Origin of the sequence: Pelagerythrobacter marinus (assembly GCF_034375205.1) — a bacterium.
Lineage (GTDB): Bacteria > Pseudomonadota > Alphaproteobacteria > Sphingomonadales > Sphingomonadaceae > Pelagerythrobacter > Pelagerythrobacter marinus.
Genome location: NZ_CP139719.1, coordinates 2,686,335 through 2,741,848, shown reverse-complemented (window position 1 = coordinate 2,741,848; position 55,514 = coordinate 2,686,335). Strand labels below are relative to the sequence as shown.

49 protein-coding genes, 2 tRNA genes and 1 pseudogene (2 of these 52 cut by a window edge) are annotated in these 55,514 nt (G+C 70.7%); 28 read left to right on the top strand and 24 right to left on the bottom strand.

Annotation, left to right across the window (positions count from 1 at the left end; genetic code table 11):
- The 3 genes from T8T98_RS13410 to T8T98_RS13400 all read right to left on the bottom strand — a co-directional run.
- Positions 1–415, bottom strand: partial view of a PDZ domain-containing protein gene (locus tag T8T98_RS13410; RefSeq protein WP_322295697.1) — the 5' portion only. The gene continues 1,259 nt to the left of window position 1, outside the view; 415 of the gene's 1,674 nt are visible here — the first part of the coding sequence; its start codon is at positions 413–415; its stop codon lies off the left edge, out of view.
- Positions 416–604: 189 nt separating this feature from the next.
- Positions 605–2,359: a M61 metallopeptidase family protein gene (locus T8T98_RS13405; RefSeq protein ID WP_251104815.1), complete on the bottom strand. Its 1,755-nt coding sequence runs from the start codon at positions 2,357–2,359 to the stop codon at positions 605–607.
- 95 nt (positions 2,360–2,454) lie between these two features.
- A complete protein-coding gene (locus T8T98_RS13400) occupies positions 2,455–2,928 on the bottom strand; it encodes an Lrp/AsnC family transcriptional regulator (RefSeq protein WP_160734113.1) in 474 nt (157 codons plus the stop codon).
- 131 nt (positions 2,929–3,059) lie between these two features.
- On the opposite strand from T8T98_RS13400, the gene T8T98_RS13395 reads away from it, so the two are divergent.
- Positions 3,060–4,016, top strand: coding sequence for an ornithine cyclodeaminase family protein (locus T8T98_RS13395; RefSeq protein WP_251104816.1), 957 nt, complete (start codon positions 3,060–3,062; stop codon positions 4,014–4,016).
- Positions 4,013–6,061, top strand: a complete 2,049-nt coding sequence (locus tag T8T98_RS13390) for an amidohydrolase family protein (RefSeq protein WP_251104817.1) — start codon at positions 4,013–4,015, stop codon at positions 6,059–6,061. The genes T8T98_RS13395 and T8T98_RS13390 overlap by 4 nt, the downstream gene beginning before the upstream one ends.
- A gap of 55 nt (positions 6,062–6,116) precedes the next feature.
- Here the strand turns inward: T8T98_RS13390 and T8T98_RS13385 are convergent, their stop codons facing one another.
- The 5 genes from T8T98_RS13385 to T8T98_RS13365 all read right to left on the bottom strand — a co-directional run bounded on the left by T8T98_RS13385 (position 6,117) and on the right by T8T98_RS13365 (position 14,926).
- Positions 6,117–7,421, bottom strand: a complete 1,305-nt coding sequence (locus T8T98_RS13385) for an APC family permease (protein ID WP_251104818.1) — start codon at positions 7,419–7,421, stop codon at positions 6,117–6,119.
- A complete protein-coding gene (locus T8T98_RS13380; RefSeq protein ID WP_251104819.1) occupies positions 7,418–8,923 on the bottom strand; it encodes a S10 family serine carboxypeptidase-like protein in 1,506 nt (501 codons plus the stop codon). Before T8T98_RS13380 ends, T8T98_RS13385 begins: the two co-directional genes overlap by 4 nt.
- On the bottom strand, positions 8,920–10,104 hold the full coding sequence (locus T8T98_RS13375) for a pyridoxal phosphate-dependent aminotransferase (protein WP_160734109.1): 1,185 nt from the start codon (positions 10,102–10,104) through the stop codon (positions 8,920–8,922). The genes T8T98_RS13380 and T8T98_RS13375 overlap by 4 nt, the downstream gene beginning before the upstream one ends.
- A 111-nt stretch (positions 10,105–10,215) precedes the next feature.
- The gene (locus T8T98_RS13370; RefSeq protein WP_251104820.1) at positions 10,216–13,257 is read right to left on the bottom strand and encodes a TonB-dependent receptor domain-containing protein; all 3,042 of its coding nucleotides are present in this window, start codon (positions 13,255–13,257) and stop codon (positions 10,216–10,218) included.
- 151 nt (positions 13,258–13,408) lie between these two features.
- On the bottom strand, positions 13,409–14,926 hold the full coding sequence (locus T8T98_RS13365; RefSeq protein ID WP_251104821.1) for a S10 family serine carboxypeptidase-like protein: 1,518 nt from the start codon (positions 14,924–14,926) through the stop codon (positions 13,409–13,411).
- Positions 14,927–15,099: 173 nt separating this feature from the next.
- Between T8T98_RS13365 and T8T98_RS13360 the strand changes: the two genes are divergently transcribed.
- Entirely contained in the window at positions 15,100–16,398 is a 1,299-nt protein-coding gene (locus T8T98_RS13360) for an aminotransferase class V-fold PLP-dependent enzyme (RefSeq protein ID WP_251104822.1), read from the top strand.
- Positions 16,395–17,903, top strand: coding sequence for a S10 family serine carboxypeptidase-like protein (locus T8T98_RS13355; RefSeq protein ID WP_251104823.1), 1,509 nt, complete (start codon positions 16,395–16,397; stop codon positions 17,901–17,903). Before T8T98_RS13360 ends, T8T98_RS13355 begins: the two co-directional genes overlap by 4 nt.
- Positions 17,904–18,039: 136 nt before the next feature.
- Here T8T98_RS13355 and T8T98_RS13350 read toward each other — a convergent pair.
- A tRNA-Leu gene (locus T8T98_RS13350) sits at positions 18,040–18,126 on the bottom strand.
- Positions 18,127–18,247: 121 nt separating this feature from the next.
- Positions 18,248–19,123, bottom strand: a complete 876-nt coding sequence (locus T8T98_RS13345) for a zinc-ribbon domain-containing protein (RefSeq protein ID WP_251104824.1) — start codon at positions 19,121–19,123, stop codon at positions 18,248–18,250.
- A 155-nt stretch (positions 19,124–19,278) separates the two neighbouring features.
- Here T8T98_RS13345 and ftsE point away from each other — a divergent pair, with 155 nt between their 5' ends.
- From ftsE to T8T98_RS13325, 4 genes are read left to right on the top strand one after another with little or no spacing between them, the layout of a single operon-like run.
- Positions 19,279–20,016: a cell division ATP-binding protein FtsE gene (gene ftsE, locus T8T98_RS13340; protein WP_160734058.1), complete on the top strand. Its 738-nt coding sequence runs from the start codon at positions 19,279–19,281 to the stop codon at positions 20,014–20,016.
- Positions 20,013–20,945 carry a cell division protein FtsX gene (locus T8T98_RS13335; RefSeq protein ID WP_251104825.1) on the top strand — a complete coding sequence of 311 codons (933 nt, stop codon included), beginning with the start codon at positions 20,013–20,015 and terminating at the stop codon, positions 20,943–20,945. The genes ftsE and T8T98_RS13335 overlap by 4 nt, the downstream gene beginning before the upstream one ends.
- A complete protein-coding gene (locus T8T98_RS13330; RefSeq protein WP_160734056.1) occupies positions 20,942–21,481 on the top strand; it encodes a YdcF family protein in 540 nt (179 codons plus the stop codon). Before T8T98_RS13335 ends, T8T98_RS13330 begins: the two co-directional genes overlap by 4 nt.
- On the top strand, positions 21,478–22,161 hold the full coding sequence (locus T8T98_RS13325) for a lysophospholipid acyltransferase family protein (RefSeq protein WP_160734055.1): 684 nt from the start codon (positions 21,478–21,480) through the stop codon (positions 22,159–22,161). The genes T8T98_RS13330 and T8T98_RS13325 overlap by 4 nt, the downstream gene beginning before the upstream one ends.
- Here T8T98_RS13325 and T8T98_RS13320 read toward each other — a convergent pair.
- Together T8T98_RS13320 and hisC are read right to left on the bottom strand one after the other, a co-directional pair.
- Complete coding sequence (locus tag T8T98_RS13320) at positions 22,139–23,074, bottom strand: prephenate/arogenate dehydrogenase family protein (RefSeq protein ID WP_251104826.1); 936 nt, start codon at positions 23,072–23,074, stop codon at positions 22,139–22,141. The two genes, T8T98_RS13325 and T8T98_RS13320, sit on opposite strands and share 23 nt — an antisense overlap.
- Complete coding sequence (gene hisC / locus T8T98_RS13315) at positions 23,074–24,171, bottom strand: histidinol-phosphate transaminase (RefSeq protein ID WP_251104827.1); 1,098 nt, start codon at positions 24,169–24,171, stop codon at positions 23,074–23,076. The genes T8T98_RS13320 and hisC overlap by 1 nt, the downstream gene beginning before the upstream one ends.
- 113 nt (positions 24,172–24,284) lie before the next feature.
- Here hisC and metX point away from each other — a divergent pair, with 113 nt between their 5' ends.
- From metX to T8T98_RS13300, 3 genes are all read left to right on the top strand, one after another.
- Entirely contained in the window at positions 24,285–25,397 is a 1,113-nt protein-coding gene (metX, locus tag T8T98_RS13310) for a homoserine O-acetyltransferase MetX (RefSeq protein ID WP_251104828.1), read from the top strand.
- Positions 25,390–26,010, top strand: a complete 621-nt coding sequence (metW, locus tag T8T98_RS13305) for a methionine biosynthesis protein MetW (RefSeq protein WP_160734051.1) — start codon at positions 25,390–25,392, stop codon at positions 26,008–26,010. The genes metX and metW overlap by 8 nt, the downstream gene beginning before the upstream one ends.
- 333 nt (positions 26,011–26,343) lie before the next feature.
- On the top strand, positions 26,344–26,907 hold the full coding sequence (locus T8T98_RS13300; protein WP_251104829.1) for a DUF1993 domain-containing protein: 564 nt from the start codon (positions 26,344–26,346) through the stop codon (positions 26,905–26,907).
- A 31-nt stretch (positions 26,908–26,938) separates the two neighbouring features.
- On the opposite strand, the gene fghA is transcribed toward T8T98_RS13300, so the two are convergent.
- From fghA to T8T98_RS13275, 5 genes are all read right to left on the bottom strand, one after another.
- On the bottom strand, positions 26,939–27,793 hold the full coding sequence (gene fghA / locus T8T98_RS13295) for an S-formylglutathione hydrolase (RefSeq protein ID WP_251104830.1): 855 nt from the start codon (positions 27,791–27,793) through the stop codon (positions 26,939–26,941).
- A gap of 68 nt (positions 27,794–27,861) precedes the next feature.
- On the bottom strand, positions 27,862–28,407 hold the full coding sequence (locus T8T98_RS13290; protein ID WP_322295696.1) for a prolyl-tRNA synthetase associated domain-containing protein: 546 nt from the start codon (positions 28,405–28,407) through the stop codon (positions 27,862–27,864).
- Positions 28,380–28,781 carry a VOC family protein gene (locus T8T98_RS13285; protein ID WP_322295695.1) on the bottom strand — a complete coding sequence of 134 codons (402 nt, stop codon included), beginning with the start codon at positions 28,779–28,781 and terminating at the stop codon, positions 28,380–28,382. The genes T8T98_RS13290 and T8T98_RS13285 overlap by 28 nt, the downstream gene beginning before the upstream one ends.
- A 61-nt stretch (positions 28,782–28,842) precedes the next feature.
- Positions 28,843–29,955: an S-(hydroxymethyl)glutathione dehydrogenase/class III alcohol dehydrogenase gene (locus tag T8T98_RS13280; RefSeq protein ID WP_251104832.1), complete on the bottom strand. Its 1,113-nt coding sequence runs from the start codon at positions 29,953–29,955 to the stop codon at positions 28,843–28,845.
- Positions 29,956–30,004: 49 nt separating this feature from the next.
- A complete protein-coding gene (locus T8T98_RS13275) occupies positions 30,005–31,435 on the bottom strand; it encodes an NAD-dependent succinate-semialdehyde dehydrogenase (RefSeq protein ID WP_251104833.1) in 1,431 nt (476 codons plus the stop codon).
- Positions 31,436–31,572: 137 nt separating this feature from the next.
- On the opposite strand from T8T98_RS13275, the gene T8T98_RS13270 reads away from it, so the two are divergent.
- The 5 genes from T8T98_RS13270 to T8T98_RS13250 all read left to right on the top strand — a co-directional run bounded on the left by T8T98_RS13270 (position 31,573) and on the right by T8T98_RS13250 (position 36,138).
- Positions 31,573–31,986 carry a hypothetical protein gene (locus T8T98_RS13270; protein ID WP_251104834.1) on the top strand — a complete coding sequence of 138 codons (414 nt, stop codon included), beginning with the start codon at positions 31,573–31,575 and terminating at the stop codon, positions 31,984–31,986.
- Between the two features lie 78 nt (positions 31,987–32,064).
- Entirely contained in the window at positions 32,065–32,562 is a 498-nt protein-coding gene (locus tag T8T98_RS13265; protein WP_322295694.1) for a hypothetical protein, read from the top strand.
- Positions 32,563–32,714: 152 nt separating this feature from the next.
- Complete coding sequence (locus T8T98_RS13260) at positions 32,715–33,386, top strand: glutathione S-transferase family protein (protein WP_160734208.1); 672 nt, start codon at positions 32,715–32,717, stop codon at positions 33,384–33,386.
- A gap of 37 nt (positions 33,387–33,423) precedes the next feature.
- Positions 33,424–33,822 (top strand): peptide-methionine (R)-S-oxide reductase MsrB, encoded by a 399-nt coding sequence (gene msrB / locus T8T98_RS13255; RefSeq protein ID WP_251104836.1) that lies wholly within the window; start codon positions 33,424–33,426, stop codon positions 33,820–33,822.
- A 120-nt stretch (positions 33,823–33,942) separates the two neighbouring features.
- Positions 33,943–36,138, top strand: coding sequence for a transglycosylase domain-containing protein (locus T8T98_RS13250; protein ID WP_160734043.1), 2,196 nt, complete (start codon positions 33,943–33,945; stop codon positions 36,136–36,138).
- A gap of 157 nt (positions 36,139–36,295) precedes the next feature.
- Here the strand turns inward: T8T98_RS13250 and T8T98_RS13245 are convergent, their stop codons facing one another.
- The 3 genes from T8T98_RS13245 to hflK all read right to left on the bottom strand — a co-directional run bounded on the left by T8T98_RS13245 (position 36,296) and on the right by hflK (position 39,936).
- Complete coding sequence (locus T8T98_RS13245) at positions 36,296–37,831, bottom strand: Do family serine endopeptidase (RefSeq protein ID WP_251104837.1); 1,536 nt, start codon at positions 37,829–37,831, stop codon at positions 36,296–36,298.
- 130 nt (positions 37,832–37,961) lie between these two features.
- Positions 37,962–38,807, bottom strand: a complete 846-nt coding sequence (hflC, locus tag T8T98_RS13240; RefSeq protein ID WP_160734041.1) for a protease modulator HflC — start codon at positions 38,805–38,807, stop codon at positions 37,962–37,964.
- A gap of 1 nt (position 38,808) precedes the next feature.
- Positions 38,809–39,936, bottom strand: a complete 1,128-nt coding sequence (gene hflK / locus T8T98_RS13235) for a protease modulator HflK (RefSeq protein WP_251104838.1) — start codon at positions 39,934–39,936, stop codon at positions 38,809–38,811.
- 146 nt (positions 39,937–40,082) lie between these two features.
- On the opposite strand from hflK, the gene T8T98_RS13230 reads away from it, so the two are divergent.
- The 4 genes from T8T98_RS13230 to T8T98_RS13215 are packed head-to-tail and all read left to right on the top strand — an operon-like array spanning position 40,083 to position 45,841.
- Positions 40,083–41,048, top strand: coding sequence for an Mrp/NBP35 family ATP-binding protein (locus T8T98_RS13230; RefSeq protein WP_251104839.1), 966 nt, complete (start codon positions 40,083–40,085; stop codon positions 41,046–41,048).
- A 2-nt stretch (positions 41,049–41,050) separates the two neighbouring features.
- Entirely contained in the window at positions 41,051–43,363 is a 2,313-nt protein-coding gene (locus T8T98_RS13225; RefSeq protein WP_251104840.1) for a molybdopterin cofactor-binding domain-containing protein, read from the top strand.
- Entirely contained in the window at positions 43,360–44,382 is a 1,023-nt protein-coding gene (hemH, locus tag T8T98_RS13220; protein WP_251104841.1) for a ferrochelatase, read from the top strand. Before T8T98_RS13225 ends, hemH begins: the two co-directional genes overlap by 4 nt.
- A gap of 43 nt (positions 44,383–44,425) precedes the next feature.
- The gene (locus T8T98_RS13215) at positions 44,426–45,841 is read left to right on the top strand and encodes a cytochrome P450 (RefSeq protein ID WP_251104842.1); all 1,416 of its coding nucleotides are present in this window, start codon (positions 44,426–44,428) and stop codon (positions 45,839–45,841) included.
- A gap of 44 nt (positions 45,842–45,885) precedes the next feature.
- Here T8T98_RS13215 and T8T98_RS13210 read toward each other — a convergent pair whose 3' ends face one another.
- Complete coding sequence (locus T8T98_RS13210) at positions 45,886–46,044, bottom strand: DUF1674 domain-containing protein (RefSeq protein WP_160734035.1); 159 nt, start codon at positions 46,042–46,044, stop codon at positions 45,886–45,888.
- Between the two features lie 55 nt (positions 46,045–46,099).
- Here T8T98_RS13210 and T8T98_RS13205 point away from each other — a divergent pair, with 55 nt between their 5' ends.
- Complete coding sequence (locus T8T98_RS13205) at positions 46,100–47,344, top strand: RsmB/NOP family class I SAM-dependent RNA methyltransferase (RefSeq protein WP_251104843.1); 1,245 nt, start codon at positions 46,100–46,102, stop codon at positions 47,342–47,344.
- Between the two features lie 10 nt (positions 47,345–47,354).
- Here T8T98_RS13205 and T8T98_RS13200 read toward each other — a convergent pair whose 3' ends face one another.
- Complete coding sequence (locus T8T98_RS13200; RefSeq protein ID WP_251104844.1) at positions 47,355–47,696, bottom strand: hypothetical protein; 342 nt, start codon at positions 47,694–47,696, stop codon at positions 47,355–47,357.
- Between the two features lie 41 nt (positions 47,697–47,737).
- A pseudogene (locus T8T98_RS13195) lies at positions 47,738–47,950 on the bottom strand (plasmid stabilization protein); the annotation flags it as partial.
- Positions 47,951–48,182: 232 nt separating this feature from the next.
- Here T8T98_RS13195 and T8T98_RS13190 point away from each other — a divergent pair.
- Positions 48,183–48,341, top strand: coding sequence for a hypothetical protein (locus tag T8T98_RS13190; protein WP_160734032.1), 159 nt, complete (start codon positions 48,183–48,185; stop codon positions 48,339–48,341).
- 19 nt (positions 48,342–48,360) lie between these two features.
- Here the strand turns inward: T8T98_RS13190 and msrA are convergent, their stop codons facing one another.
- The gene (msrA, locus tag T8T98_RS13185; protein WP_251104845.1) at positions 48,361–48,900 is read right to left on the bottom strand and encodes a peptide-methionine (S)-S-oxide reductase MsrA; all 540 of its coding nucleotides are present in this window, start codon (positions 48,898–48,900) and stop codon (positions 48,361–48,363) included.
- A 107-nt stretch (positions 48,901–49,007) separates the two neighbouring features.
- On the opposite strand from msrA, the gene T8T98_RS13180 reads away from it, so the two are divergent.
- From T8T98_RS13180 to T8T98_RS13155, 6 genes are all read left to right on the top strand, one after another.
- Positions 49,008–49,856, top strand: a complete 849-nt coding sequence (locus T8T98_RS13180; protein ID WP_251104846.1) for a class I SAM-dependent methyltransferase — start codon at positions 49,008–49,010, stop codon at positions 49,854–49,856.
- Positions 49,857–49,905: 49 nt separating this feature from the next.
- Entirely contained in the window at positions 49,906–50,757 is an 852-nt protein-coding gene (gene aguB, locus T8T98_RS13175; RefSeq protein ID WP_160734029.1) for an N-carbamoylputrescine amidase, read from the top strand.
- Positions 50,754–51,260, top strand: a complete 507-nt coding sequence (gene folK / locus T8T98_RS13170; protein ID WP_251104847.1) for a 2-amino-4-hydroxy-6-hydroxymethyldihydropteridine diphosphokinase — start codon at positions 50,754–50,756, stop codon at positions 51,258–51,260. Before aguB ends, folK begins: the two co-directional genes overlap by 4 nt.
- A 24-nt stretch (positions 51,261–51,284) precedes the next feature.
- A tRNA-Lys gene (locus T8T98_RS13165) sits at positions 51,285–51,360 on the top strand.
- Positions 51,361–51,481: 121 nt separating this feature from the next.
- Positions 51,482–52,405 (top strand): LysR family transcriptional regulator, encoded by a 924-nt coding sequence (locus T8T98_RS13160; protein WP_160734027.1) that lies wholly within the window; start codon positions 51,482–51,484, stop codon positions 52,403–52,405.
- A 166-nt stretch (positions 52,406–52,571) separates the two neighbouring features.
- Positions 52,572–55,514: the 5' portion of a TonB-dependent receptor plug domain-containing protein gene (locus T8T98_RS13155; protein WP_251104848.1), read on the top strand. The gene runs 72 nt beyond the window's last position; the window shows 2,943 of its 3,015 coding nt (coding positions 1–2,943); the start codon lies at positions 52,572–52,574; its stop codon lies off the right edge, out of view.

The window sequence follows — 55,514 nt, the reverse complement described above, 5'->3', positions numbered from 1 at the left end:
GCGGGTGCACGAAGGGCCTGTCGGGGCCGGCCAGCCAGTGCGTGGCCCACCGGTTCAGCGATTCCCCCTTCAGCGCCGCCGCGATCCCGGCGCGTTCGCGCGCATCGGGCATCGAGGCATCGTACCGGATCGGCACCGATATCGAGGCGGCCGTCCTGTCCGAATACTGGCTGGGCGTGAACGGGATGCCCCGCTCGTCGTAAAAGGTCAGCGACTCGGGATCGACCGACATGACCGGCAGGAGCCAGAGCCGCGGCGAAACACCGGTCGCCGCCGGCTGCGCGAAGCCCGCGGCGCGATATTCCTCCAGCTCTCCGCTCGCATCGGGAACGAAGAACTCGCTAACCATAAAGTATTGGGAATTAGGCTGGATTCTTTCCTGGGCAACGACCGGCGTCGCCAGCGATACAGCCATGACGGTCGCCAGCGACCGAAGTGCACGATATGTCATGATCCGTTCCCCCCAAACGCATCGAGGCAACTTGATTACGCCTGTCGGGGCCCGGGTGCAAGTTACGCAAATTTGCGGAACGGCCTGCGAAGAGCTGCTGCGACACGTTGTCAGGAGGAACTGCAGCGCCGACCTGCCGCGCGCCGCCCGCGGCTAGCGTCGGGCGCAGTCCCGGGGTTGCCACTGGTAGGCCTCGACCGTCTCGCCGCGGGGGAGGTAGGTGATCTCGAACCGGCGGCCGTCGCGCTCGACCTGGAGGGTCAGCGTCGCTTCCTGGTCGCCCTGGAGCGAATCCTGCGGGAAGCGGTTCACGATCCGGTCGCCGTTTCGCAGCCCGGCCCGCGCGGCCTGCGAGCCGGGCTTGAGGCCGGTGACCACGCGCTCCTCTGCAACGAGGACGGCGGGGTCGAAGCCCAGGTCGAAACGGCGCAGCGGCCGCGTGACGCGCGTGAAGCAGGGGCCGAATGCGTCGGGGGAGGGGAGGACTGTGTCCCCGGCCAGCATCGCCTCCAGCCCGGCCAGGCCGTCGTCGCCCAGTTCGGCGTGCAGCAGCCGTTCGAACAGCGCCCGGTCCATCGGCCGGCCCGCGCGCCGCTCGGCCAGCATCGCGCGCACGAGGTCGTCGAGGCTGCGCGCCCCGCCCGACGCCGCGCGAATATCCTCGTCGAGGGCGGCGAAATAGAGCGATCCGCGGTCGTAGGGCAGGACGCGGATGCGCGTGTCGCGCCAGAACCCGGCCGGGACCTGTTCGTTCGGCGTCGCGATCAGGGCATTGGTGTAATAACGGCCCGCGGTCGCGTTCAGGTCAGCCAGGAAGGCCTCGTCGTCGATCAGGCCCGCCCGCCACGGCAACATCCGCTGGTAATGCACGGCCAGGCCCTCGCTGAACCAGGATGATGCCAGGCCGCCCGCCCCGTCGCCCCCGTCGCTGAGCGACCGAACCCAGGCGTGGAGCATCTCGTGCGCCAGCAGGCCCTTCAGCTCGTCGGCCGGGGTATGTTCGTCGAAGGTGAAGGCGAAGCTGTCGGTCAGGCCGATCCCGCTGCCCGGGTTGACCGCGTTGGTCCGGCCGAAGACCCCGAACGTCGCCGGCCTGTGGCGGAAGAAGCGGCCGTAGAAGGCGTGGAGATCGGCCGCCCATTGCATCAGTTCGTGCCCCGGGAAGCCGAGCGCCCCCTGCCAGGCGGCGAAGAACCCGTCCGACCGGAAGAGCTCGGGCCGGCCGGCCATGTAGTAGGTGGAGGCGAGATCGCCCGCCGACAGCGCGCGTTCGGAACGCGCATCGCCGACCCCGAGGCTGGAGATGCCGAGCGCCCCCGCGGGCAGGGCGGACAGGTCCCAGGCCACGCGCACGTCGCGCCGCACGTCGTCTTCGGGCAGGACGACGAAGGCCGTCCCCGCCCCGGAAAAGCCCGTCGGCCCGGTCCGCAACTCGTATTGCGGCAGTGCCATGAACGGCCGGTCGGGATCGATCGCGAGGGCATAACGGATCGTCAGCGGCCCTTCGGGCGGCCGCTCCGCGTGCCAGCGCCGGATCGCGTTCGCCGGATCGGGCCGCTCGTCCTCGACCGTCGCGGCCAGCGGCCCGCGCGCGTCGGTAAACGAAAGCTGCGCGATGTCCGCGGCGGACGTCACGACGGTGTTGAGCACCAGCGGGAGGCGGAAGGTCGCCGGCGCATCGGCCACCGTCGCGGTGACGCCGAGCGTCTCGATCGTCCCGTCGCCGTCGCGGTCGCCGGGCGCCAGCAGCAGGTCGAAGCGGGGCGGCGATCCCTCCCGCGCTGCCCGGGGTGCTTCCTGCGGCGCTTCCCGGGCCGCGACCGGGGCGGCGAAGGCGAGCGCGGCGAGGACTGCCCCGGCGAGGGGCGCGGTGGCGGCGATGGCGGCGGCTTGGCGGGCGAAAGTCATGCCCTGCAGCCTATCGCAAGCATGCGCGCATGGCCTATGCGAAGCCGCGCGCGCCGGGCGGCGAGGCGCATAAATGATGCATCGGCGCGCGCCGCTCAGAGCGCGGGCAGCGGGATGCGATGCGTGCACTTGAGTTCCGAGAGCGTCGCGGTCGAGCGCACGTCCTCCACCCCCGGCAGGCGGAGCAGCCGGCGGAAGGTGAAGTTCTGGTACCAGGCGATATTGGGCGCCAGCACTTTCAGGATCACGTCCATCTCGCCGAACAGGGTATAGGCCTCGGTCACCTCGTCGATGTCCTGCAGCGCGTTGACGAATCGCTCGCGCTGGTCGTCGGTGAGGCGCGAGACCTTGAGCTGGGCGAAGATATACATGCTCTCGCCGAACTTCTCGCGGTCGAGGATCGCCACCTGCCGCTTGACGTAGCCCTGGTCCTTCAGCCGCTGGATCCGGCGCCAGCAGGGCGATTGCGAAAGGCCGACGTGCTCGGCGATCGCGCTCGATGAATCGGCGGCGTCGATCTGGAGCCGGTCCAGGATCTTGAGGTCGAGGCGATCGAGATCGGCGGACATTTTATGCTCCATCGGGCAAGGGCGGCGAAAATCGATGCTCCCGACTAGGCTGCTTGGGGCGAAAAGACAAATCTGATCGCCCCGCCCCGGCTAGGGTGGCCGCGACCGGCGCGCGAACGAAAGGGGTGGACATGCGCAAATCCGAACTGGCGATCTTCGACGGCGACTACGTCCGCGCGCACCTGGACTACCGCGCCTGCATCGCCGTCGTGCGCGAGGCGATGATGGCGCTTTCGGACGGGCGCACGCGCCAGTTGCTGCGCACGATGTTCCACATGGGCGAAGGGCGCACGTTCGCCCAGATGCCCGGTGCCCTGGGCGACGACGACATGTTCGGGGCCAAGATGATCAGCGTCTTCCCCTCCCCCGGCGAGCCCGGAACGCGCCGCCACCGCGGGGTGATCGCGATGTTCGAACCGGACGAGGGGCGCCCCGTGTGCATCGTCGATGCCGAGGAAGTGACGCATATCCGCACCGCCGCGGCGACGGCCATGGCGACCGACGTTCTCGCCCGCCGCGACGCGCGGCGCCTGCTGATCATGGGCACCGGCGGCCAGGCGCGGACGCACCTGCGCGCCCTGCCGCTGGTCCGCGATTTCGAACGGATCGCGATCTGGGGCCGCAACCCGGACAAGGTGCGCGCGCTGGTGGAGGAGTTTTCCGGCGCGCTGCCCGTCAGGCCGGCCGGCGAGCTGCCGGCGGAAGTGGCCAGCGCCGACGTGGTCTGCACGCTGACCGGCGCGCGCGAGCCGATCCTGGCCGGCCGCTGGCTGCGCCCCGGGTGCCATGTCAACATCGTCGGCTCCAGCGGCCCGGGCCCGGTGGAAGTGGACAGCGAGCTGGTCGCCCGCGCCCGCTATGTCGCCGACAGCCGCGCCTCCGCGCTCGACGCCGCGGCCGAGTTCCTCGTCGCGCGCGACGAAGGGCTGGTGACCGACGACCATATCGTCGCCGAGATCGGCGAGATCCTGCTGGAACGGAAGCCCGGCCGCCGCTCGGACGAGGAAATCACCGCCTACAAGTCGCTCGGCCACGCGGTACAGGACCTTGCCGCCGCCGCCCATCTCTACCGGAGCTCCCGCCCATGATCCGCACCCGCCCGTTCCGCGCCGCCTTCGCCCTTGCCATGCTGGCCGGGGCGTCGAGCGCGGCGATCGCCGGCACCGAACGCTATGCCGTGGTGGCGAACGGGGAGAAAGTGGGCTTTCTCGTCGCCGAGACGGACGGGGGGCAGGTCTCGGTAACCTACGACGTCAAGAACAACGGGCGCGGCCCGACGATGCGCGAATCGATCGTGCTCGACGACCGCGGCCTGCCGCGGCGCTGGCACCTGGAAGGGACCTCGACCTTCCAGAACGCGATCGACGAACGCTTCGTGCGCGAGGGCGCGCGCGCGCGCTGGACCGATTCGACCGGCAGCGGCTCGGCCACGGTGGAAGGGGAGGCGATCTACGTCGCGCAGGAGGGCAGCCCCTGGGCGCTGGGGCTCTATGCCCGGGCCCTGCTGGCCGATGCGGACCGCGCGATCCCGGCCCTGCCCGGCGGAACGCTGACGCTGAGCGAAGGCGAACCTGTCGAGATCGGCGGCGTGCGCTATCGCGCGGTGTCGATCCACGGGATCGGTCTGTCGCCCGATACGGTCCTGCTGGACGACGACGGCGCGCTGTTCGCGCGCATTTCCCCCGGATCGGTGACCGTTCGCGAAGGCTTCGAGAACGAGGCCGAGGCGCTTTCCGCGCTCGCCGCGAGCCGCCAGGCCGAACGCTTCGCGCGCATCCAGGACAAGGTCGCGCATCGCTTCGACGCGCCGGTGCGCCTGCGCAACGTGCGGATCTTCGACCCCGAGGGCGGCACGCTGGGCGCGCCGGTCTCGCTCGTTTTCCATGGCGGGGAAATTGCCGCGGTCGAACCGCTCGACAGCCCCCCGACGCCGGGCGAAGTCGTGGTCGACGGGGCCGGTCGCACCGTCCTGCCCGGCCTGCACGACATGCATGCCCACGTCTCGCTGCAGTCGGCGCTGCTCTACATCGCAGCGGGTGTCACCTCGGTCCGCGACATGGGCAACGACAATGCCTTCCTGCTCGACCTGCAGGAACGGATCGCGCGCGGCGAAGTGGCCGGGCCGCGGATCGTGCGCAACGGGTTTCTCGAAGGGCGCAGCGAATATTCGTCGCGCAACGGCTTCATCGTCGACAGCGCGCAGGAAGCGCGCGCCGCCGTGCGCTGGTACGCCGCGCGCGGATACTGGCAGGTCAAGATCTACAACTCGATGAACCCCGACTGGGTCGGCGATATCGTGGACGAGGCGAAGAAGCACGGCCTGGGCGTGACCGGGCACGTCCCGGCCTTCACGGATGCCGATGCCATGATCGCCGCCGGCTACGACGAGCTGACCCATATCAACCAGCTCATGCTCGGCTGGGTGCTGGAACCGGGCGAGGACACGCGCACGATCCTGCGGCTGACCGCGATGAAGCGCACCGCCGGGCTGGACCTGTCGGCCCCGCGGGTGGCCGCGACGCTCGACGCGATGGCGGCGCGCGGGGTCGCGATCGATCCGACCGCGGTGACGCTGGAACTGCTGATGCTGAGCCGCGACGGCGCGATCAGCCCGGCGGTCGCCAGCTATTTCGACCACTTGCCGACCGCGCTGCAACGCCGCCGGCGGCAGGGGATCGCGCGGATCGAGAGCCCGGCCGACGAGGCGGCCTACCTCGGCGCGTTCGAAACGATCAAGCGCCTGCTGGCGCAGATGCACCGGCGCGGGATCGCGATCCTGCCCGGAACCGACGATGCCACCGGCCTTTCGGTCCACCGCGAGCTGCAGATCTATGGCGAGGCGGGCATCGCGCCGGCCGAGGTGCTGCACCTCGCGACGCTGGGGCCCGAGCAATACCTCGGCCGCGACCAGCGGCTCGGCTCGATCGCCCGGGGCAAGCTGGCGGACTTCATCCTGGTGGACGGCAACCCGCTGGAGGACCTCGCCGCGCTGCACCGCATCGCGATGGTGGTGAAGGGCGGCACGGTCTATTTCCCGGAAGAGATCTGGCGCGAAGTGGGCGTGCGCCCCTTTGCCGCGGCCCCCGCCGTGACGCTGCCGGACGCGGGACAGGGCGGCGATACCGCGCCCTGACCGGCGCCGGGTGCGATCGAAAACAGGCCTCGGCGGCGCCGGGGTGTGCGCGGGATCAGGGGCGCGCGGCGGCGGCGCGGCGCGCGTACCAGGCCGCGCCGACCAGTCCCCAGGCGAGCAGCAGGGCATAGGGGCGCCAGTCCGCCTCCAGCCCGGTGAAGACGAGCGCGCCGGCGCAGATCGCGCCCGCGTTGCCCAGCACGACGACGGTCTTGCGGCGCGGGCGGAACGCCGCCTTCGCGTGGATTTCGGGATGGCGGCGCGCGACCCGGGCGGCGACCAGGCAGATGCTGCCGTATTTCACCAGGTTGGGGATGTTGACCGCCAGGAACAGGAACGTCAGTTCCATCGGCAGGAGCAGGCCCGCGCAGCCGAGGCCGAAGACCGCCAGCAGCGCGACGTGGGGCACGTGCCAGCGCGGATGGACGCGCGCCAGCGCCCGCGGCAGCACCCCGTCGGCCCCCATGGCCATCAGGCTGCGGCTGAACAGGGTGAAGATCGCGTTGAGGCTGGTGCCGATGGCGACGATCGCCGCCAGCACGACCAGCGGGCGCGCGACCGGCCCCATGAACCGTTCGGCGGCCTCGAGGATCGGCGCTGCGCTGGCGGCCAGGGCATCGCTGCCCATGACGCCGACGGCGACGAAGGCGACCGCGAGGTAGAGGACCGTCGCCGAACCGATCGACAGCGCGATGCCCAGCGGGATGCTGCGCCGGCTCCGCCGGATCTCCGCGCCCGCCTCGGTCGCGGCCTCGATCCCGAAGAACAGGCCCATCAGCAGGGGCGCCGCCGCGAGCACGCCCGAGGCGCCCTGCGGGAAGGCCGGGGCCAGGCGGCCGGCCTCGACCGTGCCGGCCCCCCAGGCGACGAACACCGCGAAGAGCACGATCAGCAGGCCGATCATGATCGTCTGGCTGCGCGCGGCGGTGCGCACGCCGAAGAGATTGGCCAGCAGCGCGAGGACGAGGAAGCCGAACATCGCCGGCTTGGTCGGCAGCGGCACGATCATCGAGATATAGCGGGTCAGGACCAGCGCGAGCACGACCATCGCGCCCATGTTGGCCACGATCCGCATCCAGGCGATGAAGAAACCCAGCGCCGGGTGGAGGAACCGCGCGGGCCAGACGAACGACGCGCCCGAAACCGGCAGGGCCGAGCCGAGGAAGGCGTAGCTGACCGCGATCAGGTACATCGGCAGGGCCGCCACCAGGACCGAGAGCAGCATTCCCGGCCCGGCGAGCCCGGCGGCCGGCGAAACGGCCGAGAAGATCGACACGCCGACCGCCGTGCCGAGGCCCAGCGACACCACGCCCCACAGGCCGATGCCCTGGCGCAGGTCCGCTTCGCCGCCGTCGCTCACGCGCAGGGATCCGCGGCGATGAAGGCGCGCATGTCGGCCAGGAAGGCCTCGCGCGCGGCGGCGTCGGAATAGAACATGTGGCCCGCGCCGTATTCTTCCGCGCGGTAGCGCGCGGCCGGGAGCGAGCTCTGCGCGAACAGGTAGTCGGCCGCGCCGATCGTGGTCGTCAGGTCGAACACCCCGGTGCCGACGAAGAGCCGCAGGCAGCGATCGGCCGCGGCCGCGCGCTCGACCGTTTCCATGAACGGCCAGTCGGAAAACGGCGAATCGGTCCCGCCATAGCGCCAGGTGCCCCCGGGCCGCGCGATGACCTTGTAATCCGCGCCCCGCGCGCCGGGCAGCAGGGCGTCGAGATAGGCGGGCATCGCCCGGCGATAGAGGTCGGACACGGCCGAGAAGGCATCGGGCCCGACGACCGGCCCCGCGTCGGCCGGCCGGGGTGCGAGGTAGCGCGCGTCGTAGCGGCCGACGACCTTCCCCTGCGCGCGCAGCAGCTCGACCCGGAACCGTTCCTTGGAAATCCGCAGGTCGTGGGCGAGGTAGAAGGCGGCGGGAATCCCGCTCAGCTCCTCCAGCCGGGCGGCGATCCGCCGGCGTTCCGCCGCGGGCAGCGCGGCTCCGGCGAAGAGCGCCGGGAGATAGTCCTCGTGCGCGAAGCGCGCCGCCTCTTCGGCGATCGCGCCGGGGGTGCAGGGCTGCGCGGCCTTGCCGTGATAGCAGGCGATCGCCGCCAGCGAGGGCAGCGAGACGACGTAGCTGATGATGTTGTCGGGCCGCTGCGAGGTCTCGATCATGTTCAGCGCCTGGCCCAGCAGCACGACGCCCCGGATCGACGGCGCGCCTTCCAGTGCGGCGAAGGCGTCGAGCATCGCGACCGCGCGGATCGTGCCGTAGCTTTCGCCCAGGATATAGACCGACGCATCGCGCCGCCCGTTGGCCGCGAGCCAGGCATCGACCGCCTGGGCCACCGCGCGCGCATCGCCGGCCACGCTGTTGTAATACTGCGCGTCGGCGCCGTCGCGCGTGGAAAAGCCGGTGCCCGGCGGGTCGAGGAAGACGATATCGGCCAGGTCGAGCAGGGCGTTCGCGTTCGGCGCCAGCGGCGCGTGCGCGGGCAGGGGAGCGGCCGGGTCCTGCGGCACGTCGAGCCGCGCCGGGCCGAGCACGCCGAGGTGGAGGAAGGTCGAGGATGCGCCCGGCCCGCCGTTGAAGGCGAAGATCACCGGCCGGCCCGAGCCTTCGCGGGCGGTATAGGCGATGTAGCCGACGCTCGCGTCCGGCGCGCGGTCCTCGCGAACAGCGGGGCCGTCGCCGGGAACCGGGCCTTCGCTCGAACCGGTCGCTTGGCTCGACACGGGAATCGTGTCGGCCGCGACCGAAATGCCCGGCGGCAGGGGCGGGGCGGGCGAGCGCGGCGCGTGCGCGGCCGCAGGCGCCGGCATCAGCGCCGCGGCGCAGGCGAGCAGGGCCGCACCCCGGCGGGCGATCGTGCGTCGTCTCATGATATCATCCCGGTCTCGCCGGCACGGGTGCGGGCGTCGCGATAGCTGTGCATGGCCCCGGTCATGATTTCCAGCCCCAGCTCGAGCCGGGCGGCGTCGATCCCGAAGCCGATGCGGACATGGCCCGGCGCCCCGAAATAGGCCCCGGGGGCGACGATCACGCCGCGTTCGTCGGCCAGCCAGTCGGCGAAGTCGCGGGTATCCTCGATACCCACCAGCCGGGGGAAGGCGATGCAGCCGTGGGGCGGCAATTCGCCTTCGACCAAACCTTCGTCCAGCCAGCGCGCGTGATAGGCATCGATGAACGGGCGGGCGCGGTCGACGATCGCGGCCGTGCGCTCGCGATAGGGGGCCGGGTTTTCCAGGATGCGCGCGGCGACCGCGTGCGAGAGCTTGGAAATGGCGAACTCGACCTCGCGGTTGAGCGTACGGATCGGCTCCATCACTTCGGCGTCGGCCACGATCCAGCCGCACCGCAGGGTTGAAAGGCCGTAGATCTTGGTCAGGCTGTTGATCGAGATGACGCGCGGGGAGATGCCCAGCGTCACCGCCGGCTTCACCGCCTCGCCGGCATAGGGGGCATAGACTTCGTCGACGATGACGTAGATCCCGTGCCGGTCGGCGATCGCGCCCAGTTCGCGCAGCGTTTCCTCGGGCACCATGAAGCCCGACGGGTTGTGCAGGTTCGACAGGACGACCAGCCGCGTCGCGGGCGTCAGCGCGCGTTCCACCGCCGCCGGGTCGATCGTGAAGCGCGGGCCGGTGCGCGCGAAGCTGTCGGCCTCGAACCCGCAGGCCCGGGCCAGCAGGCCGAACAGGTCGAAGCCGGGGCTTTCGACCAGCAGCCGATCGCCCGGGCGCAGCAGCGCGCGATAGACCAGCGAGAGCGCGCCGGTCGCCCCGGTGGTCGTCAGCACCTGTTCGCGCGCCACGCCGTATTCGCGCGCGAGCATCGCGATGACGTGCGGATTGCCGCTGGCGAAGGCGCTTTCGTAATGCGGGGTGATCGATTCGCCGAAGCTGTCGCCGACGAGCTTCGACAGCAGGTCGAGCGGTTCGGAGACCGAGCTTTCGAACAGGCTGACGAGATCGTCCCGCTGCGGCTGCATGCGGGCGAAGACCTGGCGGACCCAGTGCGAATAGGAAGCCGGCGCGGGGATGCCATGGGGGCGGGACGTCATCGGTTTCTCTCTTGCCCGTGGTCGCTTCCGGCGCGGCGAGGAACCGCCGGGCCATGTTTCATGCGGCGCGGGCTCACGAACGTGCGTGGGCCCGCGCCGGACGATCGGTCGTCACATCTGCACCTTGATCCCGGCCCAGAACCGCCGGCCCAGGATGTCGCCATAGGCGATCTGGGGGTACGAGGGCTGCTCGTCGGTCAGGTTGTCGACGCCGAGGCGGAAGGACATGGCCCCCGCGTCGAACTGCGCCGAGAGGCTGTGCGTCAGGTTGCTCGAGAGGATGGGATTGGGGTTGTTCTCGATCGTCGCGTCGAAGGCGGCCCTGGTCTCGTCGAGGTAGTAAGCCTGGTAGCTCAGGCGGACCGGCCCCTTGTTCCAGTCGAGGTTGAAGCGCCCCTCCCACGTCGGCTTGAGGTAGGTGTCGTCGGTACGCACGAAGGTCTCGCCCGTGACCGAGGTGGTCAGCAGCGAATTGTGCGTCGCGTTGATCCCGACGTGGAACCGGCCGAGATCGCCGCCCGCCGGTTCGAAGCGGTAGTCGATCGCGTAGATTTCACCCCGGTACCGGACGACGCCGGCGTTGAACGTGGTCGTCGTCCCGCTGAGGATCGCGCCGCCCGGGTTCAGGCCGTCGGGATTGGCGATCCGGCTGAAGGCGGAGCAGACTTCGGGATCGGGATCGACGTTGTCGTAACAGGCGGCCGCGAAATCCTCGGTGGTGAAGGGCGAGAGGCCGTCCTCGAGGTCGATCTCCACCCGGTCCGCGCTGATCGTCAGGCCGGGGATGAACGCCGGCTGGAGCACAACGCCGTAGGTGAAGGTATCGGAAACCTCGTTGCGCAGGTCGGGGTTGCCGCCGGTGGTGATCGTCGCCCGCTGGAAGTTCTCGGCCGGGTTCTGGAAGCCGGCCAGCCGGTCGGCCGCGCTGTCGCCCGCGTTCGATCCGTCGGCCTCGACGCCGTAGCCGGGATTGGCCTCGAACAGGGCGAGGCAGTTGGCATAGCGCACGTCGGGGTTGGGCCCGCTGGAGATCCGGTCGGCATCGCACGGGTCGCGCCCGACCGAGCCGAGCGAGGTGGACGAAGGCGCGAAGAGCTGGGTCAGCGTGGGCGCGCGGAAGTTGCGGCTGCGCGAGGCACGCAGCGTGACCCCGTAGACCGGCTGCCAGCGCGCGCTGAGATCCCAGACTTCTTCCTTGCCCGCGATCGAGTTGTCGACGTAGCGGCCCGCCGCGCCCAGTTCGAGCGTTTCGACCAGCGGCACGTCCATGTCGCTGCTGACGACCGGGACCAGCAGCTCGCCCGAAAATTCGTCGGTGTTGTAGCCGCCCGACTGGGCAAGCTCCATCGTCCCGCCGCCGAACAGGCCGAGGCGGTTCGCCTCCATCGGCATGAAAGAAACCTGTTCGTCGCGGTGCTCGTAGGCGAGGCTGAACTGCACGTTCCCGCCCGGCAGGCGGAAGAGGTCGCCGCCCAGCGTCGCGAGGAAATCGATCTGCTCGTTGGTGTAATCCTGGCCGGCCCGAACGCTGACGTATTCCTGTGCCGCGCGGCTGACGTTTCCGTCGCCGAACGGGTTGATCGGGGCGCAGGCCGGGTCGTCGTTGTCCGGCGTGCCGTCGGCATTGATCGCGCAGACGATCGACCCGCCCGACAGCGCCGCGTCGATGGCGTTGGCGTATTTCGCGTTATCGACCTCCCAGCGGCGCTGCGACCCCTCGACCCGGGCGTAGCTGCCCGAAACGGTCCAGTAGAAATCGCGCCAGCCGGCGGCGAAGTCCCCCTCCAGCCCCACAACGCCGCGATAGGTTTCGGTCTGGTGGTCCTGCCGGTTCGACGGGGTCAGGTCGTGGAAATACTTCGACAGGAAGATCGGCGCGCCGAAGGCGAAGCCGGGGTTCGCCGCCGCCAGCGTGTCGCGCGCCTCGTCGCTGAGGAAGGGGTTGTCGGTGGTGAAGATCACCGGCCCGGCATACGTGCCGAAGTTCAGGATCGTGCGGCTGTGGCCCTGGGGAATCTCTTCCCCTTCGGTCCGGGCATAGAGCAGTTCGGCCCGGGCGGTCACCGCGTTCGACAGCTCGTAGCTGGCGATGAGGTTGCCGGTCAGCCGCTCGACCCCGCTGCGCAGGCCCACGAGGTCGCGATAGGCGAAGCCGTCCCCGCCGCTGGCGAAGGGGATGCCGACCTGCTCGCCCGGATCGAACGAGACGAGGCCGCCGTCGGGCGCGAACTGCAGCGGCGTTCCGTCGATCTGGGTCAGGAACCGGGTGAAGGGGGCCGGAGTGTTGAACAGGACGCCGTTGGCGTTGAATTCCCAGAAATGGGCGTCGAGCAGCTCGGTGACCGAGGGAATGCCGTCGTCGGGGCCGGTGTCGTCCGGGTTGGAGACGGTCAGGCGGCCGAGCGCCGAGAGCGGCCGGTCGGCGAAGCGCAGCAGGGGCGAGCGGGCATAGCCGATATCGACCGCCACGTTGCCGCGGCCGTCGGCGAAGTTGGTCCCGGCGGTGCCGCGAAGGCTGTAGGTGTGATAGTCCCCGCGCGAGGAAATGCCGCTCTGCGCGTCGAGCTCGATCCCCTCGAAGTCGTCCTTGAGGACGTAGTTGACGACGCCGGCGATCGCGTCGGAGCCATAGACCGCCGCGCCGCCGCCCTGGACCACCTCGACCCGTTCGAGCAGGCCGAGCGGGATGATGTTGGCGTCCACCTGTGCGTCGCCGAGGCCGGAGGACGTGGTGACCATGCGCCGCCCGTTGACCAGCGTCAGCGTGCGCCCCGGGCCGAGACCGAAGAGATCGGGGAACTGCTGTCCCGACCCGCTGCTCTCGCCGCCGCCGTCGGCCTGGCTCAGCTGGGGCGTATTGGTGGTCAGCTCGTTCAGCGCCTGGGCGGCCGTGGTGTAGCCGCGGCTCTCGATCACTTCCTCGTTCAGTACCGCGCGCGGGGCCGTTTCGTCCGCCGGGTCGCGGCGGATGCGCGAACCGGTGACGACGATCGGCGCGTTCTCCACCGCCGCGGGGGCGGCCGCGGGATCGGCCACGGCGCCGTCCTGCGCGTTCGCCCCGGCCGGCAGTGCGGTCAGCGCGGCGAGTGCGGATGTCGCCAGCAGCGTGGTGCGGGCGGTGGCGCCGGTCCGGCAGGTGCGTCGAATGAACATGTCGATCCCCATAGAATGTGATGTCGTTGCCGAGTCCCCCACGGCGCTTTCAAGGATTAGGCGCGATCGCGGCGCAAATTGTTGCAAATGGCGCGCCGTCGAAATGCGGTGCTGCATGAATTCATGACAGTTGCGTTTCAGAGCGCATAAGTTAGTCGCGATCTCGCGATTCGCCTGAATTGCCGAGGAAGGCGCTGACGTCCGCCCCGAATAGCCGCGCCACGGCCGGATCGTCGTACATCATGTGCCCGCCGGCATAGCAGTGGAGCGCGATCCGGCTCGCCGCGCCGGGCGGCAGGGCGGCCACGGTCGCCTCGTTCGCGGCGCAGCTGTTGAGCGAATCGTACAGGCCCGCGGCGACGAAGACCCGCATCGCCGGCATCTTGCGCAGGGCCCGCAGGGTCCACGGCTGCGACGGGCTGGGCGGCCCCTCGCCGGCCAGCGCGCGGGCCAGCGACTCCTCGGTGATCGGGGCCTGGTCGTACTGCCACCCGGCGCCGACCGGCAGGGCCTCGCCCTCGATCCCGGCATAAGTGCCGCCCTCGACGTCCAGGCTCTCGCGATAGTAGCGCAGGATCGCCGCCTCGGCGCGCGGGTCGTCGTCCGGCGCGCCGGCCTTGCGCATGTCGAACACGTCGAGCGTCTGCCCGCGGTCGGCCAGCAGCGCGGTGCGGAAATCGCGCGGCGACACCCACAGCGTCTGTGGGTCGATCGCCTCCGGGGCAATGCCGTGAAACCGTGCAAGCCCGGCACCGACCTGTGCGCGCTCCGCGTCCGGCAGGCCCTGCGGATCGGCCAGGGCCGGGTACCAGGTCGCCCGCGCCCAGCGCTCGGCCGCGGCGATGGCGGCCACCGGGTCGGCCATGAGGTCGCCCGCCAGCTTTCCATGGGCCGCGGCCGCGGCGGTGCGCCCCGGCAACGACAGCGCCCGCATCAGCGCCCGGTCGTCGCTTTCGCCCAGCGGGATCCCGCCCGAGACGAGCCCGATCCCGGCGACGTCTTCGCCGCTGTCGGCCAGCGCCTCTGCCGCGCCGGCCGCGCGCCAGGTGCCGAAGCTTTCGCCGACCAGGAACAGGGGCGAGCCGGCCCGGCCGTAAGCCGCGCGAAAGGCGACGATGAAATCGCGCGTGGCGGCGATATCGCCGGTCGTCGAATAGAGGCGCTTGCGCGCCGCGTCGGACCGGGCGCGGCTGAAGCCGGTGTCGGCGGGATCGAGGAAGACGAGGTCGCTGGCGGGCAGCGGCGTGGCCGGGTTGTCGACCAGCGCGCCGTCGCGCAGGACGCGGGGGCCGAGCGCTTCGAAGTGCAGCAGGCGCGAATCGGCGCCCGGCCCGCCGTTCCAGACGAAGGTCAGCGGGCGCGGGACTGCGCGCGTTTCGCCGGGCGCGAAATAGGCGGTGTAGAACAGGTCCGCGAGCGGTTCTCCCGCGTCGTCGCGCAGGGTCAGCGTTCCGGCGCAGGCGGTATAGGCGAGGGTGCGTCCCTCGATCGTCACCCGGTGCTCGCTCCGCACCGCGCCGTCGGCGCACCCCGTTGCGGCCATCTCCGCCCCCGCCCTCGCGGCGGGGTTCGTCGGGGCGGGGTCCGTCCCGTCAATGCCCGTGGCGCCCGGGCCGGCGCAGCCTGCCAGGACCAGGGCGGCGGCCAGCGTGAATGGCGATCTGTTCATCGTTCGTCCTCCCGCGGCGATCCTAGCGGGGCGCGGCGGCCAAAATTATGCGAAGGGTGCGCGGCACGGCCCGCGGCGCACGCGCGGGCCACCGTCCGCGCGCCGGGGCGACAATTCACCGCGGCGGCAACAAGGGATTATTTATGCGCCGTCTGCCGGATAGTCTGCAAGCCATGGATGGGAACGCTTCGAGGGCTGGGCCGGACCTGTCGCGCCGCGCGCTTCTCGCGGGGGCGGCGGCGCTGCCCGTCGCGTCGGGCCCCGTCGCGTCGGGCGTCGCCGCGCAGGCCCGCCCGCCCGCTTCCACCGCCGCCCCCGGCGAGGGCCTGGCGCGGGCGATGTTCGCCCCGATGCCGACGGTCCATCTCGATTCGGGGACCGCGCACCCGGTCCCGCTGGGCGCGCGCGACGCGGTGGAGCGCTACCTGCACAGCCGCGCGACCGGCGAGCGCTGGCCCAGCGGCGAGGTGGAGCGTCGGGTCAAGGAACGGTTCGCCCGGCTGGTCGGCGCTTCCCCGCGCGAACTGGCCTTCGTGCAGAGCACGACGGCGGGCGAACAGCTCGCGATCGATGCGCTCGACCTGCCCGGCCGCGGCGGACGGATCGTCACCGACACGCTGCATTTCTTCGGCTCGTTCTGGATCTACGAACAGCTCGCCCGGCGCGGGATGGAGGTGGTCTGGCTCCGGCCCGAGGAGGGGCGGATCGATCCTGCCGCCTACGAACGCGCGATCGACGGCGACACCCGGCTGGTGAGCCTTTCGCTGGTATCGACCTACAACGGGTTCGAACACGACCTGGCGCGAATCTGCGACGCCGCGCACGCGCATGGCGCGCGTGTCTATGCCGATATCATCCATGCCGCCGGCACCGTGCCGCTCGATCTTCATGCGACCGGCGTCGATTTCGCCGCCTGTGCCAGTTACAAGTGGCTGATGGGGGATTTCGGCCTGGGGTTCCTCTACGTGCGCGAGGGCCTGCTCGACCAGCTGCGCCGCCCGCGCTTCGGGTACTACCAGCTCGCCCGGTTCCGCTCGCACGTCTATCCGTTCGACCCGCCCGGCGATGGCGTGGCCGACATGGCCGCCCGCGACGACGCCGAAGGGCTCTTCGCGATGGGCACGCGCTCGCACGCGGTCATGGCCCAGCTCGACTGGACGCTCGCCGCGCTGCTCGAACTGGGGGTGGAGCGGATCGCGCAGGCGCGAATGCCCCTGCTCGCGCGGCTTCACGAGGCGCTGCCGGCGAAGGGCTACCGCGTCGTCACCCCGCCGGACAGCCGCACCCCGCTGCTGACCTGCGCGCTCGAGGGCTCGCGCGAACGGCTCGCCCCCGCGCTGGAGCGGGCCGGGGTCACGATCACGCTGTCGCGCAACCGGTTCCGCGTCTGCCCCTCGTTCTTCAACACGATCGACGACGTGGAGCGCCTGATCGATGCGCTTCCGCGCCTGCCGCAAGAGGATATCCGATGACCATCCGACGCCCACTGTCCCTCGCCCTCGCCGCCAGTGCGCTGGCGCTCGGCGCCGCGCCCGCCCAGGCGCAGGAATTCGACCGGCCGATGCCGCCTTCGTTCCTGCGCGCGATGGAGCCGATGGTCCCGCGCGACACGGCCGGCAGCGCGGTCGTCACGACCCGCCATGCCGGCGAATTCGGCGGGCAGCGGGTCGCCTACGACGCGATCGTTACCGAAACGCCGGTGGCCAACGCGGCAGGCGAGGCGGCGGCCGTGGTCGTCACTTACGCCTATGTCGCGCGCGATGCCGACCCGGCGCGGCGGCCGGTCCTGTTCGTCTTCAACGGCGGGCCGGGCGCCTCCTCCTCGCCGCTGCACATGGAGGCGTTCGGACCGCGCGTGTTCGGGCCGGACGGGCGCACGCTGGTGAACAATCCGCACAGCCTGCTCGACGTGGCGGACCTCGTCTTCGTCGATCCGCCCGGCACCGGCGCGAGCATGCCGGTCGCCGGGACCGATCCGTCGAGCCTCTTTTCGGTATCGGGCGACGCGCGCGCCGTGGCCGAAGTCGTCCAGGCCTGGCGCGAGGCGAACGGGCGCACCGGCTCCCCCTTTGCCCTCGTCGGCGAAAGCTACGGCTCGGCCCGCGCGCTTGCCATGCTGGGCGCGCAGGCCGACGGCGACCTGCCGCTGCCCGATGGCGTCGCGCTCCTGTCGATGTCGATCGGCGACGCCGGTGGCCCGGTGATCCGCGACGTCGTGCTCCTGCCGACGCTGGCCGCCGTGGCCTGGTATCACGGCGCGATCGAGCGCCGCGACCGGAGCGTGCAGCAGGTCTACGACGAGGCGCTCCGCTTCGCGCAGGAAGACTATGCCGGCGCGCTCATCCGCGGGCCCTCGCTCGACCCGCGCGAAAAGGCGGCGATCGCGCGGCGGCTTTCCTCGCTGGTCGGCCTGCCGGTCGCGACCCTGCTCGAAAACGACCTGCGGCTGGACAAGCAGGGCTTCATGCTCGGCCTGCTGGCGGACCGGGGGCTGCGGACCGGCCAGCTCGACGCGCGGGCCACGCGCGCGATCGCCGAATCGAACTTCCAGCCGCCGTTCGACGACCCCTCGATGACGCTGGGCACGTCGACCGGGGAGAGGATCGCCGCCTACCTGGCGGACGAGCTCGGCTATACCCTGCCCAGCCCGTACCGGAGCCTGAACCTGGGCATCAATTTCAAGTGGGGCTGGGGCGAACGGACATCCTATCGCAGCGCGCGCTTCACGCCCTACCTGGCGCGGGCGTTCGAGCTGAAGCCCGATCTCAGCCTCCTCACCGTGGGCGGCCTCTACGACATAACCACCCCGGCCTATGCCGGGATCTTCGCGCTCGACCAGGCCGGCATCGGCGAGGGACGGCGCACGTCGAAACTCTACCCGGCCGGCCACTCGGTCTTCGAAGACCCGGAACAGCTGGCGGCCATGGCGACCGACATGCGGCTCTGGGCCAGGGGGCTTTCCGCCGGCGGGCAGTAACCGTCTATCCCCGGGCGCGGCCGACCCTCCGCGCCCACAGGGGCGCATGCGCGGTCTTCGGGCCGCGCATGCGCCTTTGCCTGTGCGTGCCGCCGCGCCGGGCGCCGGCAAATCCGCGAAAGGATGGGAAGGGGATTGGTGCGGTCGAGAAGACTCGAACTTCCACGGGCGTTAGCCCACAACGACCTCAACGTTGCGCGTCTACCAGTTCCGCCACGACCGCACAGTCAGAAGGGCGCTCGCTGCGCCCCCCGGGGGGTAGGCCGGCGCCCCTAGCAACAGGATCGCCGCACCGCAAGCGGTTTGCGAAGCCCCCGGACCGGGGGCCTCGATCAATCGGGGGATCAGTCGGGTTTCCAGCCGATTTCGGCGAACTTGGCCGACTTGGGAACGTCGGTCACGGCCTCGTTGATGGTAACCGTTTCGCCCGGGGCGAGGCGCGGCTGCGGGGGGGAGACTTCCCAGCTGTAGACGATGCGGTCGCGCGCGTCGCGCATGACGATCAGGATCGAGGGCAGCGTGCGCGTTTCGCGGCCGACGTTGGTGATCGTTCCGCTCGCGCCGAAGAACTCCGTGCCGTTGGGCAGGGTGCGGCGATCCTGCTGGTCGGCGGGAAATTCCAGCACCAGGTCGGGCTGCTCGACCGCGAAGGTCGGGCGGCTGATCGGCACCCAGTCGGGCAGGCCCCAGTAACTGACCGCCGCCACCGTGCCCAGCGCGACCGCGGCAAACCCCGCCGCCGCGAAAGTCCACAGGTGCAGGGGATTGCGGCGCGGCCGGAAAGGCGGTTCGGCCGCGAAGGGCGAAGGCTCGGGCCCTGCCGGCGCGATGCTCTCGCCCGCGGGCGGGGCGGCGGGCTCGGCCGGCGGGGCCGGTTCCGCGACGGGCGGCGGGGGGACCGCGCTCCCCGAAGGCGGAGGGGCAGCGGCGGCTTCGGCTCTTGCCGGCTCGGCATCGGCGGCAGGCTGGGCCGGGGCCGGCGAGGCGGGCCGGGCAGGGGCTGGCGGCGACGCGGCATCGTTGCCGTCCGGCGCGCTATCGGGCGGGCTGTCGGGCCGGCTCCCGGGCCGATCCAGCGGCCGCTCGGGCACGTCCGGCAGGTTGCCTTCCTGGAACCAGCTGTGGCGGCACTTCGCGCAGCGCACCGTGCGCCCTTCGACACCGATGGCGCTGTCGGGCACGACATAGCGGGTCGAACAGGCGGGACAGGCGATGATCATCGTAACAGCCACCCTTACGGCGCGAGGCGAATCGCAACAAGGCTCCGACCGGGCGGCGACATGCGCGAGCGCCTTTTTTCCACATCGAAGCCTCGCTATAGCCGCGGCCAGATGCCGGCTCACTTCCCCTCGACCGCTTGCGCGACCGCCCGCCGATGAGCGATTCCGATAGCGCGATCGTGTCTTTCGACAATGTCGGCCTGCGCTACGGCACCGACAGCGAGGTCCTGCGCGACATATCGTTCACGCTCTATCCGGGCAGTTTCTACTTCCTCACCGGCGCCAGCGGCGCGGGCAAGACCTCGCTGCTCAAGCTGCTCTATCTCGCGCAGCGCCCGTCGCGCGGGGCGATCCGCATGTTCGGCACCGACGTCATCACCCTGCCGCGCGGCCGCCTGCCGGAATTCCGCCGCCGGCTGGGCGTCGTGTTCCAGGATTTCCGCCTCGTGCCGCACCTCTCGGCCTTCGACAACGTCGCCCTGCCGCTCCGCGTCTCGGGGGTGGACGAGGCGGACGTGGCCAAGCCGGTCGCCGACATGCTCGACTGGGTCGGCCTGTCGCACCGGCACGAGGCCCGCCCGGCCACGCTTTCGGGCGGGGAGCAGCAACGCGTCGCGATCGCGCGCGCGGTGATCGGCCGGCCCGACCTGCTCGTGGCCGACGAGCCGACCGGCAACGTGGACCCGGAAATGGCGCTGAAGCTGCTGCGCCTGTTCGAGGCGCTCAATCGCCTGGGGACCACGGTGGTTGTCGCGACCCACGACGTGCACCTGCTGAAGAAAGTGCCCGAATCGCTGATCATGCGGCTCGACAAGGGGCGCCTGGCCGATCCGACCGGGGTCCTGCGTTATCCGCCGCGCGCGGGCCGCGGAGCCGAAGGGGGCGGGGCATGAGCGCGCGGCCCGGCCTCAACCGCGCGCTGCGTCGGGGCTTCGCGCCCTTCGGCGGCGAGCGCGCCGCGCGCCTCGTGCCCCATGCGCGCCTCGCCGGGCCGATGCCGTGGGTGATCGCGATCATGGTCGCGCTGACGGTGATCGCCGCGGCCGGCGGCCTCGCGCTGCAGAACATGGCGGACAATGCCCGCGCCGAGCTGGCGGGCGGTGCGACCGTGCAGGTGCTGGAGGCGCTGGAGCAAGAACGCGAGCGCCAGGCGGAGGCGGTCGAGCAGGTGCTGAGCGCCGATCCCGATGTCGCGACCTATCGCCGGGTCCCCGAAGCGGAGCTGGAGGCGCTGCTCGAACCCTGGCTGGGCGTCGGCGCGACCGACAGCGCGGTGCCGGTGCCGGCCCTGATCGACGTGCGCCTGCGGGGCGTGGCCGACCGGGCGGCGGTGGAACGGCTCCAGGCGCGCCTGGCCGAAGCCGCCCCGGGCGCGCGGGTCGATGCCCAGTCGAGCTGGCTGGGCCCCGTCTTCGGCGTGATCGCCGCGCTGCAATGGCTGGCGATCGCGCTTGTCGCGCTGCTCGCGCTGACCAGCGCCACGGCCGTCTGGCTCGCCGCCCGCTCGGCGCTGGGCAGCAATCGCAACACGATCGAGATCATTCACCTGCTGGGCGGCACCGACGGCCAGATCGCGCGGATATTCCAGCGCTCGATCGCGCAGGACGCGCTGCTGGGCGGGATCGCCGGGCTGGCGATCGGCCTCGCGGGCATGGTCGTTCTCGCGCGCCAGTTCCGCCAGCTCGGATCGGGCATGGTCGCCGGCGGCGGGCTGGCGCCGGTGGACTGGATCGTGCTCGGCGCGATCCCGCTGGCGGGGGTGGTCATCGCGACGATCACCGCGCGCGTGACGGTGCTCGCGGCCTTGAGGAAGATGCTGTGATCCGGCGCGCGCTGTCGGCCGTCGTCCTCGCCTGGGCGCTCGGGTTCCTGTGGTTCGCGATCGCGCTGCCGGGCCCGGCGGAGGCGGTGGTGACCGACGCGGTGATCGTGCCGACCGGCGCGGCGGGCCGGATCGAGCGCGGGCTGCAGGTCCTGGGCGCGGGCGACGCGCGCGCCCTGCTGGTGACCGGGGTGGACCCCGAAGTCCGCCCGGCCGAGTTCGCCGGCCAGTTCGGCGTCCCGGTGGAAACGATGGCCTGCTGCGTCACGCTCGGCTTCTCGGCCGTCGATACGCGCGGCAACGCGGCCGAGACGGCCGAATGGGTGCGCGCGCGCCGGGTTCGCTCGCTGCGGCTGGTGACGACCGACTGGCACATGCGCCGCGCCGCGGGCGAGCTGGCGCGCACGTTGCCCGGCGATGTCGAGGTCGTGCGCGATGCCGTTCCCTCGCAGCCGTCGCTGCGGATCCTGTTCCTCGAATATCACAAGCTGCTGGCCAGCCTCGTCTCGCGCCTCTGGCGGGGAATGGCGGCATGATCGTGCTGCGCAACCTGGCGTTCTACCCGGCCTTCTATCTCGGCAGCGTCGGCTTCGTCCTCGCCGCGCTGGTGGCGATCGCCGCGCGCGGTCGGGGGCTGGAGCGGATCGTCGAGGGCTGGTGCCGCTGGCACCGCGGTTGCGCGCGCCTGCTGCTGGGCATCCGGGTGCGGATCGAAGGCCCCGCGCCCGAGGGGCCGGCGCTCTACGCGATCCGGCACGAAAGCTTCTTCGAGGCGATCGACCTTCCTTGCCTGTTCGACCGGCCCGCCCCCTTCGCCAAGAGCGAGCTGTTCGCCATCCCCGGCTGGGGCCGGGCCGCGCGCGCCTATGGCTGCGTGCCGGTCGCGCGCGACCAGGGGGCCCGGGCCCTGCGCGCGATGGTCGCTTCCGCGCGCCTGTTCATCGCCGCGGGGCGGCCCCTGGCGATCTTCCCCGAGGGGACCCGTGTTCCCCATGGCCAGCGGGTCAGGCTCCAGGCCGGCTTCGCCGGGCTCTACAAGCTGCTCGGCCTGCCGGTCGTGCCGGTCGCGGTCGACAGCGGGCCGCTCTACCACCGCAGGCTGAAGCGCCCCGGGACGATCACCTATCGCTTTGCCGATCCGATCGCCCCGGGCCTGCCGCGCGCCGAGGTGGAAGCGCGGGTGGGCGATGCGATCAACGCGCTGAACCGGGCCTAGCCGGCGAGGCGTGATCGGCGCGGCCGAAGTCGGGCCGCGCATCGTCCTGCCCCTGTTCGAGGATCGAGCGGCGAATCTCGCGCGTGCGGGCGAACAGGTCGAACAGCGCCTCCCCGTCCCCCCGCCGGATCGCGCGCTGGAGCGCGGTCAGATCCTCGGTGAAGCGGCCGAGCATTTCCAGCACCGCCTCGCGGTTGGAAAGGAACACGTCGCGCCACATCGTCGGGTCGCTGGCGGCGATGCGGGTGAAGTCGCGGAAACCGCCGGCCGAGTACTTGATCACCTCGCTGCGGGTCACCTCTTCGAGGTCGGAGGCGGTGCCGACGATCGTATAGGCGATCAGGTGCGGGATATGGCTGGTGACGGCGAGCACGAGATCGTGGTGCGCGGCCTCCATGATCTCCACCCGCGCGCCCAGCGCCTCCCAGAACTGCCCGAGCGCATCGACCGCCGCCGGATCGGCATCGGCGGGCGGGGTCAGGATGCACCAGCGTTGTCGGAACAGGCTGGCAAAGCCGGCGTCGGGCCCGCTCCGCTCGGTCCCCGCGACCGGGTGCGCGGGGATCACCCGGCGGCCCGGCAGCGCGCGCGCCAGCGCCTCGCCGACAGCGGCCTTGGACGATCCCACGTCGGACACGATCGCTGCGGGCGGCAAAGCCTCGGCACAGGCGCGCGCGGCAGCCTCCATCGCCCCGACCGGCACGCAGAACAGGACCAGGTCGGCATCGCGCACCGCCTCGGCCGGGGTGTCGCAAACCGTTCCTGCCAGGCCGCGTTCGGCGGCGCGCCGGCGAACGTCGGGATCGGCGTCGTAGCCGGTTGTCGTGACGCCGGGCAGGCATTCGGCAATCGCCAGCCCGACCGAGCCGCCCAGCAGCCCCAGGCCGACGATGGCGACGCGCTCTATCGTCATCACGCTTCGCCCGCCACGTCGCGCAGGACCGCGGCGATCGCGTCCATCTGTTCGCGCGTGCCGACCGTGATCCGCAGCGCGTGATCGAGCCCGGGGGCCGAGAAATGCCGGACCGAATAGCCCGCGCGGGCGATCGCGGCATGGGCTTCGCGCGCACTCGTCGCCCCTGCGAACAGAACCATGACGAAATTGCCCGCGCTGGGCAGCGCGCGCAGCCCGCGGTTGCCGAGCGCTTCGACCACCTCGACAAAGCGGGCGCGTTCGGCCGCGTTGTGCCTGCGCGAGCGTTCGACGAAGCCCTGATCCTCGACCGCCGCCCGCGCCGCGGCCTGGCCGTGGCCGGTGACGTTGAACGGCCCGCGAATGCGGTTGAGCGTGTCGAGCACGTCCGGCGCGCCGGTCGCCCAGCCGATCCGTTCCCCCGCGAGGCCGTAGATCTTCGAGAACGTGCGGGTGACGAGGACGTTGTCATGCCGCTCCGCCAGTGCCAGCCCCTGATCGTCATCCTGCGGATCGAGGTATTCGGCATAGGCCTGATCGAGCACGAACAGCACGTCGCGCGGCAGACCGGCGTGGAGGCGGGCGATCTCGGCCGCGGGCAGGAAGCTGCCGGTCGGGTTGTTCGGGTTGGCGAGGAAGACGACCCGCGTGCGCGGCGTCACCGCGGCGAGCAGGGCGTCGACGTCGGCGCCGTAATCGGCATCGCTCGCCTCGACCGGCACGGCGCCACAGCGGCGGGCGGCGATGTCGTAGACCGCGAAGCTGAAGCGCGGGAACAGCACCTCGTCCCCCGGCCCGGCATAGCCTTGCGCGGCGAGGTTGAGCAGTTCGTCCGAGCCCGTGCCGCAGACGATCCGCGTCGGATCGATCGCGTGGACCCGGCCGATCGCCGCGCGCAGGGCGGCGGCATCGGGATCGGGGTAGCGCGCGGGGCCGGCGAGCCCTTCCATCGCGGCAATCGCGGCCGCGCTCGTGCCCAGCGGGTTCTCGTTTGCCGAAAGCTTCACCAGCTCGCGCCCGGCGGCGTCCTTCGACTGGCCCGGCACATAGGCGTGAATGCCCTCGATCCAGGGCTTGCGAGTGGGACTATCGGCCATGATGGCCGGGCGCATAACCCGCATGACCTGCAAACCGAAGCAAATCCTGCTTGCCCCGGCTAAGGGCGGATGTGTTGACAGGCGCGCGGCAGCCGCCCAATCCCCGCGCCGCAATGACCGCCGCCGCCCCCTCACACAGCTACGCGCTGCCCGGCCCGCTCCCGCTCGACGGCGGGCAGGCGCTGGAAGGCGCGACGATCGCTTACCAGACATATGGCGAGCTGGCGGCGGACAAGGGCAACGCGATCCTCGTCTGCCACGCGCTGACCGGCGACCAGTACCTTGCCAGCGCCCATCCCGTCACCGGCAAGCCCGGCTGGTGGGAACGGACGGTCGGGCCGGGCAAGCCGATCGATACCGACCGTTATCACGTCATCTGCGCCAACGTGATCGGCAGTTGCATGGGATCGACCGGGCCGGCCAGCCCCGCGCCCGACGGCAAGCCCTGGGGCATGCGCTTCCCCGTCATCACCGTGCGCGACATGGTCCGCGGCCTCGTCGCCCTGCTCGACGGGCTGGGGATAGAGCGGCTCCACGCGGTCGTCGGCGGGTCGATGGGCGGGATGCAGGCGCTGAGCCTGGCGGCCAATTTCCCCGAGCGGGCGGCGCGCGTCCTCGCCATTGCCACGACTGCGCGCCATTCGGCGCAGAACATCGCCTTCCACGAAGTCGGCCGGCAGGCGATCATGGCCGATCCCAACTGGCGCGAAGGCGATTACTACGGCCACGATTCGACGCCCGATGCCGGGCTGGCCGTGGCGCGCATGGCCGCGCATATCACCTATCTTTCCGAAGCGGGCCTGACCGAGAAGTTCGGCCGCCGGTTGCAGGACCGTTCGGCCAAGAGCTTCGGCTTCGACGCCGATTTCCAGGTCGAAAGCTACCTGCGTTACCAGGGCAGCGGGTTTACCCGGCGTTTCGACGCCAATTCCTACCTCTATATCACCCGCGCGATGGATTACCTCGACATCGCGGAAGAGCACGGCGGCAAGCTGGCCGATGCCTTTTCCGGCCACGCGATGGGCAGGGGGGCGCGGTTCTGCCTGGTCAGTTTCGACACCGACTGGCTCTATCCCACCGCGGAAAGCCGGCACGTCGTCCACGCGCTCAATGCCGCGGGCGCGCCGGTCAGTTTCGTCGAGCTGTCTTCCCCCTTCGGGCACGACAGCTTCCTGCTCGACGTTCCCGCGCTCGACCGGGTGGTGAAGGGCTTCCTCGATGGCTGAGCTGGCGAGCCTGCGGCCCGATCTCGCGGTCATCGCGCGCCAGGTGCCCCCGGGCGTGCGCGTGCTCGACGTCGGCTGCGGCGACGGCGCGCTGATGGCGGCGCTGCAGCAGAGCCGCAACGTCGATGCGCGCGGGATAGAGATCGATCCCGACCTGGTCGAACGCTGCGTCGCGCGGGGCCTGAGCGTGGTGCAGGGCGATGCCGACCGCGATCTCGCCTTCTACCCCGACGGCGCGTTCGACGTCGCGATCCTCAGCCAGACCTTGCAGACCGCCGCGCGGCCCGACCGGATGCTGGCGGAACTGCTGCGCGTGGGCCGCCGGGCCTTCGTCTCCTTCCCCAACTTCGCCTACTGGCGGATGCGCTGGGCGCTGATGCGGCGCGGGCGGATGCCGGTGACGCGGCACCTGCCGGTGACCTGGTACGAAACGGCCAATATCCACCACATGACGGTCAAGGATTTCGAGGAGCTGACCGCGCAGCTCGGCATCGCAATCGAAAACCGCTGGTTCTTCACCGCCGACCGCGAAGTGGGCGCGGCAGGCGCGAACTGGCGCGCCGAATATGCCCTGTTCGAAGTCCGCACGGCCCGGGCGCGGCCCGTCCCCTGATCGAAAGGCCGGACAAAGGTGACACCGCGTCACTTTCGCCCGCCCCCGATTTGATCGGCAAAAACAAGGCCTTGCGCCGCCACATCACAGGGTGACGGACAGATGCCCGCGCGCGCCGGCCTGCGGGGCGCAAGCAATCGACTGCCCGCGCAGCGCGCGAGAACGGGATGGACGACCCACGATGCGAAAGAGCGTTCAGGCGCTGCTAGCAGGTCCCGGGGCCTGTAGGAAAACGGTCGTTCGGCGCGGCGCCGCATGGCCGGTAGGTGGCGGGATCGGGGGGTGTTATGCGCGCGGCCGGGCCTCCGGGCGCAACATCATGGAAGGTCGATCATGACGCCGGCAGATTTTCTCGTTCCCACATATGTGCAGATGCTGACGGCGCTGGCCGGCTGGCTCGACAAGGCGCAGGCGCAGGCGCCTGAACAAGCCGACGCGCTGCTTTCGGCGCGGCTGGTGCCGGACATGTTCCCGCTCTCGACTCAGGTCCGCTTCGCCTGCGTCCAGGCGCAGGAGGGCCTGTTTCGCCTGTGGGACGAGGCCTTTCCGCCTGCGCTGACCGAATTGCTCGACGAGGGGCGCAATGCCGGGGAGGCCCCGGGGACGATGGCGCAGGCGCGCACGCGGATCGAGGAAACGCTCTCGCTCGTCCGCTCGCTTTCCGGCGATCTGGACGGCGGCGCCCCCGATCGCGCCGTCGCGCACGAATTGCCCACGGGCATGATCTTCGACCTCACGCTCGACCAGTATGTCCGCGACTGGGCGATCGGCCAGTTCTATTTCCACGTCATGACCGCCTATGCCATCCTGCGCCATCGCGGGATCGAACTGGGCAAGGCCGATTACGTCGCGCACATGTTCGCGTACTTGCGGCCGGGAACGGCGCCGCAGGGCTGAAACGGCGGGGTCGAAGCAGGCGCGCTGCCCCTCATCCCAGCCAGCGGGCGTGCCATTCGACGTGTTCGGCCATGAAGGTCGAGATGAAATAGTACGAGTGGTCGTAGCCCGCCTGGAGGCGGATCGTGGCGTCGATGCCGGCGGCCTGGCAGGCTTCCGCCAGGCGGTGGGTGCGCAGCTGTTCGACCAGGAAATCGTCGGCCGTGCCCTGATCCACCAGCAGGTGCGGATGGCGCCCGCCCGCCTTGGCGAAGCGGTCCTCTATCAGTGCGACGGCGTCGTATTCGCGCCATGCGGCGCGGTCGCCGCCGAGGTAGCGGCCGAGCGCCTTCTCGCCCCACGGCACTTCGCCGGGCGCGACGATCGGGGCGAAGGCGCTGATGGAGCGGAAGCGGTCCGGGTTGCGCAGGCCGATGGTCAGCGCGCCGTGCCCGCCCATCGAATGGCCGGTGATCGACTGGCGCGCCATGTCGGCGGGGAAATGGGCCGCGACGAGTTCGGGCAGTTCGCGCTCGATATAGCTGCGCATCCGGTAGTTCTTCGCCCACGGGTCCTGCGTGGCATCGAGGTAGAACCCCGCGCCCTGGCCGAAATCGTACTCGTCCGCCGCGTCGGGCACGTCATCGCCGCGCGGGCTGGTGTCGGGGGCGACGAAGATCACCCCGTGCCGCGCGCAGGCCGCGCGATATTCGCCCTTCTCGGTCACGTTGGCATGGGTGCAGGTGAGGCCGGAGAGATACCATAGCACCGGCAGGCGCGCGCCCGGCGCATGGTCGGGCACGAAGACCGAGAACGTCATCGGCGTGCCGGTAACGGCCGAGGCATGGCGATAGACGCCCTGGGTGCCGCCATGGGCGCGATTGGTGCTGGTGGTCTCGATGGTCATGCGCGGCGCTCTATCGCCTTGGCGCCGACTTGTCGAAGGATCGCCGCGCAGTGCGCGGCCGCGGGCGGTCAGGCGGCGACGGGGACCGCGATCACGACCGGCGCGTGCCCCCAGTGGCGCAGGAGGCGCAGCACCCCGGCCCCGGCAAGGCCGATGGTGGCGGTGTTGCGCAAGGGGTGGACGTTGACCCGTTCCGCCCGCGCCAGCCCGGCATCGATCACCGGCGTCACCGTGCCGGGCGCGGCATCGATCATCGCCAGCGGGGTGACCGATCCGGGCGACACGCCGATCAGCCGCTCCATCTCCGCCGCCCGGGCGAAGCTGAGCCGGCGGCATCCGAGCGCGGCGGGCAGGGCCTTGAGGTCCACCCGCGCCGCCGCGGGCACGGTGACCAGCCAGAACGCGCCGCCCGCGTCCTTCAGGAACAGGTTCTTGCTGTGCGCGCCGGGAATGCCGGCGTCGAGCGCGCGGCTTTCGGCGACGGTGAAGGTCGCCGGGTGCTCGTGCGCCGCGAACGGGATCGCCAGCGCCCGCAGGTCCGCCAGCAATCCCGCCTCGCCGCGCCGCCCGCCGGCGGCGGTGTCGGTCAGGCCTGCGGCCTGTGGATCGCGCACAGCTTGTTGCCCGCCGGGTCGAGCACGTAGCTGAGATGGACGGTGCCCATCACCCCGCCATCGCGCGGGCCGGGCGGGTCCTCGACCGAGGTGCCGCCGGCGGTGACCCCGGCATCGTGGAACGCCTTCACCTGTTCGGGCGAATCGCACTTGAAGCCGATCGTGCCGCCGTTGGCGCCGGTCGCCGGCTGGTCGTTGATCGGCTCGGTCAGGCACAGCGTGCCGCCGTCGTGGACGTAGAACAGGCGCGTATGCCCGCTCGCCGAGACATTGCGGATCGGCTCCCCTTCGAAGCCGAGCGTGCCGAGCACCGCGTCGTAGAACGCGCGCGATTGCTCGATGTCGTTGGCACCGATCATGACGTGATTGAACATGGCGGATCTCTCCCGAAAAGTAGGTTTCGATTAGATACCTGTATCGGCCTGCCGCGCGAGGTCAATAGACGACGACGCTGCGGATGCTTTCACCCGAATGCATCAGGTCGAAGCCCTTGTTGATCTCCTCCAGCGACAGGACATGGGTGATCATCGGGTCGATCTCGATCTTGCCGTCCATGTACCAGTCGACGATCTTGGGCACGTCGGTGCGCCCCCTGGCCCCGCCGAAGGCCGTGCCGCGCCAGTTGCGCCCGGTCACGAGCTGGAACGGGCGCGTCGCGATTTCCTTGCCCGCTTCGGCCACGCCGATCACGATCGAGGTGCCCCAGCCGCGATGGCAGGCCTCGAGCGCGGTCCGCATGACCTCGGTATTGCCGGTGCAGTCGAACGTGTAATCGGCGCCGCCATCGGTCATCTCGACCACCTTGGCGACCACGTCCTCGCGGCTCATGCCCTTGGTGTTGAGGAAGTGGGTCATGCCGAACTTGCGGCCCCATTCCTCGCGGTCGGGGTTGATGTCGATGCCCACGATCATCCCCGCGCCGGCCAGCCGCGCGCCCTGGATCACGTTGAGCCCGATCCCGCCGAGCCCGAAGACCACGACATTGTCGCCGACCTGCACCTTGGCGGTGTTGGTCACCGCGCCGACGCCGGTGGTGACGCCGCAGCCGACGTAGCAGCTGGTCTGGAAGGGCGCGTCCTCGCGGATCCTGGCGACCGCGATTTCGGGCAGGACGGTGAAGTTCGAGAAGGTCGAGCAGCCCATGTAGTGGTAGATCGGCTCCCCCTTGTAGGAAAAGCGCGTCGTGCCGTCGGGCATCAGCCCCTGGCCCTGCGTCGCCCTGATCGCGGTGCAAAGGTTGGTCTTGCCCGAAAGGCACGACTTACACTGGCGGCATTCGGGGGTGTAGAGCGGAATCACGTGGTCGCCGGGCTTCACGCTGGTCACGCCCGTGCCCACCTCGCGCACGATCCCCGCGCCCTCGTGGCCCAGGACCGACGGAAAGATGCCTTCGCTGTCGTGCCCGTCGAGCGTGTAGGCGTCGGTGTGGCAGATGCCGGTGGCCATGATCTCGACCAGGACTTCGCCCGCCCTGGGCCCTTCGAGGTCGAGCTCGACGATCTCGAGCGGCTGCTTGGGGGCGAAGGCGACGGCGGCGCGGGTTTTCATCGGGGGATCTCCTGGAACGAAAGGGGGGGAGCGGCGGCAGCGGGGCCGGTCAGCTTTCGTGCACCGTCTTGGGCACCATGCAGGCCATCACGCCTTCGCGCCCGTCCTCGCTGCCATAGCCGGACCACTTGACCCCGCCGAACGGGGCATCGACCGCGGAAACGCCGCCGCCGTTGATCGCGAGCATCCCGGCCTCGACTTCGGCCGCGAGCCGCCGGCGGCGGGCCGGGTTGTCGGTCCAGGCATAGGCCGCGAGGCCATAGGGCAGGCGGTTCGCTTCCTCGATCATCGCCTCTTCGCCCGCCATCGGGTTGATCAGCGCGACCGGGCCGAACGGCTCTTCGTTCATGATCTCGGCATCGAGGGGGACTTCGCTCAGCACGGTCGGCTCGTGGAAATAGCCGCGGTTGCCGATCCGCGATCCGCCCGCGAGCAGCTTCGCGCCTTTCTCCTGCGCGTTGCCGAGCAGCTTCTCCATCGAATCGAGGCCGCGCGAATTGGCCAGCGGCCCCATCTGGGTGCCGTCTTCGAACCCGCTGCCGACGGCGACCTGCTTCGCCCGTTCGACGAAACCGTCGCGGAACTTCTCGAACACCGGTTCTTCCACCAGGAAGCGCGTCGGGCTCACGCAGACCTGCCCGGCGTTGCGGTACTTGGTCGGGACCATCGTATCGAGCGCGGCATCGATGTCGCTGTCGGCGAAGACCAGCACCGGGGCGTGGCCGCCCAGCTCCATCGTCGCCACCTTCAGGTCGTCGGCCGCCAGCCGGGCCAGGTGCTTGCCGACCGCGGTCGAGCCGGTGAAGGTGACCTTGCGGATCACCGGCGAGGCGAGGAGGTGGCGGCTGACCGTGTCGGGCACGCCGAACACGCATTGCACCGCGTCGCCCGGGACCCCGGCGTCGATCAGCGCCTGGACCATCGCGATCCCGCCGGCGGGCGTTTCCTCGCTCGGCTTGACGATCACCGAACAGCCCGCCGCCAGCGCGCCGCCGATCTTGCGCATGACGTTGATCGCGGGGAAGTTCCACGCCGCAAAACCGGCCACCGGGCCGACCGGGTGATACTGCACCTCGACCCGCTGGCCCGACGGGCGCACCAGCGTGCGGCCGTAGATGCGCTTGATCTCCTGCGCGTAGAATTCGAGCAGCATCGCGCAGTAGATCGTCTCGCCGATCGCTTCCTTCACCGGCTTGCCCTGTTCGCGCGTCATCGCGGGGCCGATCTCGCGCGCCCGTTCGCGGATCAGGCCGGCGGCCTTGGTCAGGATCGCCGCGCGCTTGTCGGCCGGGGTGTCGCGCCATTCGCGAAAGCCCCGGCGCGCGCCGTCCAGCGCGCGGTCGAGGTCGTCGGTGCCGGCATGGGGCAGGGTGCCGATCGTCTCGCCGGTCGCCGGGTCGATCACGTCCTCGCTCTCGCGACCGTCGCCCGAAAGCTGTTCCCCGCCGATCAGCAGGTGGAGGGAAGGGTAGTCGGCCATAAGCGCAGCTCCTGATGTTCGTCGCCGGGGGGCGTCCCCGGGTGCTCGCAACTCGCGCGGGGGATGGCGGCGCGCGGGGGCCGCGTCAACCGGGCCGCGTTGGCAAGCGTTCATCGCGCGCCCTATAGGGTGGGGCCATGACCGGCCCGATCCGCATCTTCGCCCCGCTCGCTGCTGCATGCGCGCTCCTGCTCCCGCTCGCAGCGTTCGCCCCCGCCCCGGTGCGCGCGCAGGACGCCGCCGGGCCTGCCGCGAGCGCTGTGCCGCTGGAGGCCGGGGAGCGGACCGCGCTGCGCTGTTCCGCCGCCTTCGCGCTGGTCGCGCAGGGGCAGGCGGCGGGCGAGCCGGCAATGGCGGCCTATCCCCCGATGGCCGCGCGCGGGCGCGAGTTCTTCGTGCGCAGCGCGGCGCAGATCATGGACCGCGCCGGGCTCGACCGCGCGGCGGTCGCGCAGCTCCTGCGGGGCGAGTACGAGGATCTCGCCCGGGGGGACATGCTCGACGCGGTCATGCCGCCCTGCCTGCTCCTGCTCGACGCCTCGGGGCTCTGACGGCACGGCTCGGCGCATCGTTCACCGCCCGGTCAGCCGCCCGGCGGCACGGCGGGGCGAACGAATCGGAGAGCCACGATGCGCATTCTTGCCCTGCCCGCCGCCCTGCTTGTCGCGCTGCCGGCCGCCGCGCAGGCCCAGCTGCCGCCCGAGCATCCGCCCGAGCATCCGCCCGAGCATCCGCCCGAGCATCCCGTCGCGCCGGCGGACGGCGCGGTCCACGCCGGCGAGCCGCCCCTGTCGCAGCAGCTGCGCGACCCGGCGATGCAGGAAAGCCTCGCCGCGACCGTCGCGGTGCTGGGCGAAGTCCTGCTCGACCTGCCGCTCGCCCCGATCGTCGAGCCGATGGCCGAGGCCGCGGGCCGCGATCCGGCCAGCGTCGATCCCGACCTCACGCTGCGCAAGATGCGCCCCGAAGCGGGCGAGATCCCGGCCCGCGCGGCGCAGGAACTGCCCCGCGCGCTCGACCGTGCGGCGGCGATGGCCGGCACGGTCGAGACGGTGCGCCCGATCCTGGCCGACATGGCCGGCCGGCTGATGGAAGCGCTGGAGGAAGCGCGCCGCGGCGGGCGCTAGGCCGGGTGGCGTCGGGCGGGCTGGCGTCGGGCAGGCTGGCGTCGGGCGGGCTGGCGCCGGGCAGGCTGGCGCGCACGGTCCGCGCCCTGCCGCGCGCCGGTAAGGGGCGGGCTGGACGGCTCCGCGCGCATCCGGCATGAGCGGGGATGCATATGTGGCGCCTCTACCAGTTCCCGCTCTGTCCCTTCAGTCGCAAGGTTCGCCTTCTCCTGAGCGAAAAGGGTGTCGGCTACGAGCTGTGGCGCGAGAACCCGTGGGACGCGAGCGACGAGTTCTGGGCGCTCAACCCCGCCGGGCGGACCCCGGTACTGCACGATCCCGACCGCCGGATCGCCCTGTCCGACAGCCGCGCGATCTGCGAGTATTTCGAAGAGACGGTGGACAAGGCGCCGATGATCAACGGCACCGCCGCCAACCGGGCGGAGATCCGCCGGCTCGTCGCGCTGTTCGACGAGAACTTCTTCGGCGACGTGACGATGCCGCTGCTGCACGAACGGATGAAGAAGCGGCTCGTCCTGCGCCAGCCGCCCGATTCGCGGATCCTGCGCGAGGCGATGAAGCTGGCCCACGGGCACCTCGATTACATCGACTGGCTGATCGACAACCGCACCTGGCTGGCGGGCGCGACGATGAGCCTTGCGGACCTCGCCGCGGCTGCCCAGATATCGGTTGCCGACTACCTCGGCGGGATCGACTGGACCGGGCACGAGCAGACGCGCGGGTGGTACTCGGTGTTCAAGAGCCGCCCCTCGTTCCGCCCGCTCCTGTCAGAGCGCATGGAAGTGATCCAGCCGCCGCGCCACTACGCGGAACTGGACGCCTGATCCCGCCGGGCCACGCCAGCGAGAGGAAGCCTGCACGATGCCCGACAAGATCCAGCTATCGGAAGCCGAGTGGCGCCAGCGGCTGACGCCCGAACAGTACCGCGTCCTGCGCGAAGACGGGACCGAGCGCGCCTTCACCGGCAAGTACGAGAAGAACGGCCAGGCCGGCGAATATCGCTGTGCCGCCTGCGGCCTGCCCCTGTTCGACAGCGCGGCGAAATACGACAGCGGTTCGGGCTGGCCGAGCTTCACCGCGCCCGCCAGCGGCGAGGCGGTGGAGGCGCACCGCGATACCAGCCACGGCATGGTCCGCACCGAGGTCGTCTGCGCCCGCTGCGACGGGCACCTGGGCCACGTCTTCCCCGACGGGCCGGGGCCGGACGGCCTGCGGTATTGCATCAATTCGGCGGCGCTCGACTTCGCGCCGGAGGAATGACCGCGCCTGCCGGAGGATTAATCGCGCCGGGCCGTTCACGCCGCGTTACAACTCCCCTATGCACCGGGCGGAAAGCGAAAGACCGGGCCGCGCGGCCCGCAAAGAGGTGAACGCAGACTGATGGCGAAGCGGGGCAGCCGGCGGAAAGGCGCCAGGTCCACCGGCCGGACCGGACCGACAGGCTGGAAACGCTGGTTGCGGCGCCTCTTCGTCTGGGGCGGCGCGCTGGCGCTGCTCGGCGCCCTGTTCCTGGGGCTGGCCGTGGCTTTCGCCGCGCGGTCGCTGCCGACTTATTCGGAGCTCAGGGCATCGCAGACCGCGCAGACGATCGTCGTGCGCGCGCGCGACGGGACCGAGATCGTCGAACTGGGGCCGAGTTACGGCAAGTGGCTCGACAGCGACGAGATCCCCCAGGTGATGAAGGACGCGATGATCTCGGTCGAGGATCGCCGCTATTACTCGCACCCGGGGATCGACCCTTATGGCCTGGCGCGCGCGTTCTGGGTCGCGATGACCGGCGACGGGCGCATTTCCGCGACCTCGACGATCACCCAGCAGCTGGCGCGCAACATCTTCCTCAATTCCAACCGCACGCTCGACCGCAAGCTGCGCGAGGCGGTCCTCGCGCTCGCGCTCGAATGGAAGTTCTCGAAGGAGCAGATCCTCGAGCTGTACCTGAACAAGGTCTATTTCGGCGGCGGCGCCTATGGCGTGGACAGCGCGAGCCGCAAGTTCTTCAGCCACCCGGCGACCGAGCTTTCGACGGCCGAGGCGGCGATCATCGCCGGGCTGGTCAAGGCGCCGAGCCGCTATTCCCCCACCGCCGACGTCGATGCCGCGGTCGGCCGGGCCAACGTGGTCCTGCGGCTGATGCGCGAACAGGGGCGGATCTCGGCGAGCGAGGCGAGCGTCGATCCTTCCGCCGTCAAGCTGAAGGAGGACCGGGGCCAGAACTCGGTCCGTTACTTCACCGACTGGGCCCTGCCGCAGCTCGACCTGCTGCTGCCCGAGACGTTCGAGCCGATCGAGGTCTGGACCACGATCGACGTCGGGATGCAGCGCGCGGCGACCGCGGCGATCAAGTCGAACACGCCGGGCGGGGCGCAGGGCGCGCTGGTCAGCCTCGACCGCGACGGGGCGATCCTCGCCATGGTCGGCGGCACAGATTACGTCACCACCAATTACAACCGCGCGACCGACGCCGTGCGCCAGCCGGGATCGGCGTGGAAGCTGTTCGTCTATCTCTCCGCGCTCGAAGCGGGCTATACGCCCGAAGACCGGGTGGTCGATGCCCCGGTGACGATCGACGGGTGGAGCCCGCGCAACTCGGGCGGCAATTTCGCCGGCGAGATCGACCTGCGGACCGCCTTCGCCTATTCGAAGAACACGGTCGCCGCGCAGCTCGGCAACGAAGTCGGCTTCGGCACCGTCGCCTCGATGGCGCGGCGGTTCGGGATCACGACCCCGATCTCGACTTACCCGGCGATGGTCCTCGGCAGTTCGGAAGTGCGCGTGATCGACATGACCCGCGCCTTCGCCGCGATCTCGGCCGGGGGCAACTCGGTCGAACCTTACGGGATCGTCAAGGTGACGACCGCCAGCGGGGAAACGCTCTACAGCCACGATCCGCCGCCCTCGACCCCGCTGGTGCCCGATTACGTGACCGCCGGGATCACCGATCTGCTGCAGACCACGGTCAACACCGGCACCGGCCGCGCGGCGCAGATCGGCCGCCCGGTGGCGGGCAAGACCGGCACGACCAATTCGAACAAGGACGGGTGGTTCCTGGGCTTTTCCAGCGGCATCACCACCGGCGTGTGGATGGGGCGCGACGATGCCCGGGCCGTGCCGGGCCTCCAGGGCGGGCGCGCGCCGGCGCAGGCGTTCGCCGCCTACATGCGCTACGCGGTCAGGGACCGGCCGGTGGAGCAGTTCGATACCGAGCTGCAGCTGCCCGAATGGCAGCTGGAGCCGGACGACGAGTATTACTACGGCGACCCGGACGACTACTACTACATCGACGAGCAGGGCAACCTGATCGAGCCGGGCCGCCGGCAGGAGCCGGGCGAATTCCCCTTCCCGATCGAGGGCGAGACCCCGCCCGCCGACCGATCGCGCCAGGAAGACGCGGGCGAGCCGGAACGCGAGACGCCGCCCGGCGGCGCGGGGCAGGCGGCGAGCGACGACTTCCTCGACCGTGCGACCGGGCGGGCCGAGCCGCAGGGCCGCGCCGCGCCCCAGCCTTCGCGCGCCACCCCGCGCCCGGCGCCGACCCCGCAGCCCCTTCGCCTGCCGCCCGCACCCACCGCCGACTAGGGCCCGGCCGCCGCCCGCGCCAGCCGCGGCCGGAACACGCCGCCCGCCGGCGCCGAGGGGGAAGAGAGGCCGAACGGGAAAGGGCCCCCTTCCCGCCGGGGAAGGAGGCCCTTGCCTGCGCCGGGCGCCATGTGCCGCGGGGCAGCCCGCGGCCGGGTCAGCGCATCCGGACGCCGACGTAGAACGGGCTTGGCGCCCCGACGCGCTGGATCCGCAGGAGCACCGTGTCGCGCCCGTTGCGCTGGGCTTCGGCCACGATCTGCTCGAGCTCTTCCGGGGAGGAGACCTCGTTGTAATTGGCGCTCAGGATGATGTCGCCGCGGGTCACCTTGCGCCCGGCATCGGCCCGGCGATCGACCGCGGCGATCACCACGCCGCGCGTATCCGCCGGCGCGCGGAGCTGGCGCGCGATCTGCGGGGTCAGCTCTATCACCTGGATGCCGAGCCGTTCGGCGACCGCGCCGGTCTGCGGCCCTTCGCTCATGTCCGGCTCTTCTTCCGGGTCGAAGGTCTGCTGTTCGCGGGCCAGCTCTTCCTCGCTCGGGTACTGGCCGACCGTCACCGTGACCGTGCGCCGCTCTCCGTTGCGATAGAGCGTGATCGGCAGGCGCGTGCCCGGCGCGGTGTTGGCGACGATGTAGGACACGCTGCGTTCGGGGGTCACGGGCCGCCCGTCGACCTCGAGGATGATGTCGCCCGCGCGGATGCCTGCACGCTCTGCCGGGTCGCCTTCGCGCACGCTCTGCACGAACTCGCCCACCCGCCGGTCGAGCCCGACCGAATCGGCGATATCGTCGTCCACGGGGCCGAGCGAGACGCCGAGGAAGCCGCGCTCCACCCGACGGCCTTCGCGCAGCTGCTCGACGATCGGGGCGGCAATGTCCGCCGGGATCGCGAAGCCGATGCCGACGCTGCCGCCGGTGGGGGAGATGATCGCGTTGTTGATGCCGATCACGTTGCCGCGCATGTCGAACAGCGGGCCGCCCGAATTGCCGCGGTTGATGCTGGCATCGGTCTGGATGTAGCGGTCGTAGGCGCCCACGACCTGCCGGCCGCCGGTCGGCGGCGTGCGATAGACGGCGGAGATGATCCCGCTGGTCACCGTGCCGCCCAGGCCGAAGGGATTGCCGATCGCGATCACCCAGTCGCCCACGCGGGCCTGGTCCGAATCGCCGAACTCGACGAACGGGAAGGGCTCGTCGCGGTCGATCTTGAGCACCGCGAGGTCCGACTGCTGGTCGGTGCCGACCAGTTCCGCCGGGTACTCGGTGCCGTCGGGCATGGTGACGGTGATTTCCTCCACCGTCGCGCTGCCGGGCGGGCTGACCACGTGGTTGTTGGTGACGACGAAACCGTCGGCCGAGATGATGAACCCCGAGCCGAGCGACTGCCCTTCGCGATATTGCGGCTGCTGGCCGCCGCGCCGGCCGAACAGCCCCTCGAACGGGGTGCCGGCGAAGGGGTTCATCGTCTGCACCTCCACCCGCTGCTTGGTCGAGATGTTGACCACGGCGGGCTGGAGCTGCGCGGTCAGGTCGGCGAAGCTTTCGGGCGCACCGGCACGCGGAACGGCGCCGGCAATGCGGCTCTCGTCGTTCTGGGCCACTTGCGCACCCGCGGGATAGCCGGTCGCGAGCGAGATCGCCGCGCCGCCGACAAGGAGTGCCGAAGTCAGGCCATAGGCGTATTTCACGGGCTTCACTTCCTTTGCTTCCTCTTCATGTCCAGTGCGTGTCCTTGCCCCTTGCTGAGAGGCGGCTTGCAGTCCCGGCGCGATTGATGGGCCGCGGTGCTGAATGCGGCTTGAATGCGCGGGGGACGGGTTACCTCCCGCCCTGGAACTGGCGCAGGTACTCGTTGTCCGGCGACAGGATCATCGAGCTGTCGCCGCTGCCCTGCTCGAACGTCCGGCGATAGCTCTCCATCGCGCGGTAGAAGTCGTAGAACTCCGGGTCCTTGCCATAGGCGGCGGCGTATGTCGCGGCGGCTTCCGCTTCCGCCTCGGCGCGGATGATCTGGGCGTTCTTGTCCCCCTGCGCACGGATCGTCGCAGCCTCTTCCTGCCGGTCGGTCTGCATCCGGGTGAAGGCGGCGTTGAGCGGCGTGCCGTCGGGCAGGTCGGCGCGCTTGATCCTGACGTCGATCACCTGCGCGCCGTAATTGCGCGCCTCGCGGTCGAGCGCGTCGCGGATATTGGCCATCGCGCTGCCGCGCTCCGCCGTCAGCAGGGCGGCGAACGGCCGGCGGCCCAGTTCCTGCCGCAGCACGGAGGTGAGGATCGGCGAGAGCTGCGTGCGCAGGATCTCTTCCGAACCGGCGTTCTCGACCATCAGCACGGGGTTGATGATGCGGAACCGCGCATAGGCATCGACCTGCAGCCGCTGCTGGTCGCTGGACAGGACCTGCTGGCGATCCATGTCGAGATCGAGCACGCGCTTGTCGATCATCTGCACCCGTTCGTAGCCGGGGATGCGGAAGACGATCCCGGCCCCGGTTTCGCCATAGGCGGCGTCGGGCTTGAACTGGTTGGCCACGCGGTCGGGCCGACCGCCCTGGATGATCACCGCCTGGTGGGTTTCGGGGACGATGACCATCGAGGCGAGCAGGGCCAGGAAGGCCACGCCCACCGCGATCACGGCGCCCTTGTGATTGTTCCAGATGCGGGTCATGTCACTGGCCCTCCGGGGCGCTTGCCGGCGGCGGCGCGGGAACCGGCGCCTGGGCCCGGCGGCGAACCTCGGGCAGGGGCAGGTAAGGCGTCACGCCATCGGATTCGATGATCGTCTTGTCGGTCTTGGCCAGCACGCTTTCCATGGTCTCGTAATAGAGCCGCCGGCGCGTGACCTCGGGCGCCAGGCGATATTCCTCGTAGATCTTGTCGAACGCCGCGGCGTCGCCCTGCGCCCGCGCCAGCATCCGCTGGGCATAGGCGCGCGCGCTGTTGACCGCGGTTTCGGCATCCTGCTGCGCGGCCGAAACGTCTTTGAACGCCTCGACCACCTCGGTCGGCGGGTCGGTCTTCTCGATCTCGATACCCTGCACCGCCACGCCGGCGCGATAGGCGTCGAGGATCGACTGCATGCGGGTGCGCACGCGTTCCTCGATCTCCGCACGGCCCTCGCCCGACAGGACCGAGTCCAGCTCCTGCTCCGCGACGGAGGCGCGCATCGCCGCCTCGGCCACTTCGCGGATCGTTTCCTCCGGGTCGGCGAGCTGGAACTTGAACTGCTTCAGGTCCTTGATGTTCCAGCGGATCAGGTACGACAGGTCGACCAGGTTCTGGTCGCCGGTGAGGATCAGCTTCTCCTCGTTCGTGCCCGGGATGCTTTCCGAACGGATCTGGCTGACGTTCTCGATCTCGACCACCTGGAGCGGCCAGGGAAGGGTGAAGTTCAGGCCCGGGGAGAGCGTCTGCGAATACTTGCCGCCGAGCCAGGTGACGATGCCCTGTTCGCGCGGGGCGACCTGGTGGACGCTGGTGACGAACAGCCACAGCGCCGCGATCGCCGCGATCGCGAGCGGGAACCAGTTGCGCCCCCCCGGCCCTTCGGGCAGGCGGAAGCGCGGGCCGCCCCCGCCGCGCCGCGGCCCTTCCGGCCCGCGGTGCTTGAAGATGTCCTCTATGCTCGCCGAACGGCGCGGTTCCTCGCCCCCCGGCAGCCAGGGATTGCGCGGGCCGCGCGCGGGGTCGCCCCCCGGCGCGGGGTCGCCGTCGGGCGCATCGCCCCCGTCGCCGCCCGATCCCCCGGTGGGTTTCCCGCCAGTCGGTTTCCCGCCCCAGGGGCTCTTGCCAGCCATGACCAGCGCAATACGTGTCCTGAATCCGCCCAAGATGTCCATGCCCACCTTTATAGGTGGCAATATCGGGAAAAACAGGGGCAGCGGGCGGGTTTTGCGCGGCCGATGCTTCCGCCGCCGCCAATCATCCTCTAGGGACCCGGACGATGACCGAAGAGGAGCTGAAAGCCCGCCTGCCCGCGCCGATCGCCGCCCGGGTGCAGTCGCTCAAGCTGGCGGGCGGCCGGGTCACCGCGATTCTCGATGCCGCCGGGCTCGACCCCGCCGCGCGCGAAAGCCTGGAAGGGGCGACGCGCGACACGCTGGGCCAGGCCGAGGGGGTGGACGAAGTCCGCGTGGCGACGATCGCGAGCCGGCCCGAACGGCGGATCGTCGCGATCGGATCGGGCAAGGGCGGGGTCGGCAAGTCCACGCTGACCGCCAACCTCGCGGTCGCGCTGGCGCGCGAAGGGCACAAGGTCGGGGTGGTCGATGCGGATATCTACGGCCCGTCGCAGCCCAGGTTGCTCGACAACGAGGGCGAACGGCCGGTGGCCGAAAACGACAAGCTGGTCCCGGTCGAAAGCCGCTGGGGCGTGCCGGTGCTGTCGATCGGCCACCTGGTCGAACCGGGCCGCGCGATCGCCTGGCGCGGGCCGATGGCCGGGCGCGCGCTGGGCCAGCTGATCGATGCCAACTGGGGCGATACCGAGCTGCTCCTGGTCGATCTTCCCCCCGGCACCGGCGACGTCCAGATCACGATGCTCCAGCGTTTCCGCCCGGCGGGCGCGGTGATCGTCTCGACCCCGCAGGACCTGGCCCTGATCGACGCGACCCGCGCGATGCAGATGTTCGAAGTCGGGCAGATCCCGGTGCTCGGCCTGGTCGAGAACATGGCCGGATACCTGTGCCCGCACTGCGGCGAGGCGAGCGATCCCTTCGGCAGCGGCGGGGCCGAGGCCCAGGCGCTGTCGCGCGAAATCCCCTTCCTCGGCCGGATTCCCCTGGCCCCCGCGATCCGCGAGGCGAGCGACGCCGGCACCCCGCCCGCGGCGGGCGAGGGCGGTCAGGGCGAAGCCTTCCGCGAGATCGCCCGGCGCCTGGCGGCGCGGCTGGAAGAGGGGGCGGCCTGAGCGTGGCGATCAGCCGCCGCGGGGTGCTGGTCGGCGCCGCGGTCGGCGGCGGGCTGGTCGCGGCATGGGCGCTGCGGCCGCGCACTTTCGCCGATCCGCTGGCCCCCGGGCGCAACGAACATGCCTTCGGCGCCTGGCTGAAGATCGCGCGCGACGGGGTCGTTACCGTCGCCGTGCCGCAACTGGAAATGGGGCAGGGGGTCACGACCCTCCTGCCGCAAGTCGTCGCGCAGGAACTGGGCGCGGACTGGCGCCAGGTCGCGGTCGAGCCGGCGCCGGTCAGCGGGGCCTATGCCAATGTCCCGCTCGCCGCGCGCTGGGCGCCGCTGTGGATGCCCTTCCTGCCCGGACTCGCCGACCGGGCCGACGGCCTCTTCGCGCGCCGGTTCGCCGAATCGACCCGCTTCACCGCCACGGCCGACGGGACCACGCTGGCCGCGTTCGAGATGCCCTGCCGCGAGGCGGCGGCCAGCGCCCGCGCGGCGCTGTGCATGGCAGCCGCCGCGCGCTGGGGCGTGGCGTGGGAGGAATGCGAGGCGGCGGCCGGCTTCGTGATCCACGACGACAAGCGGGCCAGCTTCGCCGCGCTCGCGGACGAAGCGGCCACGATGGCCCCGCCCGATCCCCCGCCGTTGAGGGCGCAGCCGCCGGCCGAGGCGCCGATCCCGGGGGAGGCCGATGCCGCGACCTCGCACCCCCGGCTGGACCTGCCGGCCAAGGTGGACGGCACGTTCCTGTTCGCGGCCGACGTGCGCCTGCCGGGAATGGTCTATGCCGCGATCAAGCACGGCCCCGCAGGCGGGGCGGAGCTGACCGGTTTCGACCCGCGCGCCGCCCGCGCGATCGATGGGGTGGTCCAGGTGGTGGAGGGCAAGCGCTGGCTGGCGGCGGTGGCGACCAACTGGTGGGCCGCCGATCGCGCGCTGGCCGCGATGAAGCCGCGGTTCCGCGTCGCCGCGCCGCTCGAAAGCGCGCGGATCGGGGAACGGCTGGACGATGCCGTGCGGCGCGGGGCCGGCACGATGGTCGCCGTGCGCGGCGAGGCGTTCGACTGGGGCGCCGGGCCCGGCGAGGGGCCGGACCTGGCGCTGCGTTACGACGTCGCGCCGGGGGGGCATGCCACGCCCGAGACAGCCAGCGTCACCGCGCGCTTCGCCGACGGGCGGCTGGAACTGTGGATGGCCAGCCAGGCGCCCGAGCGCGCCCGCCAGGCCGCGGCCGAGGCACTGGACATCGCGGCGTCGAGGGTGATCCTCTACCCGATGGCCGCGGGCGGCAGCTTCGACCGCCGGCTGGAGCATGACCACGCGATCGAAGCCGCGCTGATCGCGCGCGAGGTGGGGCAGGCGCGCGGGCAGCCGGTGCAACTGGTCTGGTCGCGATGGGAAGAACAGCTCGCCGGGCGGCCCCGCGCGCCGGTGGCCGCGATCGTATCCGCGCGCATGGTGCCCGGGGGGGAGGGGCGTCTGGCCGCGCTCAAGGCCCGCGTCGCGGTCCAGCCGGCCGCGCGCGAATTCGGCCGCCGCCTGTTCGACAACCGGACCGCGGCCGCCGCCCTGGCCAACAGCGCGGGCGAAGCCGACGCGCTGGCGGTGGAAGGCGCGATGCCGCCATACGACATCGCGCAGGTCGCGGTCGAACACGTGCCGGCCGATACCAGGATGCCGGCCGGCCGCCTGCGCGGCAATGCCCATGGCTATACCGCCTTCTTCGTCGAGAGTTTCATCGACGAGGTGGCGCAGCGCCACGGGCGCGAGCCGCTGTCGTTCCGGATGGAGATGCTGGGCGACGATCCGCGGCTGGCCGAGTGCCTGCAGCGGGTCGCGCGGCTGGCCGAATGGGACGGGGGCCAGGCGCAGAGCGGCAAGGGCCTGGCCTGCCACGCGATGCACGATCCCGCGCGCGACGGGGCGGCGGGCGGCGGGCGGATCGCCTGCATCGCCACGGCCCGGCAGGAAGAAGGCGGCGTGCGCGTCTCGCGCCTGGCCGTCTGCGTCGATATCGGGCGGATCGTCAATCTCGACCTCGCGCGCCAGCAGGTGGAAGGCGGGCTGGTCTTCGGCATGGCGCAGGCGCTGGGGGCCGCGATCTCCTATGCGCGCGGCCTGCCCGACCAGCGGCGGCTGGCGGACATGAACCTGCCGGCCCTGGCCGACGTGCCCGAGATCGCGGTCGATTTCGTGGACAGCGCCGCGCCCCCCTTCGACCCCGGCGAGCTGGGCGTGGCCGTGGCCGCGCCGGCGATCGCCAATGCGCTCCATTCGGCGACCGGGCTTCGCCTGCGGCGTCTTCCCCTGCTATCGGAGGGCCTGTGACCTGGAAGAATCAGCAATTGCCCGGCGACCACGCGCCGGTGAAGAGCGGCGGCATCGGCGTGCTGGTGGTCAACCTCGGCACGCCCGACGCGCCCGATACCGCCTCGGTCCGGCGTTACCTGGCCGAGTTCCTGTCGGACCCGCGGGTGGTCGAGCTGCCGCGCCTCCTGTGGCAGCCGATCCTGCGCGGGGCGATCCTGACCACGCGGCCGAAGGAAAGCGCCCATGCCTACCGCCAGGTCTGGACCGAGGACGGTTCGCCGCTGGCGGCGATCACGCGCGAGCAGGCGCAGGGCCTGCAGCAGCGCCTGGGCGATAGGGTGCAGGTGCGCTGGGCCATGCGTTACGGCCGCCCGGCGATCGGCGACGAGCTGGCGGCGCTGATGGACGCGGGGTGCGAGCGGATCCTGCTCGCCCCGCTCTACCCGCAATATAGCGCGGCGACGACGGCCACGGTTGTGGACAAGGCTGCGGACAAGCTGCGGACAATGCGTTGGCAACCGAGCCTGCGGACCCTGCCCCCTTATCACGACGATCCGCATTACATCGATGCGCTCGCGCGCGATCTCGGCGCGCAGCTCGACGCGCGCGACTTCGTGCCCGAAGTCCTGCTTCTCAGCTTCCACGGAATGCCGGAGCGGACGCTGCGCCTGGGCGATCCCTACCATTGCCATTGCCGCAAGACGGCCCGCCTCGTGGGCGAGGCGCTGGGGCGCGCCGACCTGCGGATCGAAACGACGTTCCAGAGCCGTTTCGGCCGCGCGAAATGGCTGGAGCCGGCGACCGACGCGGTGCTGGAGGAAGAGGCGCGGCGCGGGACCCGGCGGCTGGCGGTGGCGGCGCCGGGGTTCTCCGCCGATTGCCTGGAAACGCTGGAGGAGCTGGCGATCCGCGGGCGCGAGCAGTTTCTCGAGGCGGGGGGAGAGCGTTTCGCCGCGCTCGCCTGCCTCAACGCGCGCGAACCGGGGATGGCCATGCTGGAGGCGATCGTGCGGCGCGAACTTGCGGGGTGGATTTAGCCGGGCGAACTACTTACACTGCGGTAAGTAGGGAGACTCGACAATGGCTACGCTTGCACCCGACGCGCCTGCACGGGACGGCGCATCGCCCGCCGAAGGGACGGCGCCCCGCCTGCGCCACTGGCGCGAAGGCGTGCTGAGCGAAGCGGACATCGCGCATATCCCCGGCGAAGGCGGCCTGCCCGTGATCGGCAATACCCTGCGGATGCTGGCCGATCCCCATGCCTTCACCCGCCGCATGGTCGACACCTACGGCCCGGTCTATCGCAACAAGGCCTTCGGCGGGTGGAACGTCGCGCTGGTCGGGGCCGACGCGAACGAGCTGGTCCTGTTCGATCGCGACAAGCTGTTTTCCAGCGAACAGGGCTGGGGCCCGATCCTCGATCGCCTGTTCCCGCGCGGGCTGATGCTGATGGATTTCGACCATCACCGGGCCGATCGCCGGGCGCTGTCGATCGCTTTCAAGCCGGGGCCGATGCGGCATTACGCGGGCAGCCTCAACCGCGGCATCGCCCAGGCGGTGAAGCACTGGGGCGGCAAGCCGATGCGGTTCTACCCCGCGATCAAGGCGCTGACGCTCGACCTCGCGGCGGACAGCTTCATCGGCATCCCCTGGGGGCCGGAAGCCGACCGGATCAACGCGGCATTCGTGGACATGGTCCAGGCCTCGGTCGCGCCCGTGCGGCGGCCCCTGCCGTTCACCCTGATGCGGCGGGGCGTGAAAGGGCGGGCGTTCCTGGTCGATTATTTCACCCGCGAGACGCTGCGCCGCCGGGCCGAGGGCGGCGGGCAGGACATGTTCAGCCAGTTCGCCACCGCCACGCGCGAGGACGAGAGCCTCCTGCCGGTGGACGAAGTGGTCGATCACATGAACTTCCTGATGATGGCCGCGCACGACACGATCACGTCCTCCGCGACGACGCTGGTCCAGCTCCTGGCGCGACACCCCGACTGGCAGGAGCGCCTGCGCGCCGAGATCGTCGCGATCACCGGCGGCGGGGGCGACATCGACTATGCCGACCTGGGGAAGCTGGAACTGACCGAAATGGCATTCAAGGAAGCGCTGCGGATGATCCCGCCGGTCCCGTCCACCCCGCGCCGCGCGCTCCGGGCCTTCGAATTCGGCGGCTACCGCATTCCGGCCGGCACCCCGGTGGGGATCAACGCGCAATACGTCCACCACATGGAGGAACACTGGCCCGATCCCCAGCGGTTCGATCCGCTGCGCTTCACGCCCGACCAGGTGAAGGCGCGGCACAAATATGCCTGGGTCCCCTTCGGCGGCGGCGCGCACATGTGCCTGGGGCTGCACTTCGCCTACATGCAGGTGAAGATCCTGATGGCGCAGGTGCTCACGCGGTATCGGATCGAGATCGAGCCCGGCTATGCGCCCGAGTGGCAGGCCTGGCCGATCCCGCGCCCGAAAGACGGGCTGAAGGTGACCTTCCGCCCGCTGTGAACAGGGCAGCTTCCGCCGGCGCCGCCCGGCCGGGAAGCGGCCGATCAGAAATCGATCGCGATCCCGTCCTTCACCCAGTCGCCGTAGCGGGTGGGGCTGAGCGTCTCGCGCTCCTGCGCCGCCCGGGGTGCCGGTGCCGGCTCGTTGGTCCAGTGGGCCGGCCGGGTGAACGGGGCGGGCCGTTTCGTCGCGCGCTTGGTCATGGCGCGAAGATGCGCCCACTGGCGCGCGGTTTCAAGCGCAGCTAGGGCGCGGGACATGGCCCAACCCCCCGGCATCCACGCGCGCCGCGCCGCGCTCCGCCTGCTCGACGCCGTCCTGCGCCGGGGCGAGACGCTCGACCAGGCCTTCCCCGGCGCCACCGCCGACGTGCGCCGTCCGCCGGACAAGGCGCTGGCGCGGGCGATCGCCAGCGAGGCGCTGCGCTGGCAGGTCGATTGCGATGCGCTGATCGACGGGGCGACCCGCCAGGTCCTGCCCGCCGATGCCAAGGCGCGCGCGGTGCTGCGCCTGATGCTGGCCCAGTGGCTGCGCCTCGGCACCCCGCCCCACGCGGTGATCGCGACCGGGCTGCCGCTCCTTTCCGGCGGGCCGCGGCGGCTGGCGCACGGGGTGTTCTCCACCCTCGTGCGCGCGGGCGCGGCGCTGCCCGATGCGCCCGGCCTGCCGCCGGCCGTGGCCGCGCGCTGGGGCGCGCGCGCCGGGGCCATCGCGCAGGGCCTGGCCGAGCCGCCCCCGCTCGACCTCAGCCTGCGCGATCCGGCCGCGACGGCGCGCTGGCAGGTGGAACTGGGCGGAGAGAGCCTGATGCCCGGCCACGTGCGGCTGCCGCGCGGCACGGCGGTGGAGGACCTGCCCGGTTTTGCCGACGGCGCCTGGTGGGTCCAGGACCTTGCCGCCTCGCTCCCCGCGCGCCTGCTCGGCCCCGGCGAGGGACGCCACGCTCTGGACCTGTGCGCCGCGCCGGGCGGAAAGACGCTCCAACTCGCTGCCGCGGGCTGGCAGGTCACCGCGCTCGACATATCGAAACGGCGGCTGGAACTGCTGCGCGCCAACCTGAAACGGACCGGGCTGGCGGCGGGCGTGGTGCGGGCGGATGCCCTGGCGTGGGAGCCGAAGCACCGGTTCGACGCGATCCTGCTCGATGCGCCCTGCACCGCGACCGGCACGGCGCGGCGACACCCCGACGTGCTGCATCGCGTGACCGACCGGCAGATCGCGGAAATGGCGGAATTGCAGGCGAAGCTGATCGAGCGCGCGGCCGCCTGGCTCAAGCCCGGTGGCACGCTGGTCTATGCGAGCTGTTCGCTGGAGCGCGCGGAGGGGGAGGAGCGCGCCGCGGCGGTCGCGCTGCCCCCCGTGCCGGTCGAGGCAGCCGAACTGCCCGGCCCGCTGGCGCCCGACGCCGACGGGCACGTGCGGACCGACCCCGGCATGATGGCCGGGGCCGGGGGGCTGGACGGGTTCTTCATCGCGCGCTGGCGCAAGCCCGCGGGCGAATAGGGGAGCGGCCTCAGGCCGTCATCTTCGGCGGTTCGACGGCGATCGCGCCGGGTGGCGGCACGCCTTCGGCCGGGTCGTCGGCCGACGCGGCGTCCTCGGGATCGAGGCTCGCGACTTCGACCGTCTCGCGCGGCGGTTCCGCGCGGTTGGCGACGATCCAGATGTTCGCGCCATCGGGATCGATCCGCTCGAGCCGGCAGATGAACCTGTCGCCTTCGAACAGCTGCGCCCAGCGTCCGCGCGCTTCCTTGCCCGCGATGCTGAGCGCGCCGGTCGCGTTGCGCGCTTCGAACTCGATCCGCTTGGCCACGCCGTGGCGATCGTCTTCGTAGACAAGCTTGTAGGTATGCATCGATCCCTCCTTGGGGGAATTCAGGGAGGGGATCAGTGGCTCTTCTTGCCGCCCTTGCGGGAGCTTTCGTTGCTGTCTTCCTTGCCGCGGCCGGAGCCGGACTTGTTGCCGCCGCCCGATTCCTTGTTCACCGTGGCCCAGGCGCGGCGTTCGGCCTCGTCTTCCGAGACGCCCCGTTCCTCGTAGCTTTCCTCGATATGCTCGGCCTTGCGCTTCTGCTTGTCGGTATAGCTGCTCTTGTCGCCTTTCGACATCGCGATCCTCCTTGGTTGGCCCCGTCCAAGCAAAGACCCGCGTTCACGGGAATGTCAGCGCGCGGCGCGGAAAATCGTTCCGTTTCCGGAGGCTGCAGACCGGGCAATATTTGATGCCTGTCGCTCGCCGCCGAAATGGAGTATGAAGGTGCCATCGCAGGCACATCGCACGGCCAGCCTGCGGCTGAGAGACGTCCCACCGCGCTCCCGCCACCGGCTCATGGAGCGCCCGATGTCGATTTTCACGATAGTGCTGTTTTGCCTGTTCGTCCTCTTGCTTGCCTGCGTGATCGCGGAATGGCTGGCAGTCGGGTGGACCCCGCTGCGCAGCCTGCGGTCGCGGCTACGCATTCGCCCGCGCCGGCCATTCCGCCGGCGCAAGATGGACTAGACCGGCCGCCGGCCGCGCCTCAGTCGCGGACCTTGGCGGCGAAGCTCTTGCGCAGCTTCATCAGCTTGGGCGGGATCACCGCGAGGCAATAGGGGTTTCGCTGCCCTTCGCCTTCCCAGTATTCCTGGTGGTAATCCTCGGCCGGGTACCATTCGGCCGGGCCCTCGATCGTCGTCACCGCTTCCTTGCCCGGGTGACCGGCGTTCCAGCGCGCGATCGCGGCCTCGGCCTCGGCCCGCTGGCCGTCTTCGAGCGGGAAGATCGCGCTGCGATACTGCGTGCCGACGTCGTTGCCCTGGCGGTTGAGCTGCGTCGGATCGTGGGTGCCGAGGAAGACGTCGTAGATCTCCGCCAGCGAGATCGCCGCCGGGTCGTAAGTGACGCGCACCGCCTCGGCATGGCCGGTCTCCCCGCTGCAGACCTGCTTGTAGGTCGGATCGGCGACCGTGCCGCCGATATATCCGCTTTCCACTTTCTCCACGCCGATCACGTCGCGGAAAACCGCCTCGGTGCACCAGAAACACCCGCCGGCGACGATTGCCTGCTCGCTGCTTGCCATGTTCGTACCTGCTCCTTTGCCGGGCGAGATAGGGAGCGCGTGGCCGCTTGTCATCGGCGGCGACGGGCCTAGAGTGGCGCAGACCGTCTCTCGGGGGAGATTTTCCGATGCGTTTCCTGCTTGCCGCCGCCGTTCCTTTCGCCGCCGTCTCGCTGGCTGCCATGGCCGCGCCCGCCCAGGCGCAGGAACACGGGGGCGCCGAGGGCGCCGACCACCGCGCCGCGATCGAGGCCGCGCTCGCCCATCCCGGGCGGGCGGACGATCGCGCGCGCGACGCGCACCGCCACCCGGCCGAAACGATCGCGTTCTTCCGCATCGCCCCCGACATGAAAGTGGGCGAATATGCCCCCGGCGGCGGCTGGTACTCGCGCGTCCTCGGGCATTACCTGGGGCAGGAGGGCGAGCTGGTCGGCCTCTACTTCACGCCCGACGCCGGGCCCTTCGATGCCGAGCGGCAGGCGGGCATCCGCCAGGGCGCGGCCGGGTTCGCGGGCAAGGTCGCCGAATGGACCGGACGGCCCGAAGCGAACTTCGCCGGCATGACGCTCGACGCGGCGACCGACGCGGATCGCGGCACGTTCGACCGCGTGCTGGTTGTGCGGATGCTGCACAACCTGATGCGCTGGAACAGCGCCGACAGCGAACTGAAGGCCATGCGCGACCTGCTCAAGCCCGGCGGAATGCTCGGCATTGTCCAGCACCGCGCCAAGGCCGACGCCCCGGCGGACTATGCCGACGGCAGCAAGGGATACCTGCGGCAGGAAGACGTCGTCGGCTTCGTCGAGGCGCTCGGCTTCGAGCTCGTCGCGGCGAGCGAGGTCAACGCCAACCCCGCCGATAGCGCCGATCACGCGCGCGGAGTGTGGGAAATGCCCCCGACGCTGGCGACAGAGCGCGCCGAGCTGGAAGGGCTGGGCGAAAGCGACCGGATGACCTTGCTGTTCCGCAAGCGCTGAACGTCGCCGGGCGTGGACTCGGCCCCGGCGCCCCGGTAACGGGCGGGGCATGAGCGAAATCGTCGTATCCGCGCTGCAGCTGGATCTCTCGTCGCACGACGAGCGGACCAATATCGATGCCGTGGCCGCCCTGGTGGAACAGGCCGCGGGCGAGGGCGCGCAAGTGATCCTTCCGCCGGAGCTGTTTTCCGGCCCCTATTTCTGCAAGGTCGAGGAAGAGGAACTGTTCGCCGCGGCCCGCCCGACGCGCGAGCATCCTTCGGTCATCGCGATGCAGGCCCTGGCGGGAAAGCTCAACGTGGCCATCCCGACCAGCTTCTTCGAGCGCGACGGGCACCATTACTACAATACGCTCGCCATGATCGGCCCGGACGGCGACATCATGGGGACATACCGCAAGAGCCACATTCCCGACGGGCCGGGGTACGAGGAAAAGTACTATTTCCGCCCGGGGAACGACGGGTTCAAGGTGTGGGACCTGTTCGGCACCCGCATCGGCGTCGGCGTGTGCTGGGACCAGTGGTATCCCGAAAGCGCGCGGGTCATGGCGCTGATGGGGGCGGAACTGCTGTTCTACCCGACCGCGATCGGTTCCGAGCCTTACGACGCCGATCTCGACACCAGCCGCATGTGGCGCCGCGCCATGCTCGGCCACGCGGTGTCGAACTGCATGCCGGTGGTGGCGGCCAACCGGATCGGGAACGAGGACGGTCAGGCCTTCTACGGGCACAGCTTCATCACCGACGAATGGGGCGACATGCTGCAGGAATTCGGCGCCGCGGAAAGCGGGGCCCTGGTCGCGCGGATCGACCTGGCGCGCGCGGCCCGGCATCGCGCGGGGATGGGGTTCTTCCGCGATCGCCGCCCGCAGCTCTACGGTCGCATCTGCGAGGACGTGTGACCGATCGTCCGGCGCGACATCGCTATATCGTCGCGCTTGGCTCCAACGTCCGCCACAGCGTCCATGGCCCGCCGCGCGCGGTGCTCGCGGCCGCGCTCGACCGGCTCGCCCGGCGCTTCCGCCTGCTCGCCGCCTCGCCGGTGATCGTCAGCGCGCCACTGGGGCCCTCGCGCCGGCGCTATGCCAACGGGGCGGCGCTGGTCGCGGCCGACATTCCGCCCCCGGCCATGCTGGCGGCGCTGCAGGACATGGAGCGCGCCTTCGGCCGCCGCCGCCGGGGGCAGCGCTGGGGCGCGCGGGTGCTCGATCTCGATCTCGTGCTGTGGAGCGGGGGGGCGTTCACGGCCCCCGGGCTGGTCGTTCCGCACCGCGCGTTCCGCGGCCGCCCTTTCGTGACCGGACCCGCAGCCGCTGTCGCCCCGGCCTGGCGCGACCCGGTTACCGGACTGACGCTGCGCCAGCTGGATGCGCGCTTGACCCGGCCGCGCCCCCTGCCTAGTTGACGCGCCTCGGCACGACGTGTCCGTGGGCCCTTAGCTCAGTCGGTAGAGCAACTGACTTTTAATCAGTAGGTCGCTGGTTCGAACCCAGCAGGGCTCACCACCCCTTCCTTCGCAAAAGCATCGCGGATTTGCCCGGCGGCCGGCGTCCCGGTTGGCGCGGATTGACGCCTCGCGGCATTTTCCCGAAGAGCGGCACGAGCGGGGCTGGCGGAAGGGGGCCGATGGAACTCAAGTGGCTGGAGGATCTCGAGGCGCTTGCGCGGATCGGGCATTTCGCGCGGACGGCGGAAACGCGCCTGATCACCCAGTCGGCGCTGAGCCGACGCATCCAGGCGCTCGAAGGGTGGGTCGGCGTGCAGCTGGTGGACCGGACCAAGCACCCTATCGCGCTGACCACGGCCGGTCGCGAGTTCCTCGATGCCAGCCGGAAGATCGTGGACTGGGCCTACGACGCGCAGGAGCGCGCAGGCAGTTCGGCGCGCATGTCGAAGGATTCGATCACGATCGGATCGATGCACACGCTCTCGCTCTATTTCCTGCCCCGGCTGATCGCCTCGCTGACGCAATCGGTCGGCCGGCTGTCGTCCTCGATCGAGACGGTCCCGCGCAATATCGACGAGTATCTCTACAACCTGCGGACCGGGGTGAGCGATTTCTACGTCGGCTACCTCCACCCCAATATCAACTTCGACGTCGATCCCGACCAGTATCCGCGCCTGCTGATCGGGACCGATCGCCTGGTGCCCTGCGCCAGCGACCCGGCGATGTTCGAACGGCTTTCCGATTCCTGCGACGAGCCGATCCCCTACCTCGCCTTCCATCCCAGTTCGATCACCCACAAGATCGTCAAGGGCTGCCTCGATCGCGCGCCTTTCGGCAAGCGGCTCGACATCGTCTATCGCGCGACCCTGGCCGAGGCGCTGAGCGCGGCCGCCACTCTCGATCTCGGCATCGCCTGGCTGCCCGAATCGCTGCTGATGGGGCCGGGTGCCGCCAGCGCGCTCCATGTCCACGACGGGCCATGGTGCGAGCCGCTCGACATCATCATTGTCCGATCGCGCGCCAACGAACGGCCGATCGTGAACCGCATCTGGGCCGAGTTGGAAGAAAATTACGCAACCGGCCATCGGGCCGCTGATGGTTGAAATCGCGGGATAAAGTCGGCCGAGGGCCGGGCGCGCCTGCGCCTCGGAGCGATCGTGATGCGAAAATCGCATCACGATGCGCCGATTACGAATTGGCCTAATGCAGGCGCGTGAATAGGGTCCCCGCCCTTGGGATCGGACGGCATTCAAGCACCAAGGGGGGAATATGCGGAACAACTTTGCACTGCTGGGCCTGGGCGTATCGGCCCTGGCCCTCTGCGGCCATGCGGGCGTCGCGGCACAGGAGAGCGCGGGGCAGGGCCTGCCCGCCGGGCAGGAGGCCGAGGCGGCATCGGCAGGCAACGAGATCGTGGTGACCGGCACCCGCCTGCGCCGGAGCGCGGCGGACTCTCCCGTCCCGCTGCAGGTTCTCGGGGCCGAGGGGATCGAGGAAACCGGCACCGGCGACCTTTACGAGGCGGTCGAGCTGCTCCCCGGCGTCAGCGGCGGGATCACGCCCGAAGGCAGCGTGTCGAGCGTGCAGTCGAGCGGGCTGTCGACCATCAGCCTGCGCCGCCTGGGCGACAACCGCACGCTGACCCTGATCGACGGGCGGCGCGCGGTGTCCAATTCGGGCAACTCCGACCGCGTGAGCCTTTCGACCATCCCCTCCGGATTCGTCGAGCGGGTGGAGGTGACCACCGGCGGTGCTTCGGCCATCTACGGTTCGGACGCGGTGGCCGGCGTGGTCAACATCATCCTGAAGGACGACGTGGACGGCCTCGAGCTCAACGGCCGCATCTCGACCCCGGAGGCAAGCGGCGGCGAGGAATACCGGATCGAGGGGCTGTGGGGCACGCGCTTCGCCGACGATCGCGGTTACCTGATGCTGAGCGCCAGCTGGCGGGACGAGAACGGCATCAGGGCCGATGCCACGCGCCCCGAATCGGTCGCCGCGCTGGAGTTCAACAGCCCGGCCTCCCCCGCTTCGGACGCCTGGGCGGGCGAGACCTGCAACAACGATGATCCGGACTTCCACTGCCTGCTGCCCGATGCGTCGATCTCCACCCCCGGCGGCGTGTTCGAAGGCGATGCCTGGTACAAGGACGGGCAGTGGTTCAACGACAAGAGCCTGCGCCCGTCCGACCGGCCCGAGGGGTCGGACTTCCTGTCGGACCACGACGGTTACGATTTCCGCACCGGCCGCACGCTGCGGCCCGAGCGCAAGGTCCTGACGCTGGGGCTTCATTCGACGTTCGAGGTTTCGGACGTGACCGAGTTTACCGTCTCGGCGCTCTATTCCGATGTCTCGTCGCGCTACTACACCGGCTATGAAACGCTGAACGACAACGATTCCTACGGCCTGCTCGATGCCTTCAGCCTCGGCAACCTGCCGAGCGACCACCCGTTCATCCCCCCCGAGGTGGAGGAAACGCGCAGCGGCAGCGTTTCGTTCGACCGCCGCGTGGTCGAACTGGGCGAACAGCAGCGCTACAACGAACGGCGCACCTACCGCCTCGCCGCCGCCTTCGACGGGCAGATGACGGACAATGCCGAGTGGAGCCTCTATGCCACCTACGGCCATTTCTCCCAGGCGCAGGAAAACCCGAACGAGCTGAATTTCCGCCGGGCGAACTGGGCCCTCGACGTCGAGCCCGACGGCAATGGCGGCTTCCAGTGCGCCAGCGCCGAAGCGCGCGCCGACGGCTGCGTGCCGCTCAACATCTTCGGCGAAGGCTCGATCACCCAGGCCGCCGCCGACTATATCCGCTACAACGGCTATGGCGAGCAGACCCGCGACCAGATCACCGCCGGCGGTTACATCAGCGGCGATTTCGCCAATGTCATGGGCATGGAACTGCTGTGGGCCGCGGGCGCCGAGTTCCGGCACGAGGAACAGGATACCTTCGGCGACCCCGACGGCGACCTGGTCGGCGGGATCGACGGCGATCCGGCGACCGACGACGTGCTGGTGACCTCGCTGTCCTCCTTCCCGTCGATCGCGGCCGATTACCAGGTCTTCGAGTTCTTCGGCGAAGCGGATCTCGAGGTCATTCCCGATCGCCTGCGCCTGCAGGTGGCCGGGCGCTACGGCGATTACACCACCGTGGGCGGCGTCTTCAGCTACAATGTCGGCGGCGTCTTCAACGTCACCGACGACTTCCTCGTGCGCGGGCAATATTCGCGTTCGCAGCGCGCGCCCAACATCACCGAGTTCTTCTCCCCCCCGCGTCCCGACGCGGACGACCTGACCGATCCGTGCGAAGGGCTCCTGCCCGACGGGTCGGGGCTTTCGCAGCCGCGCAGCGTCGGCGGCGAGGACGTGGACCTGGCGGTCGTGCGGGCGAACTGCCTGTCCGAACCGGGCATCCAGGCCTATTTCGCGCACCCCGATTACGAGGCCGGCGATCCGTTCGATCCCGGCGGCTCGGTCCAGGGCCCGAACGCGGGCAACAACACGCTGAAGGAAGAAACCGCCGACACCTGGACCGCCGGCTTCGTCTACCAGCCCAACTGGTCGGGGCGGAACCTCTCGCTCATCGTCGACTACTTCAAGATCTCGATTGACGACGTGATCTCCTCGGTCTCGACGCAGAACACGGTGGACCTGTGCTATGCCTCGGACAGCTTCCCCGACAACAAGTTCTGCGACGTCATCACGCGCAACCCGGTGAGCGGCGAAGTGTCCCAGGTGATCAACCGGGTCGAGAACCTCGTCAGCGAAGTGGTGGAGGGTGTCGATGCCCAGCTGAACTGGCGCCGGATCGACCTCGGCGTCCCCGGGCTGTTCGACATCGACCTGCGCTACTCGCACTACTTCAAGGACGAGCAGTCGTTCCTGGATCTGGTCGGCAACGAGATCACCAACGACTACCTGCCCTATATCGGCAACCCGTCGGACGAACTGCTGCTGAAGATCGGCTATCGCCTCGACGGCTTCCGCCTGTCCTACACGATGACGTACGAGAGCGGGGGCGTGGACGATCCGGTCAACTTCCCCGAGCCGGGCGACCTCGAATACTACGCGATCGGCGGGCAGGATTTCCACCGGATCTACGCCGCTTACGACTTCGGGCCCGGCGAGCGGTTCCGCGTCTATGGCGGGGTCAACAACCTGTTCGACACGATCGGCAAGATCTACCCGACCGGGACCCTGGGGGGCAGTTCC

Bases quoted from the DNA above. Each gene is read 5' to 3' on its own strand.
- T8T98_RS13200 (WP_251104844.1), bottom strand. From the start codon at position 47,696: ATGCATACCTACAAGCTTGTCTACGAAGACGATCGCCACGGCGTGGCC.
- T8T98_RS13275 (WP_251104833.1), bottom strand. From the start codon at position 31,435: ATGGCCGACTACCCTTCCCTCCACCTGCTGATCGGCGGGGAACAGCTT.
- T8T98_RS13375 (WP_160734109.1), bottom strand. From the start codon at position 10,104: ATGACGTCCCGCCCCCATGGCATCCCCGCGCCGGCTTCCTATTCGCAC.
- T8T98_RS13400 (WP_160734113.1), bottom strand. From the start codon at position 2,928: ATGTCCGCCGATCTCGATCGCCTCGACCTCAAGATCCTGGACCGGCTC.
- T8T98_RS13230 (WP_251104839.1), top strand. From the start codon at position 40,083: ATGACCGAAGAGGAGCTGAAAGCCCGCCTGCCCGCGCCGATCGCCGCC.
- metW (WP_160734051.1), top strand. From the start codon at position 25,390: ATGGCTGAGCTGGCGAGCCTGCGGCCCGATCTCGCGGTCATCGCGCGC.
- T8T98_RS13210 (WP_160734035.1), bottom strand. From the start codon at position 46,044: ATGACCAAGCGCGCGACGAAACGGCCCGCCCCGTTCACCCGGCCGGCC.
- hisC (WP_251104827.1), bottom strand. From the start codon at position 24,171: ATGGCCGATAGTCCCACTCGCAAGCCCTGGATCGAGGGCATTCACGCC.
- T8T98_RS13250 (WP_160734043.1), top strand. From the start codon at position 33,943: ATGGCGAAGCGGGGCAGCCGGCGGAAAGGCGCCAGGTCCACCGGCCGG.
- T8T98_RS13365 (WP_251104821.1), bottom strand. From the start codon at position 14,926: ATGAACAGATCGCCATTCACGCTGGCCGCCGCCCTGGTCCTGGCAGGC.
- T8T98_RS13285 (WP_322295695.1), bottom strand. From the start codon at position 28,781: ATGTTCAATCACGTCATGATCGGTGCCAACGACATCGAGCAATCGCGC.
- T8T98_RS13215 (WP_251104842.1), top strand. From the start codon at position 44,426: ATGGCTACGCTTGCACCCGACGCGCCTGCACGGGACGGCGCATCGCCC.
- aguB (WP_160734029.1), top strand. From the start codon at position 49,906: ATGAGCGAAATCGTCGTATCCGCGCTGCAGCTGGATCTCTCGTCGCAC.
- T8T98_RS13335 (WP_251104825.1), top strand. From the start codon at position 20,013: ATGAGCGCGCGGCCCGGCCTCAACCGCGCGCTGCGTCGGGGCTTCGCG.
- T8T98_RS13370 (WP_251104820.1), bottom strand. From the start codon at position 13,257: ATGTTCATTCGACGCACCTGCCGGACCGGCGCCACCGCCCGCACCACG.
- T8T98_RS13355 (WP_251104823.1), top strand. From the start codon at position 16,395: ATGACCATCCGACGCCCACTGTCCCTCGCCCTCGCCGCCAGTGCGCTG.
- T8T98_RS13380 (WP_251104819.1), bottom strand. From the start codon at position 8,923: ATGAGACGACGCACGATCGCCCGCCGGGGTGCGGCCCTGCTCGCCTGC.
- T8T98_RS13320 (WP_251104826.1), bottom strand. From the start codon at position 23,074: ATGACGATAGAGCGCGTCGCCATCGTCGGCCTGGGGCTGCTGGGCGGC.
- T8T98_RS13270 (WP_251104834.1), top strand. From the start codon at position 31,573: ATGACCGGCCCGATCCGCATCTTCGCCCCGCTCGCTGCTGCATGCGCG.
- T8T98_RS13395 (WP_251104816.1), top strand. From the start codon at position 3,060: ATGCGCAAATCCGAACTGGCGATCTTCGACGGCGACTACGTCCGCGCG.
- msrA (WP_251104845.1), bottom strand. From the start codon at position 48,900: ATGGCAAGCAGCGAGCAGGCAATCGTCGCCGGCGGGTGTTTCTGGTGC.
- T8T98_RS13345 (WP_251104824.1), bottom strand. From the start codon at position 19,123: ATGATCATCGCCTGTCCCGCCTGTTCGACCCGCTATGTCGTGCCCGAC.
- T8T98_RS13160 (WP_160734027.1), top strand. From the start codon at position 51,482: ATGGAACTCAAGTGGCTGGAGGATCTCGAGGCGCTTGCGCGGATCGGG.
- ftsE (WP_160734058.1), top strand. From the start codon at position 19,279: ATGAGCGATTCCGATAGCGCGATCGTGTCTTTCGACAATGTCGGCCTG.
- T8T98_RS13190 (WP_160734032.1), top strand. From the start codon at position 48,183: ATGTCGATTTTCACGATAGTGCTGTTTTGCCTGTTCGTCCTCTTGCTT.
- T8T98_RS13265 (WP_322295694.1), top strand. From the start codon at position 32,065: ATGCGCATTCTTGCCCTGCCCGCCGCCCTGCTTGTCGCGCTGCCGGCC.
- T8T98_RS13280 (WP_251104832.1), bottom strand. From the start codon at position 29,955: ATGAAAACCCGCGCCGCCGTCGCCTTCGCCCCCAAGCAGCCGCTCGAG.
- hflC (WP_160734041.1), bottom strand. From the start codon at position 38,807: ATGACCCGCATCTGGAACAATCACAAGGGCGCCGTGATCGCGGTGGGC.
- msrB (WP_251104836.1), top strand. From the start codon at position 33,424: ATGCCCGACAAGATCCAGCTATCGGAAGCCGAGTGGCGCCAGCGGCTG.
- T8T98_RS13260 (WP_160734208.1), top strand. From the start codon at position 32,715: ATGTGGCGCCTCTACCAGTTCCCGCTCTGTCCCTTCAGTCGCAAGGTT.
- T8T98_RS13300 (WP_251104829.1), top strand. From the start codon at position 26,344: ATGACGCCGGCAGATTTTCTCGTTCCCACATATGTGCAGATGCTGACG.
- fghA (WP_251104830.1), bottom strand. From the start codon at position 27,793: ATGACCATCGAGACCACCAGCACCAATCGCGCCCATGGCGGCACCCAG.
- T8T98_RS13325 (WP_160734055.1), top strand. From the start codon at position 21,478: ATGATCGTGCTGCGCAACCTGGCGTTCTACCCGGCCTTCTATCTCGGC.
- T8T98_RS13390 (WP_251104817.1), top strand. From the start codon at position 4,013: ATGATCCGCACCCGCCCGTTCCGCGCCGCCTTCGCCCTTGCCATGCTG.
- T8T98_RS13205 (WP_251104843.1), top strand. From the start codon at position 46,100: ATGGCCCAACCCCCCGGCATCCACGCGCGCCGCGCCGCGCTCCGCCTG.
- T8T98_RS13180 (WP_251104846.1), top strand. From the start codon at position 49,008: ATGCGTTTCCTGCTTGCCGCCGCCGTTCCTTTCGCCGCCGTCTCGCTG.
- hflK (WP_251104838.1), bottom strand. From the start codon at position 39,936: ATGGCTGGCAAGAGCCCCTGGGGCGGGAAACCGACTGGCGGGAAACCC.
- metX (WP_251104828.1), top strand. From the start codon at position 24,285: ATGACCGCCGCCGCCCCCTCACACAGCTACGCGCTGCCCGGCCCGCTC.
- T8T98_RS13405 (WP_251104815.1), bottom strand. From the start codon at position 2,359: ATGACTTTCGCCCGCCAAGCCGCCGCCATCGCCGCCACCGCGCCCCTC.
- T8T98_RS13360 (WP_251104822.1), top strand. From the start codon at position 15,100: ATGGATGGGAACGCTTCGAGGGCTGGGCCGGACCTGTCGCGCCGCGCG.